This window comes from Streptantibioticus silvisoli (assembly GCF_027947535.2).
Classification (GTDB): domain Bacteria; phylum Actinomycetota; class Actinomycetes; order Streptomycetales; family Streptomycetaceae; genus Streptantibioticus_C; species Streptantibioticus_C silvisoli.
The window spans coordinates 56088-113758 of the sequence record NZ_JAAGKO020000024.1; the positions used below are offsets into that span (position 1 = coordinate 56088).

The following is a 57671-nucleotide window of genomic DNA, read 5'->3' on the forward strand; positions in this document are numbered from 1 at the left end:
CGGCAAGAAGATCACCGAGTCCGCGGTCCACAGCGGTGACACCGTCCTGCTCACCGGCCGCCGCAGCGGTTCCGCGAACGACGCCGGCCGGGTCTTCGCCCCCTCGGCCGCGCAGGTCGCCGCGATGCAGAAGCGGGCCGCCGCCCACCACAAGTCCGCCGGCTGACCCGCCCGCCGCTCAACCGTGGCCCCTCCCGTCCGCCGGGAGGGGCCACACCGCGTCTTCGCCGCTCCGGCCGCGGCGGCGGGCCCGCGTGGGGGACACCCGCCAGCTCGCCGTCGCCCTCCCCGAACGCCTCGCCTGCTGACGTGACGGCGAAGGAGAGGCCCAGTCGTGGTGGCCGGCCCGGGCGGCGGAACGGGGGACCGCCGCCGCACGTGAAAGGGCGCGGGAACGTTGTTCCCGCGCCCCCTCATGGGCACCGGTGCGGTGCGCCGGCCCGGCAGGGCCTCAGCTCAGCGCGAACTTCTGCGCGGCGGAGCCGTTGCAGTCGTAGATCTGGAGCCGGGTGCCGTTGGCGGTCGCGCCGTTGGGCGAGTCCAGGCACCGGCCCGACTGCGGGTTGAGCAGCGAGCCGTCGGACTGCTGCTGCCACACCTGTCCGCCCGCGCCGTCGCAGTCCCACAGTTCGACCTGCGTGTTGTCGGCCGTGCCGTTGCCGTCGATGTCCAGGCAGCGGCCGAGCGTCTCCAGCGTACCGTTGGCGTTGTGGTACCAGTGCTGGTCGACGGCCCAGGACTGGCAGTCCCACAGCTCCACCGCGGTGCCGTCGACGCCGGTGTCGTCGGACAGGACGTCGGTGCACTTGCCGCCCGGGCCGGCGATCGGGCCGCCGCCGTTGACGGAGAACTTCTGCGCGGCGGAGCCGTTGCAGTCGTAGATCTGCAGCAGGGTGCCGTTGGCGGTGGCGCCGCTGGGCGAGTCCAGGCAGCGTCCCGACTGCGGATTACGCAGGGAGCCGTCGGACTGCTGAACCCACTTCTGGCCCCCCACGCCATTGCAGTCCCACAGCTCGACCTTCGTCCCGTTGGCCGTGCCGTTGCCGTCGATGTCCAGACAACGCCCCAGCGTGCTCAGGGAGTTGTCGGAGTTGTGGGTCCAGTGCTGGTCTTCGGCGTAGGTCTGGCAGTTCCACAGTTGGACGGCTGCGCCGTCGACGCCGGTGTCGTCGGCGGCGACGTCGACGCATTGTCCGCCGGGGCCGGTGATGGTGCCCTGGGGGCCGTTGGGGATGTTGGTCTCGCCGGTGTAGCCGACGGAGACGATGTTGGCCTGGACGGCGTTCTCGGCTGCGTCGGTGGGGTAGCCGGCGACCATGACGCCTTCGAAGAAGGTGCCCATGTTCCAGTTGCTGTTGTCGCCGCCGGTGCCCAGGATGATGCCGCCTTCCTGGTGCATGGGGGTGTAGCCGCCGCGGGTGGGCAGGGCGCCGTTCCACCAGGTGGACAGGTTGCCGCTTTGGGAGTTGCCGCCCTTGATGGCGTAGGTGGTCTGTCCGTTGTTCTTCAGTACGGCGGTGACGAAGGGGGTGTTGTTGCCGGCGTTGGCGGTGTTGGAGCCGTTGTTCCCTTGGAACATGCCGTTTTCCATGTCGGCCTCGACCCAGGGGCCGTTGCCGGTGCAGGGGGAGAAGTAGCAGGTGGTGGCGATGCTGACGGCGTCCATGTGGCCGTTGCCGGTGTCGGCGGGGGTGCTTTCGGCGTTGCCGTAGTCGAAGCAGCAGGCGGAGCCGACGTGGGTGCCGCTGGCGACCATGTAGGCGCCTTCGGCCTGGCCGTTGGTGGCGGTGCCGGAGGCTGCGCCGTTGGAGCGGTAGCCGACGCCGGGGGAGATCCAGATGCCGTAGACCTTGTGGCCGCCGGCGGTGACCGACAGTTCGGCGGCGTCGGCGCCGCGGTCGGCGCCCATGCCGGAGGTGCCGGCGGGGCCGGGGTTGAGGTCGTTGTGGCGGGAGGTCTGGTCGTAGATCTTGGTGATGCGGCAGGTGGTGTTGGCGCAGAAGGTGTCCTGGGCTGCGGCGTTGGCGTAGCCGCCGGTGGCCAGCAGGCCGATGTCGGTGGTGGTGTTGTCGGAGGCCCGGGTGACTTGGTAGAGCGGGCCGTCGTAGGCGGAGAACAACGCCCGGGTCGTGCTGTGCGCGGCGACACACGGGGTACCGGCGGCCGCGTAGATGTCACACGGCAGCGAACCGGCGGCCTGCGCCGCGCCGGGAAGACTGATCAGGGCGCCGAGCACGACCGCGAGGGTCGCCACGGCGGACAGCAGGGTTCTCCAGTACCGGCGGGCCGGTCCGGCCGCGCTGCCCGGCACGGTTCTCGGGCCGGCGGATCTCTTTCTGCGCATGGTGTGCTCCTGAGGGAGGAATGGAGCTTCAACTCGTCTCCGCGGCCGCTGAGTTCACGCCGCTCGACGACTCGCTCGGAAGTTACGCGCAATGGTCGATTAGGGCAATATTTGTTGCTTTTATTTTCCACTCTTCGTTCCACTGTCCGAATCTGTTGTTTTCCTACCGCTGCCGGGCCTGCTGACCGGGGTTGCTGCGGGACTGCTGCGGGGTCGCGACCGCGGCCGGATCGGCGATCACACCAGGTCGGGGGAGCGCAGCTGCTCGGTCCAGATGCACTTGCCCGAGTCGGTGTACCGGGTGCCCCAGCGGTGGGACAGCGACGCGACGAGTTGCAGGCCGCGGCCGCCCTCGTCGGTGTCGGACGCGTGCCGGACCCGCGGCGTGGTGAGGCTGTCGTCGGAGACCTCGCAGATCAGCGTCCTGCCACGGATCATCCGCAGCCGCGCCGGTCCGCTCGCGTGCCGCACCACGTTGGCGACCAACTCGCTGACCAGCAGTTCCGTGGTCATGGCGAGGTGGTCGAGGGACCAGGCGTCCAGCTGGTCCCGTACGTGCTCGCGCGCCTGGCCCGCCGCGACCGGGTCCTGCGGGAGCTCCCAGCAGGCCACGTCGCGCTCGGGCAGCCCGTGGGTGAGCACGGCCAGCACGGCGGCGTCGTCGGTGCGCCGGCCGGGCGGCAGCACACCGGAGGTGAGGCTGTCGCAGAGCACGCCCAGCGGAACGCCGCCCGGCTCCCCCGGCCCCGGGCCGTCCGGCCGGCCGGCGATCCGCGCCGCCAGCCGGTCCATGCCGGCCTCGATGCCGCTGCCGGGCGCCTCGACCAGGCCGTCGGTGTAGAGCACGAGCAGGCTCTCCGGCGGCAGGACGGTCTCGTTGACCGAGAACGGCGGCACTCCCGCGCCCAGCGGCGGATCCGGCTGCATCTCCAGGAAGCGCACCGTGCCGTCGGGCAGGCGCACGGCCGGCGGCGGATGCCCGGCGCTCGCGTACGCCAGCGAGCGGTTCGTCGGGTCGTAGACGGCGTACAGGCAGGTGGCGTACGCACTGTCGCCCAGGTCGGCGACCATGACACCGAGCCGGGCGAAGAGCTCGTCGGGCGGTATCTCGGGGTCGGTCAGCGTACGCACGGCGGTCCGCAGCCGCCCCATGGTGACCGCCTCGGTCAGCCCGTGGCCCATGACGTCGCCGACCACCAGGGCCACCCGTTCGGCCGACAGCGGGATCACGTCGTACCAGTCGCCGCCCACCTGGCTGCCGGTGTCGGCCGGCACGTAGCGCGCGGCCGGGGTGACCGCGGGCAGGGCCGGAAGGGTCTGCGGCAGCAGGCCCCGCTGGAGTTTGTCGGCGCGCGAGTGCTCCTCGTCGTAGAGCCGCGCGCGCTCCAGAGCATGGGCGACCAGGCCGCTCAGCGCCATCAGCAGGGTGCGCTCCTCCTCGCCGAGCGTGCGGGGCCGGTCGAAGCGCAGCACGCAGCAGCCGGTCGGCCGGCCGGAGGCGATGAGCGGGAGGAAGAGCCAGGACTCGCCGTCCACCGACGAGACGTCCATCGACGGGTGCGCGGCGTCGAGTTCCTCCCGCGAGGCGATGAGCTTCGGCACCCGGTCGCGCAGCGCGTCCCCGGCCGGCCCGGGGGCGGTACCGCTCATGGTGGAGAACCGCCCGCCACGGCCCGCCAGCGCCTCCGCGCCCCCGTCGCCGGGCCGCAGGCCCTCCTCGACCAGCAGCAGCCGCAGGTCGGCCGCGCCCGTCAACGGCACGATGCCGTCCGCCGTCACCCGCACCACGTCCTCCACCGTCAGGGCCTGGGCGAGCGCCCCGGTCAGCTCCGCGAGGCGGGTGGCCCGTTCGGAGCGGACGTGGTCGGCCCGCGCGCCCTCGATCGCCTGGGCCCGGCGCGCGGTGATGTCGGTGAAGTACACGGTCAGGCCGCCGGGCACCGCCACCAGCCGCATGTGGTACCAGCTCCCGGTGCCGGGCGCGCGCACCTCGAAGCCGACCGCGGTGCCGCGCGCGACCGCCTGCTCGTAGCGCTCCGGGAGCCCGAAGGAGGCGGTGTCCGGGGCGGCGTCCCACAGCACCCGGCCGAGTAGCCGTCCGTCGGCCCCCAGGACGCGTTCGGCCTCCACGTTGCAGTAGACGACCCGCCACTGGTCGTCCACGGCGAGGAAGGCGTCCGACATGTGCCGCAGGGCGCGGCTGACCGAGTCGAGTGCCTGCCGTGTCCCGGTGGTCTCCCACACCGTGCCGCTCATGCGCCGGACCTCGTCGTGCGCGCCGAAGGTGAGGTATCCGCGCGCCTCCAGCCAGATCACCGCGCCGTCCGGCCGGCAGATCCGGTATTCGAGGCTGTAGGCGTTCCGGTGCCGGATCGCCCGGTCGACCTCGGCGAGCACCCCGGCCGCGTCGTCGGGATGGATCAGCCCGACCCACGTCTCGACCCGGTCGTCGAAGTCCTCGCGCGGCAGTCCGAAGACCTCCAGCGCCGCGTCGTCGGCGATCAGGCGGCCCGTTCCCACCTCCCACTCCCAGGCGCCCACGTCGATGGCCCGCATGGCCCGCAGGAGCTGGGAACCGGAGGGTTCCTGCCACCAGGTGGGGCGCGCGGTCTCCGCGGTGCCGCGCGAACGCCGCAGCCGGTCGCCGATCCGGTCCGCGAACCGCCGCAGGAAGTCCTCCGACGCGGCGTCGGGCGGCTCGGCCGCGGAGGTCAGTACGGTGAGCACCCCGAGCGGCGAACCGGTCGTCGTCACCGGTACGGCGACCAGCGCGGTCCCGGTCGGCAACCGCCCGCCGTCCTCCCCCTCGCCGTTCTCGCCATCGCCCTCGGCCCCCTCGCCGGCCCGCCGCCCACCGTCCACCCGAGCGCCGGCCGCCGTCCGCACGATCCGCCGCTCCCGAACGGCCCTGGCCGGCGTCGCGGCGTCGGCCGCGCCGAGCTCCTGCCACGGCTCCGCCAGCCGCCGCGGAAGGCCGCAGACGGCCGCGAGCCGCAGATCGCCGTCCGCGCCCTCGCCGACGTGCGCCATCCCGCCGACCCCGCCGAGGAAGGCCACCGCCTGATCGATGGCGAACGACCAGACCTCCCCGTCGGCCAGACCGCCGGCGACGGTTTCGACCAGGCGCAGCCGGGCGGCCTCCCGGTCACCGAGCCGGCGGCCGGTGCTCGCGCGCTGCTCCGTCACTGTCGACTCCTCGGCGTCACCAGGCTTGTCATCCGTGGAACCAGAGGTGCAAAAGATGCATATCTGACTATACGGGTGCCGACCGTCCGAGGTACGGGAAACGGCTGCCGGTCATCGCGCGGGGCTTCGGGGGGCAGCAGATGGCGCATGTGCGCGGATCTTCATCGGACAGATGCCCCGTGACACCGGCCAGGTCGTGAACGAACCGGGCGACTGGCGGTGGCCCCGGCGTGTCGGGCCGGAGTCGCGTTGCCGGTTTGCGAATTCGTTGACTGGTCGTTGTGAATGTCAACGGTCTAGGTTCTGCCTGTTGATCATGGTTTTCGTAGCCAGAGGACGAGTGAGGCGAGGTGGAGCCCGGCGAGGTAGCGGTCGGCGAGTTCGTCCGAAGCGGGTGGCGACGGCGCGGAACTGATTGAGGCGGCAGAAGCAGCGTTCGACGACGTTGCGGGCCTTGTGGCTTTCGGTGTCGAACGCGGGTGGCCGTCCGCCGACGCAACCGCGCCGCTTGCGGTTGGCGATCTGGTCGGCGCGTTCGGGGATGACGGCCCGGATGCCCCGGCCGCGCAGGGCGATGCGGATCGCGCGGCTGGAATAGGCCTTGTCGGCCAGGACCTGCGGCGGACGGGTTCTGGGCCGTCCGGTGGTCGACCGGGGGACGCGGACGGCGTTCATCAGGGTGTCGAAGACGGTCGAGTCGTTGACGTTGCCGGGTGTGACCGTGATGGCCAGTGGCAGGCCCCGTCCGTCGGCGGCCAGGTGGACCTTCGTCGTCAGTCCGCTGCGGGAGTGTCCGAGCGTCTGGCGAGCCTGCGAGCGTGACGGATCTTCCAGTTCGTCCCCGGTACTCGCCCCCTTTTGCGGGCGCCGGCAGCGTGCCGGTGGGCACGGCTGATCGTGGAGTCGGCCGAGACCGTCCACTCCACCGCCCCGACCGCGTCGTCTCGGACCTGGGCGTGCTCCAGCAGCCGGGCCCAGGTGTCGTCCGCCTCCCAGCGCGCGAACCGCTCGTACACGGTCTGCCGGGGACGGTAGCGTTTCGGCAGGTCACGCCAGGGCACACCGGTCCGCAGCCGCCACAGCACCCCGTCGATCACCTGCCGGTGATCACGCCACGGACGCCCCCGCCCGTCCGCCGTCGGCAACAACGGCGCTGTCCAACCCCATGCCGCATTGGTCAATTCACCATGACCAGCCACAGGTCCTAGTGACGCCAGAGACTGTCCCCTTGACGGCTATGGGCGCCATTCCTGCTGGTGGGCGGGGTGTTCGGCGTATGACTGGCCAAGGACTCGCAGCGCGTATGCCAGGCCGGCCGGGCGGGAGTCCGAGGGGTCCATGGCTTTGTAGCTGTTCGCCAGTTGCTCGATCAGGTCGAGCATGGGGAGATGGCTGTCGAGAAGGGCCTCGCCGCTCAGGGTGCCGGCCGCGTAGGCGTAGGCGTGGTTGTCGTCCATGATGCGTGCGACGAGGAACTCCAAAAGATCGTCCATGCGGCCATCTCGCGGGTGAGGCGCTTCGGTGGTCGAGCGGCTGTCCGGATGAGGATGGCGGCGAGGTGGCGTGCGGCCTGTTGGGCGATGGCGAGCTTGTCCGTTCGCATGGCCGGGCCGCGCGATTGCTTGAGGCGGTTGATGTGCCGTTCGGCAGGGTTGCGCTGCTTGTATGCCTCGGCGTCGAAGGGCGGTGGGCGGCCTCCGTCGCGGCCTCGCCGCAGCCGGTGGCCGACCTGGTCGGACGGCCGGGGGACGACAGCGCGGATTCCGCAGCGCCGGAGGTGATTGCGGGTCGCGCGGGCTGAATGCGCACGGTCCGCCAAGGCGGCATCGGGTCGGCCTGGTCCGCTTCGCGGAACACGGATGCTGGCCATGACAGTCTCGAAGGAGGAGGCGTCACCCACCTGGCCTGCGGTGACGCGAAGGGCCAGGGCCCGTCCACCGCTGTCGCCGGCGAGGTGAACTTTCGTACTCCGGCCGTCGCGGGAGCGTCCGGGGGCGTGATCGTCAGGTTCGGCCCCGGCCCGGCGCCCCTTTGTCCTGGCACCGGCACCGCTGTCCTGGCACCGGCACCGCGCTGGTGAGCCCGGCAGACGGTGGAGTCCACCGAGACGGTCCAGCCGTTGTCGGCATCAACGTCGGCCGCTGCCAGAACTGCGGCGAGGACACGCTCCCAGGTGCCGTCCATGGCCGACCCGATCAGGCGTTCATGAGCGGTCCGGAACGAGCCGAGCTCGTCCGGCAGGTCCCGCCAGGGTGAGCAGGTGCGGTACTTCCACGCGACGGCTTCCAGGGTTCGGCGGTGGTCGGCCCAGCGCCGACCGCGGACCGGATCGGCCGCCATCAGCGGCTCGATCCGGTCCCACGTCGCATCAGTGATCGTTGATCGGACAGATACATCCGATCAACTGACCAACCGATCAAAGAGGCACGCTCTAAGTCATTGTCGAAGTCAACGACCAGTCAACGGTTTCGGCGCATAGCGATGCGCTGTCGGCCCGACACGCCGCAGTCCACCGGTGGCAGGACGGTCGGGAGAGGCCGAAGCCGGCTCAGCCCCGCGTGCCTCTGGTCTGCCGGGACAAGGTCTCGCCGTCGGGGTGTCCGGTGCCGGGGGCGGTGTCAGGCGGTCGGTTCGACGTCCGCCGGCGCCGGGGAGCCGGTCCCGGCCCCGGCGGGCGTCGGCTCCGGCTCCAGCTCCCCCGGTGGTCGGTCGGCCGCGTGGTCGATGCGGCGCAGCGCCGGCAGCATCGCCAGTCCCAGCAGGACGGTCGGCGCCCCGCCGACGACCAGGGTCCAGCGGCTGCCGAACTCCTCGGCGACCCAGCCGATGACGGGCCCGCCGACCACGGTGGTGCCACCCCAGGCCAACGCCCACATGGCCATCACGCGTCCGCGCATGGAGGGCGCCGCGGCCAGTTGCAGGGCGGTCTTGGCGTAGGAGTTGAACGTGATGCTGCCGTAGCCGACGAAGAGCAGCGCGACGCACTCCAGCGGCAGGTCCGGCGCCAGCGCGGCGGCGAGGATCGCGACGCCCCAGCCGATCGAGGCGCCCGCCAGGCTGGCGGCCCGGCGGCGCCCGCCCCGGGAGGCCGCCACCAGGCCCCCGGCCACCGCGCCGGCGGCCATCACCGCGGCCATGAGCCCGTAGATCCCCGCCCCGCCGTGGAACGCCCCGCGTGCCACCAGCGGCAGGCTGATGGGGAACTCGTAGGCCAGCGTGCCGGTGATCGTCACCATGAGCAGCGGCAGGAACAGCGCGGGGGTGCGGCGGGCGTAGCGCAGGCCCTCGCGGACCTGCCCGCCGGCGCGCGGGACCCGCCCGGCGGAGTGCATCTGCGAGGCGCGCATCAGGGCGAGGCTGACCAGCACGCCCGCGAAGGAGACCGCGTTCAGCGCGAACGCCGCGGACAGCCCCACGGCTGCCACCAGGGTGCCGCCGACGGCCGCGCCGATGACCCGCGACAGGTTCACCGACACCGAACTCAGGGTCACCGCGTTCGACAGTTGATCGCGCGGCACCAGCTCGCCGATCAGGCTCTGCCGCGCCGGGTTGTCGAAGACCGTCAGGCATCCCGCCACCAGCGAGAGCACCATGACCAACGGGAACGTGGCCGCGTCGAACGCGGTGAGCGCGGCGAAGACCGCCGCCACCACCGCCGACGCCGACTGCGTCACGTACAGCAGCCGCCGCTTGTCGGCCCGGTCCGCGATGACGCCGCCCATCGGGCCGAGCAGGACGAACGGCAGCAGCCGCACCGCGCTCGCCGCGCCCAGGTCCGTGCCGCTGCCGGTCAGTTTCAGCACCAGGAACGCCAGGGCCATGGTCTGCATCCAGGTGCCGGCGACCGACACGGTCTGGCCCCAGAAGTACAGCCGGTAGTTGCGCACCCCCAGCGACGACACCGCGCGGCGCAGAGGCGGACGGCGGCGGCCGTCCGCACTGTGCGGGAGCGCCCGCGCCGGTATCGCCATCACGCTCCCTCGTCCGGCGTCCGGGAAGGGGAGCCGCCGGTGTGGCCCGGCGCGACGGGTTCGAAGTGCGAGAGCCGTTCCATCAGCCGGCCCGCCTCGGCCAGCACCCGCTGTTCGTCCTCGCTGAGCACGGCCTCGACCGCGCGGCCCAGCCAGGTGTCGCGCTCGTCGCGGAACCGGGCCGCCAGCTCCAGGCCCGCGTCGGTGACCGACAACCGCACCCGCCGCGCGTCCCGCGGGTCCTTGCGCCGGTCCAGCAGGCCGGCGGACTCCAGTTCGCGCAGTGCGGCGGCGACGTTCGAACTGGTCATGCGCATCTCGTCCGCCACGTCACGGGGGGAGATCTGCGGCCTGCGCCCCACGGTCCCCAGCACCTGCGCCGCCGGCCGCGACAGACCGCGCACCGACACCGCCTCCTGCCGCAGGCGCCGCTGCAACGACTTCATCCGCATCCGGAACAGGCCGACCGACTCGTCATCCATAAGCGCTATATTACATAGCTATTGACATAGCTTCGCAGGTGATGTCTTCGCGGGGCCCGGGGGACGGCTCCGGCGATGGGTCCCGTGCGGCTGCGCGGCCGGGCCGGTGCGGCGTCCCCGCGGTGGCCACGTCGGCGTGGGGCAACACCTGCGGCGCCGCGGTGGCCATTTCGGCGCCGGGGAACACCTGCGGCGCCGGCCCGGGAGTTACCCTCTTGCGTCAACGACCTCCAGCCCCGAGGAGCCCGAGATGTCGGAGACCAACGAGAAGGCCGCCGTCCTGACCGCTCACGTGCTCCCCGTGGCGACGCGCCGGGGTGCCGCGCAGGTCGGTGGTCAACTCCCGGGTAGGGGAGGCTGGTTGGCCCCCGGGGGGAGAGCGGGTGCGGAGGTGGGGACCGGGTCCGTCGGCGTCTCCGGCGGCCCGGCGTGACGGCCGGCGTCCCGGTGGCGGGCTCCGGGCTGCGATTCTGCGCCAATCTGGGCTGGCTGTTCGGCGAAGTGCCGTTCGAGCAGCGCTTCGACGCCGCGGCGGCGGCCGGGTTCACCGGTGTCGAGTACGGATCGCCCTACGAGTACGCGCCGGCGGACCTGCGGCGGTGGCTGAAGGACGCGGGGCTGCGCCAGGTGCTCGTCAACAGCCCGGTGGGGCCCGCCGGTTCAGCCACCGAGGGGGGAACGGCCTGCCTGCCGGACCGGATCGGGGAGTTCCGCGACAGCGTCACGAAGGCACTCGACTACGCCGTCGAACTGGACTGCCCGCTCGTCCACCTGCGGGCGGGGACGCCTCCCGCCGGCCTCCCGCGCGACGCGGCGTTCGCGCAGTACGTCGCCAACGTGGACTGGGCAGCGCGGCTGGCCTCCACCGCGGGGGTCCGGCTGGTGCTGGAGGCGATCAACTCCCGTGACCTGCCGGGCTATCTCCTGCAGACCCAGGAGCAGTCCGCGGCGGTCGTGGCGGCGGTCGGCGGTGACGGGGTCGGCATGCTCCTCGACCTCTACCACTGCCAGATGAGCCAGGGCGATCTCAGCACGCGGCTGGAGACGTTCATGCCGCTGATCGCCCATGTGCAGGTGGCGGACGTCCCCGGGCGGGCCGAACCGGGCAGCGGCGAGATCGCCTGGGCCTTCGTCTTCGACCGCCTGCGGACCCTGGGCTACGCGGGCTGGATCGGCTGCGAGTACACCCCCGCCGGCGGCACCGCGGACGGGCTCGGCTGGCTGACCCGGTTCACCGCGCCCCGCGACGACTCGGCGCACCCGTAACGACGGGACACGGCGGCAGCTCCGGCCCCCATCTCACCGTCGACCCGGCGCCCTGCCACCGTCGCCCCGGCGCCCGACCCCGGCGCCCGTCCGGCCCCGGTCGCACGTCACCCGTGGCCCGGCACCCCCGCCCGGCACCCGCACCCCCGCCCGCCCCCGGCCTCCCGCCCGGCTCCCGTCACCGGGAAGCGGGAAGCGGGAAGCGGGAAGCGGTGGAAGCGGGAAGCGGGAAGCGGGAACCGGGAGTCGGGAGCCGGGCGGGCGCGGTCGTCAGGCGATCTCGATCAGCAGGTCGCCGGCCTCGACCTGCTGCACCGGGCCGATGGCGAGCCGGCCGACCGAGCCGTCCCGCTGGGCGGTGATGGACGCCTCCATCTTCATCGCCTCGATCGTGGCCACCGTCTGCCCGGCCGAGACCCGGGCGCCCTCCTCCACCTGGAGGGTGACCACGCCGGCGAACGGCGCCGCGACGTGGCCCGCGTTGCCGGTCTCCGCCTTCTCCGCCGCCTTCACGCTCGTCGCGATCGACGTGTCACGCACCGACACCGGCCGCAACTGCCCGTTGAGCGTGGCGACGACGGTGCGCAGGCCGCGTTCGTCCGCCTCGGAGATGGCCTCCAGCTCGATCAGCAGGGTCACCCCGGGTTCCAGCGTGACGGTGTGCTCGTGGCCGGGTTCCATGCCGTAGAAGAAGTCCTTCGTGGGCAGCACCGAGGTGTCGCCGTAGGCCTCGCGGTGGGCGGCGAACTCCTTGGCGGGGCCGGGGAACAGCAGGCGGTTCAAGGTCTCGCGCGGGGTGTCGCGCAGCCCCTGGCGGTCCTCGTCCGACAGCTCGGGCGGCGCCGGGCGGGCGGCGCGGCCGCGCAGTGCCCGGGTGCGGAACGGCTCGGGCCAGCCGCCGGGCGGGTCGCCCAACTCCCCGTTCAGGAAGCCGACCACCGAGTCCGGCACGTCGTACTTGCCCGGGTCGGACTCGAAGTCGTCGGCCGCCACCCCCGCGCCGACCAGGTGCAGGGCGAGGTCGCCGACCACCTTCGACGACGGGGTGACCTTCACCAGCCGGCCCAGCATCCGGTCCGCTGCCGCGTAGCAGTCCTCGATCAGCTCGAAGCGGTCGCCCAGGCCCAGCGCGATCGCCTGCTGGCGCAGGTTGGACAGCTGGCCGCCGGGGATCTCGTGGTGGTAGACGCGGCCGGTCGGCGACGCGGTGCCGGACTCGAACGGCGCGTAGACCTTCCGCAGCGCCTCCCAGTACGGCTCCAGGTCGCAGACCGCCCGCAGTGACAGCCCGGTCGCCCGCGGGGTGTGGTCGGTGGCCGACACCAGCGCCGACAGCGACGGCTGGCTGGTGCCGCCCGCCATCGACGCGACCGCCGCGTCCACCGCGTCGACTCCCGCGTCGATCGCGGCGACCAGAGTGGCCAGCTGACCGCCCGCGGTGTCGTGGGTGTGCAGGTGCACCGGCAGGTCGAACCGTTCGCGCAGCGCGGTCACCAGTGTGCGGGCGGCCGGCGGGCGCAGCAGGCCGGCCATGTCCTTGATGGCCAGCACGTGTGCGCCGGCCTCCACGATCTGCTCGGCCAGCCGCAGGTAGTAGTCCAGGGTGTACAGCTGCTCGGCCGGGTCCGACAGGTCGGCGGTGTAGCACAGCGCGACCTCCGCCAGCGCGGTACCGGTCTCGCGGACCGCGTCGATGGCCGGCCGCATCTGCGAGACGTCGTTGAGCGCGTCGAAGACCCGGAAGACGTCGATGCCCGTCCTGGCCGCCTCGGCGACGAACGTCCGGGTGACCTCCGCCGGGTAGGGCGTGTAGCCGACGGTGTTGCGCCCGCGCAGCAGCATCTGCGCGCAGATGTTGGGCACCGCCTCGCGCATCGCCGCCAGCCGCTCCCACGGGTCCTCGGCCAGGAAGCGCAGCGCCACGTCGTACGTCGCGCCGCCCCAGCACTCCAGGCTCAGCAGCTGCGGCGCGGTGTGCGCGACGTGCGGTGCGACGGCCAGCAGGTCCCGGGTGCGCACCCGGGTCGCCAGCAGCGACTGGTGGGCGTCGCGGAACGTGGTGTCGGTGACGGCGACCGCGTCCTGGGCGCGCAGCCGGGCGGCGAACGCCTCCGGGCCCAGCTCGGCCAGCAGTTGCCGGGAGCCGTCGGGCGGCGTGCCGCTCCCCAGCAGCAGGCCGGGAACGTCGGGCAGCTTCTCGACGGGGTCGATGACCTGCGGACGCGGGCCGTGCGGCCGGTTGACGGTCGTCCCGGCGAGGTAGCTGAGGATGCGGCTGCCGCGGTCCGCCGACGGGCGGGCCCGGATCAGGTCGGGGTGGTCCTCGATGAACGCGGTGTTCAGGCGGGCGGCCCGGAAGTCCGGGTGGTCGAGCACGGCGCCGAGGAACGGCAGGTTGGTCGCCACGCCGCGGATGCGGAACTCGGCGATGGCCCGCCGGGCGCGGCGGACGGCGTTGCCGAAGTCGTGGCCGTGGCAGGTGAGTTTGACCAGCATCGAGTCGAAGTGCGCCGAGACCTCGGCGCCGGTGTGCACCGTGCCGCCGTCCAGCCGCACGCCGGGACCGCCGGGGGAGCGGTAGGCGGAGATGACGCCGGTGTCGGGGCGGAAGCCGTTGGCCGGGTCCTCGGTGGTGATGCGGCACTGGAGCGCGGTGCCGGACAGCACGATCTCGTCCTGCGTCAGGTTCAGTTCGGGCAGCGTCGCCCCGGCGGCGATCCGCAGCTGCGCGATGACCAGGTCGCGTCCGGTGACCTGCTCGGTGACGGTGTGCTCCACCTGGATGCGCGGGTTCATCTCGATGAAGACGTGGCGGCCCTGCTCGTCGACCAGGAACTCCACGGTGCCGGCGTTGACGTAGCCGATGTGCCGGGCGAACGCCACGGCGTCGGCGCAGATCCGCTCGCGCAGCGCGGGGTCGAGGTTGGGGGCCGGCGCGATCTCGACGACCTTCTGGTGCCGCCGCTGCACCGAGCAGTCCCGCTCGTACAGGTGCACGATGTTGCCCGCGCCGTCGGCGAGGATCTGCACCTCGATGTGCCGCGGGTTGATCACCGCCTGCTCCAGGAAGACGGTCGCGTCACCGAACGCCGACTCCGCCTCGCGCATCGCCGCGTCGATCGCCTCGCGCAGCGCCTCCCGTTCGGCGACCCGCCGCATGCCGCGCCCGCCGCCGCCGGCCACCGCCTTGACGAACAGCGGCAGCCGCATGTCCTCGGCGGCGGCCAGCAGCGCCTCCACGTCGTCCGACGGCTCCGAGGAGCCGAGCACCGGGACGCCGGCCTCCTTCGCGGCGGCGACGGCCCGTGCCTTGTTGCCCGTCAGGTGCAGTACCGGCGCCGGGGGACCGACGAAGGTGATGCCGGCGTCGGCGCAGGCCGCGGCCAGGTCCGGGTTCTCCGACAGGAACCCGTAGCCCGGGTAGACCGCGTCGGCGCCCGCCAGGCGGGCGGCCTTGACGATCTCCTCCACCGACAGGTACGCCCGCACCGGGTGGCCGGGTTCGCCGATCCGGTAGGCCTCGTCGGCCTTCGCCCGGTGCAGGGAGTTTCGGTCCTCGTGGGGGAAGACGGCCACCGTGGAGATGCCCAGTTCGAACGCCGCACGGAACGCGCGGATCGCGATCTCCCCGCGGTTGGCGACCAGTACTTTGCCGAACATCAGACTCCCTGGGGATCGCGGGCGGGCCCGGCCGAAGATTGCCCACGGACAGGGCGTGAACCGAACTGTCCCTGGGATATCCCCATGTTTCCTCGATTCACGTACCGAAAGTGCCGCCGGTACCCGAATGAGGCGTTCCTCACCCCGCGGGATTCCGGACCGGGGATATGGGCTCTGATCAGGGCCGTGCCAGGAGGCGGAGGACCGTCCGGCACGCCGGCACGCCGTTCACGATTGCCGGCCGCGCCTCCCCCGTTCGGCCTCTCTTGCGTTACGGGTCGTCAGATCGCTTCCCAGGGTCGGGTTCGGCCGGTTTCCGCACCGTGTCCCCGTTCCCGTCCCCGTCCCCGTCCCCGTCCGGGAGCCTCTTCGGCGGAGGCGTGGTGTGCAAGCCCGGTGGTTCAGGCCCGCATCGTGACTTCGTAGGTCTCCAGGTGCTGTGCGGTGAGTCCCGCCTTCGCCGATTCGTGCTGTCCCCGGATGCCGGACGACCCGCCCCCGGCTGTGACCGCGTCCAGCTGCTCGCGGGTCTCCCACAGCGAGATGATGACGACCTTGCCGGTCTCGGCGTCGGTGAGCAGGTAATAGCCTGCGAACCCGGGCATCTCGCGGGCGCCGGGCAGTTGCTGCTCGGCAAGCCGGATGGTGCCGTCGAACCCCTCGGCCCCTGCCTGGGCGGTGATGACGCGCGCGAACATCGTTCGTTCTCCCTCTGCGGCGGAGCCGCTGGCTCTGGCCGGCTGATTCCTGGCCGGTTGCGGCGTGTCGCCGCCTCGGCGAACGGGCGTGGGCCCATGATCCCGATATGTGACGATCGGGAAAGCAATGGAGTCCGCGCATGCCCAGGCTACGCGCGGCATGCCACGGCGCCACGCACCGCACCGCGGGCGTCCCGGTGGTGCCGTGCCGGTGCTGCCGCCCACGCGGACTCAGCCGCAACACGAAGGCGCCGCGGAGTCCGCCGGGCGTGAGTGATGCGGAGTGGCGGTGGCCGGGCCGGTCCGGCCCGTGCGGCCCGTCCCGGCGTGGATGCGGGGCGGAGGAGGGCGAACTCCCCGCCCCGGCAGACCGTCCACGCCGTGCCGGACCACGGGCAGGACACCGGCGCGACCGGAGCGACCCCCGGCGAACCGCGCCGTCGGTGCCGGTTTGTGGCCGTCCACAAGCCGCAACCGTCCGCATACCGCAGCCGCAGCCCCAACCGTCCGCAAGCCGCAGCCGTCCGCCGGCCGCAACCGTCCGCTGCGGTCACCTACCCCGGCGGTCCGTGAGTCAGGGGCCCACCGCCCCGTGCGTCGGGGGCCACAACGCAGAGGCCGGAGAGGTCGCGGCCCGGAAGGAGCACACGATGGCGCCTGCTGGAACGGTGACGTTCCCCTCCGGGGTACGGGTGCCCGCGATGGGACAGGGCACCTGGCGCATGGGGGACGATCCCGCGCGGCGTGCCGAGGAACTGGCCGCTCTCCGGCTCGGCCTCGACCTCGGGCTGACGGTGATCGACACGGCGGAGATGTACGGCGACGGCGCCGCCGAGGAACTGGTCGGCGAGGCGGTGCGCGGTCGCCGCGAACAGGCGTTCCTGGTCAGCAAGGTGGTGCCGTCGCACGCCGACCGGAAGGGCACCGCGGCCGCCTGCCACGCGAGCCTGCGCCGCCTGGGCACCGACCGGATCGACCTGTACCTGCTGCACTGGCGGGGCGACGTGCCGCTGCACGAGACCGTGGAGGCATTGGAGGCGCTGGTGACCGACGGCAGCGTCGGCGCGTGGGGGGTGTCCAACCTGGGCGCCGACGACCTCGCGGACCTGCCCGACGGTGCTCGGCCGGAGACCGACCAGGTGCTCTACAACCTCGCCCGGCGCGGTCCCGAGCACGACCTCTTCCCGCTGCTGCGGGAGCTGTCCGTGCCGGTCATGGCCTACTCCCCGGTCGAGCAGGGCCGGCTACTGGACCACCCGGCGCTGCGGACCGTCGCCGCCGCCCACGGCGCGTCCCCCGCACAGGTGGCGCTGGCCTGGGTACTGCGGCTGGACGACATCATCGCCATCCCCAAGGCGTCCACCACGGCGCACGTCGAGGAGAACCACGCGGCCCTCGGCCTGCGGCTCACGGACGACGACCTGCACGCCCTCGACGCGGCGTTTCCCCCGCCGGTCGGCAAGCAGCCCCTCGACGTGTTGTGAACCCATGCGGCCGGCGGAGCCCGGGCAGGCGCGCACTTGGGCGTGAGCGGGTGTCCGAACCGGAGGGGAACCTGAACGGGAGGGGCCCCGAATCGGAGGAGGTACCTGGACCGGAGAGGCCCTGGACCGGAGAGGCCCTGAACGGGAGGGGCCCTGAACCGGAGGGGTACCTGGACCGGAGGGGCCCCCGAACCGGAGGAGTGCCTGAACCGGAGCGGGCGCCCGAAACCAACCCGGCGGGGCGGCGAACCGGAACCTGAGGAGTCACCGAGCCTGAGGGATCGCTGAACCCGGGGATCGCCGGCTCTGCGGAACCCCCTGAACCTGCCCGGACCACCTGAACCTGCCGGGGCGGCTGATATCGGGCCCCACGCCGACCTGCCTGCGACGAGGCGACTGCGTGGCTGCCGCCGATCCCGCCCCTACCCGGCTGGCGCACCGGCGCAGGTGATGCAGAGCCGCGCCGTCGGCCGCGCGGTGAGCCGGCCGACCGATATCGGGCCGCCGCAGCGCTCGCAGTTCCAGTACTCGCCGGTGGACACCCGCTGGGCGGCCCGGTCGAGATCGTCGAGGTCCGCCCGGGCCAGCCGCAGCTGCTCCGACAGCCGGGCCCGCTCGAACGCGATGGTGGCGCCCTCCGGATCGTGCTCGTCGTCGTTGGTCGTCAGGGCCGACGTTTCGAGGAGGTCGTCCCACAGCCGGCTCAGCGAGTCGATCAACCGTCGGCCGCCGGCTCGCGCCTCGTCGATCAGCTCTGTCGCGGCCCGCACCTCCTCCGGTGTCGGCGTGTGCTCGTTGCTGCTGGTCGGCTCCTTCATGACAAACCACAGCGAAAGCGGCAGGTGACTTATTCCGCCGACTGCGGGACGTCTGGCAGGAGAACGCGAAGCGGAGAACGCGCCGGTCGCGAGGTCGAGGCGGATCGGGGGGAAGCGGGCCTGAAGACGATCAGGGCGAAGGGTGACAAGAGGCCGAGGCCGGCAGCCGGCTGGGAGCGGCGGACGAAGGCGCGGTGCGTGACGACGCCTCCGGTCGCCAAGAGGAGTTGTCATCGTTCTGCGTACCGCGCATGAATTGCGTACCGCGCAATGTGTGCTTACTGTCGAGCCGTGGAATCGCTGACGGCCGCCGGTCCCCGGCGGGAGTGGAACAAGCGGCAAACCCGGTTCGACCTGGCCATGGCCGCGTTCGAGCTGGCCCGGCGGCACGGCCTCGGGGCGGTGCGGGTGCCGCAGATCGCGGAGGCGGTCGGCGTGTCGACCCGTACGTTCAACAACTACTTCTCCAGTCGCGAGCAGGCCATCGCCTGGCTGGCCGGCCGCCGTGCCGCAGCGGTGGGCGACGCCTTGCGCGACCGCCCGGACGGCGAACCGCTGGACCGGGCCCTGACCGCTGCCGCCCTCACGCAGTACCGCCCCGCTGCCCAGGACGGCCTTCCGGCCGGCTGGCTGCGCGACTTTCGGGACCTCGTCGCCCGGGAGCCCGCCCTCCACGGCGCCTATCTGACCGCCATGGCCGACGCCGAGCGGGATCTGGCCACGGCCATCGCCGAACGGGTCCCCGACGGCGGGCAGTTGTTCTCACAGGTCGTCGCCTCGATGGTGTTCGGTGCCGAACGGGCAGGAGTCCGCTACTGGTCCGAGCACCGCGACGGCACCCTGGTCGACGCCGTCCGCCAGGCGCTGGCTGTCGGACTCGCCGGGATCGGGGGCGTGCGTTGACAGGCCGTGGGGAGCGCTCGCCGGTCGCAGGCTCCGGCTCCGGTGGCGGGCCGGCGCCTCGCCCACCCGGGACAGACCCCGACCGCACCGCCGACGGCACCTGGAGCATCATCGCCGGCGGGTTCCTGCTGCTGCACGCCCTGCTCCACGTCGCGCTCGCGCCGACCCTCTCCACCGCCGACTACCTGATCGCCGGACGGGCGGTGAGCCTCTCGACGTTCGGCGCGGCGCTCCTGTGCCTGTTCGCGTACCGCCGACGTGCGAGCTGAGACGTGGCCGACCCCGCTCGACGCCGTCCACCGGTTCATCTCCTGACGAAACGTCATAAGCGCGCACTCCGAAGGCCGTTGCCCTCACCGACCTCACCCCGCGCCGCCTGGCCCAACGCCCGGTTCTCTGACTAGAGTCAGAGAATGGATGCGGTACAGATCGACCAGGTGCGGCGGTTCAACCGCACCGTCACCGAACGCGTGGGTGTGCTCCACGACAACTACCTGGGCCGCGACCGGCCCTTCGGCGCGGCCCGGTTGCTCTGGGAGATCGGGGAGCGGGGGCAGGACATACGGGCGCTGCGCGAGCGTCTGGGGCTCGACTCCGGGTACGTCAGCCGGCTGCTGCGTTCGCTGGAGTCCGACGGGCTGGTGACGGTGGAGCCGCAGGCCCGGGACCGGCGGGTGCGCACCGTCCGGCTCACCGACGCCGGGCGTGCGGAACGTGCCGCGCTCGACGGCCGCAGCGACGAACTGGCCGTCTCCCTGCTGGAGCCGCTCAACGCCGCGCAGCGGGGACGGCTGGTCGCCGCCATGGCCGAGGTCGACCGGTTGCTGACCGCCGCGACCGTCACGCTGGAGGTCGTCGATCCCGGCCACACCGACGCCGAGCACTGTCTGCGGTCGTACTTCGCCGAGTTGGGCGAACGCTTCGACAGCGGCTTCGATCCCGCGTTGAGCCTGCTGCCCGACGCGGGTGAACTCCGGCCGCCGCGCGGCCTGTTCCTGGTCGCCCGTCTGCACGGCGAACCGGTCGGCTGCGCCGGTCTGAAGCTGCCGGTGGGCGCTCCGGCCGAGATCAAGCGCATGTGGGTCGCGCCGCACGCCCGCCGGCTCGGCCTCGGCCGCCGGTTCCTCGCCGACCTGGAGGCGCGGGCCGCCCGGCACGGCCGCGACGTGCTGCGCCTGGACACCAACAAGGCGCTCGCTGCCGCGATCGGCCTCTACCACTCCTGCGGTTTCCAGGAGGTCGCCGCCTTCAACGACGAGCCGTACGCCCACCACTGGTTCGAAAAGCGGATCACGGCGCCGTCGCCGGGGTGACGAACCGGTCGCCGGCGGGTCGGCACCGGTCGGTCCGGAGGCCCGGAACGCGGTGGGATTCGGGCGTCAAGCCTCGTGCGGCAAGGTGCCGTACGCCGCCAGTGGAATCCGCCGCCGAAGTGCCCTTGCCGGTGATCGCTGGTGATTGCCGGTGAAGCGGCAATGCGAGCCGATGCGGCCCGCGGCGGATATGGGTGTCGGAGTGCCGGATGTGTCGACATCGGAGGCGGGTGGAGAACCCGCAGTCGAACAATTCACCCTGCGGGCCGCACGAATTGGCAAGTCCCGCCGCAACGAGTCCCGTTGGGCAACCGGAACCGGCATCTTCGGCTACTGGGCGGCGTTTTCCTCCGTCGTGCACAGGGCGTTGCTAGCGTGACCGGCGTCCGATCACGACGAGGGATTCACGACGAAGGATGGGGAAAGCGATGTCACGGAGCACCATTCTGTCGCGTCGGTCCAAGGCCGCCGTTGCCGCATTCGCGCTGCTGGCCGCCGGTGCGGTGGCCGGAGTGACGACCGCCGGCTCGGCGCAGGCGTCGGCGGTGCCTCGTGCGACGCCGGGAATCGTGCACCCGATGGACGGCTCAGGGACCGTCACCGACCCGTGGGTTCCCGAGAAGAACGCCACGATCGTCTGCGACTCGGCCACCCAGTTCGGCAACTACACCCCCGGCGTGGGCCACTCGGACCCGATCAACACGCTCTACCGCGGCACCGCGATCGGTGTGCGGTACGAGACCTCCGATCACAACTCCGTGATGGCCTACTACGCCGGCGCCGACACCAAGTGGGGCTTTGTCCTGCGTAGTTGTGTTCAGTTCGCCTGATCCCGACCGACGACACAGGAAAGGCACCACCATGTTCGCCAGAGCCACTCGGACCGTCGCCGCCGGGGCCCTCGCCGCCGGTCTGTTCAGCGCCCTCGTGACACCCGTCGCGGCACACGCGGCCACCACGTCGGTGAGCCCGCAGACCACCCGCCGCTCCGTCTGCGCCCAGGACGTCTACCTCCGCGAGACGCCCGAAGGCGTCTCCATCGGCCTGCTCGACCAGGGCGACACCTTCGACCAGGAACGCCTGTCCCCCAGCGGGGAGTGGGCCTACGGAATGGCCTACGGCAACGCCGACAAGCACGGCTGGGTCATGGAGTCCGCGCTCTGCTGACCGGCTGCTGACCGCCGCTGTCCGGCCCGGCCGGACGGCGCCGCACGACGGCCGCCGTTCAGGACATCCGGGGCGCCTTTCACGCATGAGCGGGGCCCTACCGGGTGAACTCGCGTGCCCGCCAGGCGGGTTGACCGACGCCGGGAACGGGTCTCGCCGGTGAGGACCCTGATTGGCTGCCTGTCTGCCCTGTCGCGGGTCGCGTCGCGGGAATCCTGACTGTCGGCCTGCGGCGGGACCCCGAACGCCCACGCCTAGTGCGGGAGTTCGGACGGCCCACACCCGATGAGGCAGCGCGGACTGCCCACGGCCAGACGGGGGAGTACCCGACACCCACGCCTGCGGGGAATCCCGAACGCCCACGCCCGATGCGGGAGTTCGGCAAGTAGCCTCGCGGTACGGGGAGTTCGTACCCTTCCGGCCCGGGCCGGTTAGGCCCTACCGCGGAGGCCCTGAACGCCCCTGCGCGATGCGGCCGTTCGGACCTCGCGGCCCCTCGTGGGAATTCCGGTTGCCCCGGCCCGACGCCGCTGGCAGGGTCGTCGCCATGCCCATCTTCTCCGCGCCCGACGGCACCCGGCTCGCCTTCCGCGACAGCGGGGACGGCGCCCCGGTCGTGTGCCTGCCGGGCGGTCCCACCGATTCCGGTTACCTCGGGAACCTCGGCGGCCTGTCCGGACACCGCCGGCTGATCGGTCTCGACCCGCGCGGCACCGGCGGGTCGGCGATTCCCGAGGACACCACGTCCTACCGCTGCGACCGCCTCGTCGACGATGTCGAGGCCCTGCGCGCGCACCTCGGGCTTGAGCGGGTGGACCTGCTCGCCCACTGCGCGGGCGCGAACACCGCCGTCCAGTACGTGACCCGGTACCCGGAAAGGGTCGGCAGGCTGGTGCTCGTCACCCCCAGCACCCGCGCCGTCGGCATCACCATCACCACGCGGACCCGTCGGGGGACGGCCCGCCTCCGGCGCGACGAGCCGTGGTACCCGGCGGCGTTCACCGCCCTGGAGGCGGTCTTCGCCGGCGAGGCCGGGGACGGCGACGAGGAAGCCATCGCTCCCTTCTTCCACGGCCGGTGGGACGACGCGGCGCGAGAGCTCCAGGCGGCGAGCAGGCCGGACAACGACGAAGCCGTCGGCCTCTTCGGCTCCGACGGCGCGTTCGACCCGGAGGCCACACGGGCGGGGCTCGCCGCCCACCGGGGGCCGGTCCTGCTGCTCGCCGGGGAGTTCGACCTGAACTCACCGCCCGCCTCGACGGCCGAGTTCGCCGGGCTGTTCCCGAGCGCGGAACTCGTCGTACAGCCCGGAGCCGGCCACTACCCCTGGCTCGACGACGCCGACCGGTTCGTGGCGACCGCCGCCGCGTTCCTGGGGTAGCCGACCGCCGGACCGGCCCCGTTGTCAGACCCCTGCGCGAGGATCACGGCATGACGACCGCAACCGCCGCCTCGCCCGCCGCCGTGGACCACGACCACGCGGACTACGACCACGCGGACTACGACCACGCCGTGGACCTGGCGCTCGCCGCCTGCGCCGCGTACTACGGGGACGGCGACACCACGCTGGACGACGCCTCCTACGACGCGCTCGTCCGCCGGATAGCGGACCACGAGGCGGCCCACCCCGATCGGGTGCGCGCCGACTCCCCGGTCGGCAAGGTCGGCGGCGGCGCGGCTCCGGCCGGCGACGTGGCCCACACCGTTCCCATGCTCTCGCTCGACAACGTCTTCGACGGCGAGGGACTGGCGAAGTGGGGTGCCTCGCTGACCCGCCGTCTCGGCCGGCCGGTGGACGGCGGGTACGCGGTCGAGCCGAAGCTGGACGGCGCGGCGGTCGCGGCCCGTTACCGTGACGGCCGGCTGGTCCAGCTCGTCGGCCGTGGCGACGGCGCCCACGGCGAGGATCTCTCCGCCGCGATCGGCAGCGTCGTCGGCCTGCCCGCGCGCCTCGCGGTGGACGCCACGTTCGAGGTCCGCGGTGAAGTACTCCTGACCCGCGAGCAGTTCGAGACGGCGAACGAACTTCGGCAGGCGCACGGCTCGAAGGTGTTCTCCAACCCGCGCAACGGAACGGCCGGCACCCTGCGCGGCGCCAGGTCGCGCGGCTACCGGATCGAGACGACGTTCTTCGCCTACGGCGCGGTCGACCTGGACGGCGCCGGCTTCCTGACGGGCGACACGCACGAGGCGGTCATGGCACAGGTCGCCGCGCTCGGCGTGCGGACCACGGTGGCCACCGAGGTCGGCCTGCGCGTGTACAAGACGCTGGAGGAGGTTCAGGCCCGCATCGAGGAGATCACCGGACTGCGGGCCGGGCTGCCGTTCGGCATCGACGGCGTGGTCGTCAAGGCCGACCGTTTCGCCGAGCAGGAGAAGGCCGGCCTCGCCACCCGCCACCCGCACTGGGCCGTCGCGTACAAGCTGCCCCCGGTCGAGCGCCGCACCAGGCTGATCGCGGTGGAGTGGAACGTCGGACGCACCGGCGTCATCGCGCCGCGCGCGGTGCTGGAGCCGGTCGAGGTCGACGGCAGCGTCGTCCGCTACGCCACGCTGCACAACCCGGCGTTCATCGCCGCCAGCGGTCTGATGCTCAACGACGTCGTGACGGTGTGGAAGGCGGGCGACATCATCCCGCGCATCGAGGCGCCGGTGGTGGACCTGCGCGGTGACGACGCCACACCGATCGAGCTGCCGCAGGAGTGCCCGAAGTGCGGCGGGGAGATCGACAGGTCCGGTGAGCGCTGGGAGTGCGCCGGTGGCGCGGGCGGCGGCTGCGGCCTGCTCGCCGCGCTGAAGTACGCGGTCGGCCGCGACCAGCTCGACATCGACGGCTTGGGCGGTACGTTCATCGAGGCCCTGGTCGACGAAGGAGCCGTCGGCGACGTCGCCGACCTGTTCACCCTGACCCGCGATCAGCTGGCCGCGGCGGCCCGCAGCGAGAAGCGCGCGGACACCCTGCTGGAACAGATCGCCGCGGCCAGGACCAGACCGCTCAACCGGGTCTTCTGCGCGCTGGGCATCGTACGCACCGGGCGCACCCTGTCCCGGGAGATCGCCCGCCACTTCGGCACAATGGCCGCGATCCGCACGGCCGACGCCGACGCCCTGGCCGCCGTGCCGAAGCTGCCCGCCGCGAACGCGCCGAGGATAGCCGCCCACATCGCCGCGATGGGCGCCGTCATCGACAAGCTGACCGCCGCCGGGGTCAACATGACCGAACCCGTCATCGAGACTGCGGACGGCGGACCGCTGTCCGGTCACGTCGTCGTGGTCACCGGTGGGATGAACGGAGCACTGGCCGGGCGCAACCGCAACGACGTCAAGGAGATCATCGAAAACGCGGGCGGCACCTCCTCCGGGACCGTGTCGAGGAAGACGACCCTGCTGGTGGCGGGCGAGAACGCCGGCTCCAAGCTCGCCAAGGCCCAGGAACTGGGCACGAGGGTCGTCAGCGAGGCGGAGTTCGCTGACCTGGTGGCCGACTTCCTGGGCTGACGCGCGGGGCGGGGCGGGGCGGTGCCGAGCCGCCCCGCCACGGACCCTCCGCGACCGCGCGGCGGGCAGGGCGTTCGCCGCGCGCCGACTACCGCCGCGCGGCTGCTGGCCGCCGCCGCGCTGACGGCCGCCCCGCCGACCGTTGATCGCCGACCGCCTCGTGCGGCAGCCTCCTCAGGTCGACGCCGCCGAGGATGTCGTCCACTCGTCGCGGCCGACCGTCCCGGTGACCGCCGAGGCGAACGCCTGCCCGCGCCCCTGGCCACCGCGCGGGTGGGGCAGGAGCACCGCGTATCCGACGGCGGCCAGCCACTGTCCCGACGGGACCCAGGTCAGCGCGAAATCGTCGGCGTACCGGTCGTCGGGGCCACCGTGCACCAGGGTGACCAGGGGGAACGGCCCGTCCGCACGGCACCGGCCGACTGGCAGGATCAGCAGCCCCTCCACGTCGGGACCGTCGGAGGCCTTCCAGGACAGCCGCTCCTGCGTTCCCCAGGGGAGCACGTCGCCGTCGGAGGCGGTGTCGGCGTCAGAGACCGCGCCGGCGCCGCGAACGATGCCGGCGCCGGGGGCCGTACCGGCGCCGGGAACGTCGCCCGCGTCAGCAACCGTCACGTCGAAAACGGAGTCGCCGCCGACGGAGAGGGGACGGTGCACCATGCAGGCCAGGTGCCGGGCATCGCCGTCGTGCCACCAGGCGGGGGAGTGGGCCCCCGCCCGGGCCGGCCCGGGATCGCGGACGGCACCGCTGCGCGGATCGACCATGTGCAACGCGACGGCGTGGCAGCCGGGGTCGATGTCCGGATGCGACCGTGAGCACCGCCAGCGGTCCGCCGTCCGGGGACGGGCGGCCTCGATCACGTGTCGGTCGTGCAGCCCGTGCACGGCACGGTACTCGCGGCTGACGACGTCGAGCGGGCGCAGCCCTTGATACGCCACCCGCTCACCCCGGACCAGGGCGTCGTCGCTCTCGCGCAACCGGCGCTCGTCCTCCGGGGTCGCTTCGTCCGCCGCGATCACCGCGATCAGGCGTCCGTCGGCGAGCGGACGGTGGTCGGCCAGGGCGCCGCGCCACTCCGGCAGAGCCTCGGGTTCCCCTCCGCCGAGCCGCATCCGGTGCAGTTGGGGAACGCCCCGGTGCGTCCGGTCCGAACGGAACACCACCGACGCCGAGTCGGTGGTCCCACCGCGGAGTGCTGTCCCACGACGTGCCGTCGGTGAGCCGTTCGGGTGGCGTGCACCGTCGGTGGCGGCGACCCGGAGCGCGGCGAGGGGAAACCGCCCCGCCCGGCCGAGCGCGGGTGACCGGGTGGACCACCCGCCGACCGTCCGGCGAGATCTCCGGTGGATACGGCAGGAGCCCGTCCACGACCAGTTCGGCGCTGAGTTCCCCGGTCGGCACCCCGTCCGGCTCCGTAACATCCCCAACGCTCGCAACACCCGCACCGTCCGCGTTCACGTGGCACGCCCCTCCGTCGTCAGCGTTCGGGTGTTCGCGGACGCCGAGGGCGGCTGTCGCCCGGTCCCGACGGGCATGCCGGTCCCGGCAGCCGCGACCCCGACGAACGCTACCGGCGGGTGAGGGTCAGGTGGGTGACACCGCTGGGAGTCGTCACGGACTCGATCTCGAAGCGTTCTTCGAGCCCTTCGAGTCCGTCCCACAGCCGTTCGCCGCGCCCCAGGACGATCGGGACGACGGCGAGGTGCACATGGTCGACCAGGTCCAAGCGCAGGAACTCGCGAACGGTGGCTACCCCGCCGCCGATCCGCACGTCCAGGTCGCCCGCGGCCTCACGCGCCTGACGGAGCGCTTCCTGCGGGGTGACGTCGACGAAGTGGAACGTGGTGCCGCCCTCCATCTCCAGCGAGGGCCGCGGATAGTGGGTCAGGACGAACACCGGGGTGTGGAACGGCGGATTCGCCCCCCACCAGCCGGTCCATTCGTGGTCCTCCCACGGACCGCGCTGGGGGCCGAACTTGTTGCGCCCCATGATCTCCGCGCCGATCCCCGCCTCCCAGGTGCGGGCCACGGCATCGTCCACACTCGTGCCGCCACCGCTGTCCCCGTGCATCTCGCGGAACGTCCTCGTCCGGAAGAACCATTCGTGCAGCCGTCCCCCCGCGTGACCGAACGGAGCGTCGAGACTCTGCCCCTCACCGGTACAGAAGCCGTCGAGCGAGATGGAGAAGTTGTGGACCCGTACCCGGGACATGACCTGACCTCCTGCTGCGTACCCAGAAATGACCGCGGAGCGCGTCCCCCAGCCAGGGGAAGCGCGCACCACCGCACCGGCGCCTCGGCGTCACCGCGACCGTGCGGACGACGCCTGCCGTTACCCGGCCCATCCTGCCGCCCACCTATGACAACGCCCTTCCGCCGCGCCAACGACGGACTCCGCACCACGAGGGCTCCGCGCGCGCCGGGCGGTGCACAGGGGCGACGCGACCCGCGCGGACCGGGAGGCGCGGCCCGCTCCGCGCGTTGGGACGGGGCCGGCCGGTGCGGACGGCGGACGGTGAGCGACGGCGTGCCGGCCCGCGGACCCGGTTGCCGGCGGAGGCCACCGGGACCGACGATGTGGTCGGCCCACGCCGGCCGCGAACGGCAGCGGCGAACCGGACACGAGGCCGCCGTTGGACCTCGCCTCCGGCGACCTGCTCCAGGAGGCCCGTTGCGTCCCCAGGCTCTGTGAGCGCACCGGTGAGCACGCCGGTGATCCCCCGGTCAGGGACGGCGCCGTGCGAGCACGCTGCCGGCGATCAGCCCGACCGCCACCACGGCCGTGCCGATCGCGATCCCGATGTGGCGGACATACCGCGTATCCGGGCAGACGGGCACGGACTGACCCGTCCTGGTCACCTCTGTCGCGAGGCAAATGTGCACCCGGGACGCGCTCGGCCAGGCGGACGAGCGCGATGCCCACCGCGGCCAGGAAAAGGACGTTTCCCAGGCCGAGGAGGACCGTACGGAAGACGGCCATCCCGCTCGGACGAGCGGTTTGCGGTATCCCGTCCCGTCACGACCGGGTTCGGGCCGATCGGCACGCGGGTTCCGTCAGTGACCGGCGAGGAATCTGCGAAGTCGCGGACTCCTCGCTCACGGAACCAGCGCCTCGGCCGAGTTGGCTAACGCGTCACGCGGTGGCGGAGGTGGACGACTCCCGAGCTGAACGTGCGGGTCTCGACGAGTTCGAGATCCACCTGGCGCTCGTGCTGGGGGAAGAACGGAATGCCGCCGCCGACCAGCACCGGGTGGACCTTGGCCCGGTACTCGTCGATCAGCCCCAGTGCGGCCGCCTCGGCGGCCAGCGTCGCGCCGCCGATCGCGATGTTGCCGTCCCCCGGTTCGGCTCGCAACCGCTCGATCTCCGCGGCCAGACCGCCGGAGGCCGGACGGGCATTGCCCTGTACCGCCGAGAGGGTGGTGGAGAACACCACTTTGGGGAGCTGCTTCCACAGGGCGGCGAACTCCAGCGTTGAGAAGCCGATCGATGGATTCTGCTCGGCGGTCTCCCAATACAGCATCGCCTCGTACAACCGTCGTCCCAACAGGTGGACACCGAGCTCTCGCACCTCGTCGGTCGCGAAGCGGAAGACCTCCTCGTCGGGCGCCGTCCAGTTGAAGCCGCCGTCCGGCCCGACGATGTATCCGTCAAGTGAGACGTTCATCGAATAGGTCACGCTGCGCATCAGAAGTCCTCCTCGGTAACGGGTTCGACAGTATGACCGCCGATCGCCGCAGAACGTGTCGTGGCTCGCGAGATCCCATCCCGCATCGAGCCTCAGTGATCGGTGGAGACCGCCACCCGCCAGGTCGTCGAAGACCTTGCGCGGCGAAGAGGGTTCTGGTGCCCACCGGGAGGGCGGTGGTGACCGGGGCGGGGAGCGCGGCCGATGTCGAGGCGCTGTGCCCTGCGGGAGGGGTGGGCCCGGGCGGTGGAAGTGCACCCTGCCAGCGCCAGCAGACCAAAGGCCGGAGCGGCCGATCGCAGAGGGATGCGCATTGTTGGCTTTCGTGAAGTCAGGAGCGCGGTAAACAGGGTGCGTTGGTCATACGTCTTCAACTGTGCGACAGAACTGGGTGCTTCGGGGCGAGGGGACCGATCCGGAGAGGCCGACGGGAGCCGAACGCCCAACACCATTTGTGCCCAAGGACATTGACGTCGGAGGGCTGCCACCGGATCGCCTAACGCCCTGAACGACTGGCGCGCCCCGGCACGGGGACCGGAGTTCAACGGTCGGCGGTGCGGAGCACACCCGCGTCGGTGAGGATGGCCCGTACGTCCTGGGCGAAGCCTTCGATGTCGTCGAGTCCGAACGCGACGCGTTGCAGTACGAAGCCGTGCAGGAGCGCCATCACGACCCTGGTGCCGCGGTCCGGGTCGAGGTCGGCCGGTACCGTTCCGGCGGCCTGCCCCTGCCGCAGTACTTCGGCCATGCGTTGTCCGACGTGCTCGAATCCGTCGACGGCCCGTTGCCGCAGGCCCTCGTGCCGCAGGAGTTCGCCCCAGGCCTGTACGGCGCAACGGAGCAGCTCGTCGACCGGGACGACCTGCCCCGCCGCGTCGACGGTCTCCTCACCGCCGACCGGATCGATCGACGCGGACACCAGATCGGCGACCGAGGGGGCCTCCGCGCTGCCGACCAGTCGCTCGACCGGTTCGAAGATCATCCGGAACGCGTCGCCGGCGATCTCCAGGATGATCTCCTCCTTGCCGGCGAAGTAGCGGTACGAGGCCCCCGCGGAGACGCCGGCCTCCTTGGCGATGTCCGGCATCGACGTCTGGTGGAACCCGTCGCGCGAGAAGCAGCGGCGCGCCGCCGCCACGATCTCGGCGCGCCGTGCCTCCCGGCGCGCTTCGGTGATCCGTGGCATGGCCCTGCCCCTCTCGTTTCCCCTGTCGCGCCGGACGCTGCGGGCGGGCAGCTGGTGCGCTCGCCCCCGGTCCGATGGGGGAGCGCCGTAAAATGAATGGTCGTTCGCCTTGACTCTCCGGTGGCGTGCGGCCTACCTTAACAGTGAATGGTCATTCACGTAAGCGCTCCGGGATGCTGCGTCGCGACGCCGGACCGACGGCGGCGGGGCCCGTTTCCGGAATGCTCCGATCGTGTCGCGAACCTCGGGCGGGCGACGGCGCGGCCACCTCTGCCACGTCGCGACGCCGGGAGGTGTTCCACCCGCTCGCGCTCGGCCTCCGCGGGCCCCGGGCCGATGGCCGCTCCTCTTCGTCAAGGACTCCGTTCACTGATCTTCCTTCGCGGATCTTCGTTCCCTCATCCATCGAATTCGTCCACCACCTTCCAAGGACCGGAACCATGAATGCTCTCCCGTTGACAGTCGGTGCCTACGCCTACGAGCACACCGCGGCGTTGTTCGACGGCACCGTGACGATCGAGGGCGTGGACGCCACGTTCGAGACGTCACCGCTGGTGTCGGACACCTTCCACGGCATGGTGCGGGGGGACTTCGACGTCGCGGAGCTGGGGCTGACGTACCTGCTGCGCACGTTCGACCTGGCGGACGCGCCGTTCCTGGCGCTTCCGGTCTTCCCCAACCGCAACTTCCGGCACTCGGCGATCTTCGTCAACACCGCCAGCGGCATCGAGAAGCCGCAGGACCTCATCGGCAGGACCGTCGGCGAGTTCGCCCTGTGGGGGCACGATCCGGGGGTGTGGATGAAGGGTGTCCTGGCCGACGAGTACGGCGTCACGCCGGACCGGTGCCGCTGGGTCATCGGCGGCACCAACCACCCCGTCCCGTCGTTCGACTGGATCCCCCAGCCCGTGCCGGCCGGTGTGGAGGTCCGGCACGCCGCGGACGGTGAGACGCTCGGGGCCATGCTCGAAACGGGCGAGATCGACGCGCTCATCTCGGTCGACGTTCCGCAGGCCGTGCTGAACGGGTCACCGAAGGTCGCCCGGCTCTTCCCCGACCACGTGACGGTGGAGCGGGAGTACTACCGCCGCACCGGGATCTTCCCGATGATGCACGCGGTCGCGATCCGCAAGGAACTCGCGGAACGGCCCGGCCTGGTGCGGGCCGTCTACCGCGCCTTCTGCGAGGCGAAGGAGATCCCGGCGCGGCGGTACCGTGAAGGGGCCACGAAGCAGCACATGGCGGTCATGACCCCCTGGTTCAGCGCGTTGTTCGCCGAGAACCGGCGGCTGCTCGGCGAGGACTGGTGGCCGTACGGCGTCGGTGCGAATCGCGGGGCGGTGGACACGTTCTTGCGTTACCACCACGAACAGGGCCTGTCGGAGCGGTTGTTGACGAGCGAGGACATCTTCGTGCGCGAGCTTCTCGATTCGTGAACGGTGCGTGAACTTCTCGATTCGTGACCGGTGCCTGGAGCTGCTCGGTGCCTGAACTGCTTCCTTCGTGAGCGCTGCCCCGACCCGCTCGGTCCATGGCCGGCGCCCGCGCACCCCGCCGTCCGGCGGCCGCCGTTTCCGTGTGAGGTCACCGGGCGGGCGCGTGCGGGGTTGCGTGAGCGGTCTCCCGCCGCCGCAGCGCCCCAAGCTGCGAGTTTCCGCCGACGCCTCGACAATGGGAGACAACCGGACGGAACGGGTCTCTCTGCCCGCCTCCGTCCCATGGGGAAGACGTCCCACGGAAGACGTCCCACGGGGGAGACGAAGACCTTCGCTAAGGAGCAGACGCATGGCGTCACAGACTGTTTCCGCAACGGCTCGGCTCTCCGAGAACGAGGCAGCCGTTGGCTTCACGGCATCCCGGCAACTGGCGGAGTCGTTGCAGGCGATCCTCGTCGAGCTGATCGAACTGCATCTCCAGGGCAAGCAGGCCCACTGGAACCTGGTCGGACACAACTTCCGCGACCTGCACAAACAGCTGGACCACATCGTGGACGAGGCCAGGGAGGCCAGCGACACGGTCGCCGAGCGCATGCGGAGCCTGCGGGCCGTTCCCGACGGCCGCTCCGACACGGTGGTGGCGACCACGACCCTGCCGAAGTTCCCCGAGGGCGAGCTGAGCGTGGCGGCCGTCGTCGACCTCATCACGACGCGGCTGTACACGGCGACGGCCACCATGCGCCGCCTGCACGACGGCATCGACGCGGACGACCCGTCCACCGCCGACATCCTCCACGCGATCATCGACTCCCTCGAACAGCAGGCCTGGATGATCAGCGCCGAGAACCGCCAGGTCTGACGGCCGCGACGGCCCGCGACAGCTCTCGACGGCCCGCGGTCGTCCCGCCCGATCCTTGCCCCTCTGCTCCGGATCGCCGCCCGCTTCGTGCGGCGGCGATCCGGCACGCGCGCGGGAGCTCCCCGGCGGACGTCGATGTGCCCCCGCCGTGCGACGAGGTGAACTCCCCATCCGGAAGGCCCCGTTCCTGCCGGGCCGCGCCAGCCGCTTTCCGGCGTGACGACCGCGGTCACCGGCGGTGGTAGTTCCCGTGACGCGGTCCACCGCCGGTGCCCATCCCCCCGGCGCAAGCGCCACCCCCCCGCCGGTGTCCATCCCCGCGGAGCAGCGCCACCCGCCGCCGATGCCCGTTCCCGCGGAATACCACCCCCACCGGTGCCCATCCCCCTGAACCCGCCGTCCACCAACGGCACCCGTTCCCCTGAAGCGGGCTCACCGGCCGTAACCGGAGTGCGTCGTGAGGTTGGGCCGGAAACCGGCCAATCATGATGACTCAAAAGCATCTCGCACGGTGTTGCGAGAGCGACTGATGATGAACGAGGGTAGTTCTCCCAGGGGTCAGTGCTGCGAGCAAGCAGGTTGCGTTGTTCGGCACATGCGATTATGACAGCGACGTCTCCCCGACAATTGTCCGGAGTGCAACGACCATTCCAATGGCTTTCCTGTGGTGCGGCGATACGAGCCGCGACCGTACATTGAAACATCAATGGGGGACACCGTGAACGCCGATCGTGAATTACCGGTTGATTCCGCGGTCGGATCGCCGATTCTTCTTGACGTCACACTTCGCGACGGCGGATACGTCAACGGCCACAGCTGGACCGCCGACGAGGCCGTGTCGATCGTCCGCGCCATGGAGGCGGCCCGCGTCCCGTACGCGGAGGTGGGCTATCTGCGGACGGCGACCGGAGAAGCGCTGAACCCGTCCGAGCGGTGCGAGCCGGACTACCTGGAGGTGCTGGCCGCCGAGGTGCGCCGCACCCGGCTCGTCGTCATGGTCAGGCCGGGCGAGGTCGCGCCGCAGGACCTGAAGGGGGTGTCCTCCACGGGGGTCGGCATGGCCCGGGTCCTGGCATCGCGGCTCGACGTCGACACCGCCGCGCCCTACATCGAGGCGGCCCGCGCCGAAGGACTGACGGCGGCGGTCAACCTGACGCACGCCAGCAGGTTCAGCCCCGCCGAGCTGGGCGCCGCGGTGCGCAGGGCGGCCGGGGCAGGCGCGCAGATCGTGTACCTGGCGGACTCCAACGGGAGCCTGTACCCGCGGGACACCACGTCACGGATTCGCGCGGCCGTCGAAGCGGCCGGTGCCGGGCCGGACGGGCCGGTCATCGGCTTCCACCCGCACGACAACCTCGGCCTGGCGTTCGCGAACACCTTCGCCGCGCTCGACGCCGACGCGGGAGCCGTCGACGCCTCCCTCGGCGGCATCGGCAAGGGCGGCGGCAACCTCCGCCTGGAACTGATCGCCGCCCATCTCACCGTGCACGCGGGCGCCGACTTCTCGGTCGACCCGCTGCTGCGGAACCGCAGCACGATCACCGCGCAGTTGCGGATGCTGTCCGACGCGGGCGGCAGGTCCCTGGTGTCGGGACTGCTGGACGTCAGCCTCGACCAGTCGCTGCTCTTCCAGCGGCAGGCGGCCCGTCACGGTTACGACGTACTCCTGCGCGGTGGAATCGACTTCCGGACGCCGGCGCCGGCTTCGCGGGAACGCGACGGCATCGCGGCGGGCGAATAGGGAAGAGCCACTCCGTATCCACTCCGTCCCGTTTCCGGGCGCTCACCATCCCACAGAAGGACGCCTTTTCCATGACTGATTTCGTATCCGTTCTCGATGCCATGATCGCGGAACGCAAGAAGATGACCAGTCCGCTCTACCAGACCATTCTGGCCGGAAAGGCCACGAAGCCGCTTCTCCAGGCGTTCGTGCTGAACCGCTGGCCGATCAAGAACCTGTGGACCCGCAACATCCTCGGCATCACCTCGAACATCGACGACTACGCCATCCGCAAGCTGCTGGTGGAGAACATCTACGAGGAGGAGACCGGTGCGCTGTCCAACTCCGGACGCCACCTGAACACCTTCGCCGCGTTCGGCGCGGCGGTCGGGGTGACCGCCGAGCAGCTGGAGAACCCGCCGCTGGCGGCGGAGACCGCCGCCGTGGTGGCGCACAACGTGCGGGTCTGCAACGGCCGCGAGGCGCACTTCACCGCCGGCGTCGCCTCCGTTCTGCTGCTGATGGAGGGCCAGCCGCCCATCGTCAGCTCCGGCGGGTCGAGCATGCTGTCGGTGATGAAGGACGTCTACGAACTGCCCCCCGAGGGTTACGAGTTCTTCGTCCACCACGCCTCGGCCGACGCCTCCTCCGACTCCGTCAGCGAGCTGGAGGACGAGCACGCCGCCGCCGCCCGTGAACTGCTGCGCCGCTACTGCACCACCGACCTGCTGAAGGCGCAGGCCGTCGACGCCCTCGCCAACGCGCTGGAACTGCGGCACCGGCACTTCGACATGATCCTCGCCACGGGCTACAACCCGAGCGAGCCGGTCTTCCGCTACGGAGCCTGACGGTGACCCTTTCTCCCGACGCCGCGGTGCGTCCGCCGGCCGCGGCCACCGGCCCGCGGCTGGTGCACCACCGGGGCAGGACCGTTCCCCCCGAGGAGGCGACCCTGCCCATGGGCAGCATCGCCCTGCGCTACGGGGTGTCCGTCTTCGAGGGCGTGCGGCTGTACCGGCAGCACGATCCCGGCACCGGGGTGCGGCCCTGGCTGCTGGAACAGCACCTGGATCGGCTGCGCAACTCCTGCCGGATCATGGACCTCGACGAGTCGTGCTGCGACGCGGTGCCGGGCATCGTCGAGGAGCTGGTCGAGGTCAACGCGGTGACCGAGGACAGCTACGTCCGGATCGCCGTCAGCGCGGCCAACTCCGGCGGTATCACCGACGCGGCCGACACCGCGCTCACGGTCTCCGTCACCCCGTCCGGCCGCAAGAAGTGGCTGCTCACCGGCACCGGTGCCCGGCTGACCGTCAGCGACCGGCAGCGGCCGTCGGCGCCGGTCTTCCCCAGCGCGGCCAAGAACATCTCCGCCTACGCCGGTCCCCGGCTGGCCGCGCGGGCGGCGCAGGCCGACGGGTTCGACAACTGCCTGCTCCTGACGTCCGAGGGCCTGGTGAGCGAGGCCCCCACCGCGTCGGTGTTCCTGGTCGAGGACGGCCGCCTGGTGACGCCGAGGCTCCAGGACGCGGTCCTGCCGAGCGTCACCCGGGCGTGGGTGCTGCTCACCGCGCGGGCGATGGGGCTGCGGGCGGACGCCGAGGCCGTGACGCCGCAGCGGCTGCGCGCGGCGGACGAGGTCTTCCTGTGCGGCACCGGAGCGGAGTTCACCCCGGTCCGCGAGGTCGACGGGGTGCCGTGCGGCGGGTGGCCCGGCCAGCCGGTGACCGGCCGCCTGGTGGACGCCTACTTCCGCCAGGCGCGCGGCGAGGAACCGGCCACCCCGGTGCTGTGGGACCCGGACGCCGAACCGGCCGGTCCCGCCGACGGGGCCGGCCGGTGACCGGCACGATCGCCTGGCCGCAGGCGCTCGCGACCGCGCAGCGGCTGGTCGCCCACCCCGGGCGGTCGGCCGAGGCGGTCGAGACGGTGCTGGCCAAGGCGCCGGTCTTCCAGAACCGCGACTTCCCGCTGTCGCCGATGCCCGTGCTCGTACGGGAGGAGGCGGCGCGGGCGCTGCGCTCGCCGCTGGAGGAGTACGTCACCCTGCTCGGCGACGTGGTGCGCCACTACCGCGAACAACCCGAGGTCCGCGCCTGGTACGGGCTGCCGGCCGACGCCGACCGGCTCATCGCGGCCGACCCGGGACCCGGCGACGCGCCGTGGGTGTGCCGGCTGGACTGCTACCTGGAGCAGGCCACCGAACGGCTGGTGCTGCTGGAGAACAACGCCGACGCGCCCGCCGGGACGCTGTTCACCTCCCGGATCAACGACGTGGTGGAACAGGTCACGGCCCTGGTGGCGCCCGACAGCGTCGCGGAGCCGTCGGCCCTGACCTACCGGGGCCGCGACCGGTTCCTCGACGCGCTGCTGGACGCTTCGCGCGCGGCGGCGGCCCGGGTGCCGGGCAAGTCCGCGACGCCCCAGCGGGTGGCGGTGCTGCAACCGCGCGGGGCCGCGAACCGCGAAAGCGTGGAGATGGTCGAGGAGTTCGGCTCCCGCGGGCTGGAGGTCTTCCTCGCCGACCCCCGGGACCTGCGGGTGACCGGCGGGCGGGCCACGTTCGGCTCCCGCACCGCCGACCTGTGCTGGAACAAGGTCAACACGGTCGCCTGGAACGCCATGACCGCCGACGCCGACCTGGTCGCGACCTGGGAGCGGGCGCTGCGCGACACGCCGATGGTGCACGTCAACCCGTTCGGTTCGCGCTACGTCGCCGAGAACAAGTTGAGCCTCGCCTTCGTGCAGGAACCGCGGTTCGCCCACCTGTTCAGCGATGCCCAGCGTCAACTCGTCGCCGACCTGCTGCCCTGGACGCGCCGGGTGGCGGAGCAGACCCCCGGCGTGGACGGCCGGACCTCCCTGCTGGCGGACCTGCTGGAGCGGCAGGGCTCCTTCGTGCTGAAGGAGGCGTACGACATCCGCGGCGACGGCGTCACCGTGGGCCACGACGTGCCGCGCGGCGCCTGGCGCGACGCGGTGCGGCGCGCGGCGGCCGGCGGCCACATCGCCCAGTCGCGGGTCAGACCGCTCCAGTACCCGGTGGTCACCGCCGGGTCGGACCGGGTCGACCCGATGTCCATCAGCCTGGACGCCTACCTGCTGGGCGGCGCGCTCGCCGGGTTCGGCTCGAAGGCCAGCCACAACGCCAAGATCAACATCTTCCAGGGCGGCCAGAAACTGGCTGTCCACGTCACGTCTGGAGAATCCTGGTGACCGAGCCAGCAACGACACTGTCACCGGCGTTCGCGTCGCTGGCCGCGCGGGGCACCGCGGTGGTCAGCGACGCCATGGACCTGCTGGGCGCCGACGGGCAGATCCTGGGCCCGCGCCGCCTGTCGGGCCAGGGCCCGGTGGTGGGCCCGGCCTTCACCGTCCAGTTCGAACCGGTCGAGCCGGGCGCGAAGGGGCCAGCGGCGGACTTCCTCGACGACGTACCGGCCGGCTCGGTCGTGGTGCTGGCCGCCGGCGCGGCGGACTGCACCGTGTGGGGTGACATCCTCGCCGAGGTGGCCATCGCCAGGGGAGTGGCCGGCACCGTCATCGACGGCATGTGCCGCGACCTGGACGGTATCCGCGAACTCGGGTACTCCGTGTGGGCCCACGACGCCTTCATGCGGTCCGGCAAGAACCGGGTGCGGATGACGGCCTGCCGGCAGCCGGTGGTGATCGGCCGCGGCGCCGAGGCCAGGACCGTGCGGCCGGGCGACGTCGTCTGCGCCGACGGCAGCGGGGTGACCGTGGTGCCCGCCGACCGGCTGGCGCAGGTCGTGGAGACCGTCGAACGGATCGGCGCGATGGAGGACCTCGTCCTGAAGGACGTGCGGGCCGGAGTCAGCCTGCGGGAGGCCCGCGCGCGCCACGGCTACAACCGGATGGCGCTGCGCGTCGCGGAAGGCGGCTGACGGTGGAGGCGGTGCGCGACGACGTCGGCCTGCTGGAACTGGTGGGCACCCGGCGCAGCGCCGGACGCCTGCTGGACACCGCGCCCGACGACGCCGAGGTCGAACGGCTGGTGGGGCTTGCGATGACCGCCCCGGACCACGCCTACCTGCGGCCCTGGCGGTTGGTGCTGATCCGCGACGGCGCCCGGGGGGACCTGGGGGACGCGCTGGCGCAGGCGTCCGGCAACCCGGCCCAGGCACTCAAGCCGCTGCGGGCCCCGCTGCTGATCGCGATCGTGCTGTGCCCGCAGCAGCACCCGAAAGTCCCCGAGTGGGAGCAACTGGCGGCGGCCGTCGGCGTCGTGACCACCCTCGGGCTGCTCATGCACGCCGCCGGGTGGGCCACGAACTGGCGCACCGGTCCCCACCTCGACGCGCGACCGGTGCGCGAGGTGCTGCGCCTGGCGGACGGCGAACGGGCGCTGGGGTTCCTCTACACCGGGCGCCCGGACGCCGAGGACGGCCGCGGCCCGCGCCCGCAGCCCGACCCCGCGGCCCACCTGAGCACGCTGGGCCGCGACGACCGGATCGTCAACGGCTCGCCCGGGGTGGTCCGTTGAGCCCGAGCACTCCCCGCCCGGCCACCGCCACCGGTGGCCGGGCGCGTTCCACCGCGGACGGCACACCGCCGAAGGGCCTCGGACGCGAGTTCGGGAAACTGTGGACCGCGTCCACCACGTCGGCGATCGGCGACGGCATCTCGCTGACCGCCGCCCCGCTGATGGCCAGCACCCTGACCGACGACCCCCGGCTCATCGCCGGGGTGACCATGGCCCTGACGCTCCCGTTCGCCCTGTTCGGGCTGCCCGCCGGCGTGCTGGTGGACCGGCTGGACCTGCGGCGCGCCATGATGCGCATCGACTACCTGCGGGGCACGGCGGTCACGCTGTTCGCGCTGTCGGTGGCCTTCGGCTGGGCCCACCTCTACACGCTCTACCTGTGCTTCTTCCTCATCGGCACCTGCGAGACGTTCTTCCGCAACGCCTCGCAGATCGTGGTGCCCTCGGTGGTCCCCGGGGCACTGCTGGTCGAGGCCAACGGGCGGCTGCTGGGGGCGCAGACGGCCGCCAACCAGTTCGTCGGGCCGCTCGTCGGCTCCGCGCTGTTCGCCGTGGTGACCGGGGCGCCGTTCGCGGTGGACGCGGCGACGTTCTTCGTGTCGGCGACGCTGCTGCTGACCCTGCGCACGACGGCGTCCCCCGCCACGGCCGTACGCACCGGCGCGGCCGCGGCGCGCCCCGGGCTGCTCGCCGACATGACGACCGGCGCCCGCTGGCTGCTGCGCCACCGGCTGCTGCGGAACCTGGCGTTCATCGCCGGCACCATCAACCTCGTGGTGACCGGCGGGATGGCCGTCCTGGTGGTGCACGCGCACACGGTGCTGCGGATCGGCGACTTCGGCTACGGCCTGCTGCTGGCCTGCCAGGCCGTCGGAGCGGTCCTGGCCTCCCGGGTCTCGGCCACCCTGGCGCGGCGGATCGGCTCCGAACGGGCACTGGTCTGCGTCGCGCTCGCCCTGGCCGTCGGCAACACGGTGGTCTGGCTGGTGCCGTCCGCCTGGGCGGTGGGCGCGGCCCTGGCACTGACCGCCTGCGCCGGGGTGACGTGGGACGTGGTGGTCGTCGTCCTGCGGCAGACCCTCATCCCCAAGGAACTCCAGGGCCGGGTCAACAGCGTCTACCGCCTGCTGGCCTGGGGCGCCATGCCGGTCGGCGCCGGCCTCGCGGGCCTGGGCGCCAAGGCACTGGGAACATCCGCGGTCTTCGGGCTCGGCGCCGCCGTCATGGCGGTCGTCACGGTCCGGCTGGTCCTGGCGGCACGCGTGAACTGGATATCTGCGGCAGGAGCTGAGAGTTGATGCACGGCACCACGGGAGAGCGCGCCAGCGGCGCGGACGGCAGCACGGGGGAGCGCGCCACCGGCGCGGGCGACACCACGGGGGAGCGCGCCAGCGGCGCGGGCGACACCACGGGAGAGCGCGCCAGCAGCGCGGACGGCAGCACGGGAGAGCGCGCCACCGGTGCGGACGGCAGCGCGGGGGAGCGCCCCACCGGCGCGGGCGACACCACGGCACGCGATCGGACGCACCAGGACGTCCTGCGGTCGACCGACCTGCTCACGCTCACCGCGGCCCTGGTGGCCGTGCCGTCGGTGAGCGGCGACGAGCAGGAACTGGCCGATCTGGTGGAACGGCGGCTGCGCGCCCGGGCTCCCCGGCTGACCGTGCACCGCGTGGGCAACAACGTCGTCGCGCGCACCGAGGACGGCACCGCGCGCGCGGAGCGCGTCGTGCTGGCCGGCCACCTCGACACCGTGCCGGTGATGCCGCGCGGCCCGGAGCCGGGAGGTGCGGGGAAGGTCCGCGGACTCGGTGCGGTGGACATGAAGGGCGGCCTCGCCGTCATGCTCCTGCTGGCGGAGCAGACCGCGGACAGCGCGTTCGACCTCACCTTCGTCTTCTACGACAAGGAGGAGATCGGGTCGCGCCGCAGCGGGATGAACCTGCTGTTCGCGGAGCACCGCCCCCTGGTGGTGGGCGACCTGGCGATCCTGCTGGAGCCGACGGGCGGCGCCGTCGAGGCGGGCTGCCAGGGCAACCTCGTCGTCGAACTCGGCTTCGACGGCACCCGGGCGCACACCGCACGCCCCTGGCAGGGGGTCAACGCCATCCACCGCGCGGCGGCGGCCCTGGCCCGCATCGCGGAACACACCCCCGAGCCGGCGGTGATCGACGGACTGGCCTACCGGCAGGCGATGTCCGTCGTCGCCGTCGAGGGCGGAGTGCAGGGCAACGTGGTGCCCGACCGCTGCACGGTCCGGGTGAACTTCCGGCACGCCGCCTCGCTGGACAGCGACGCGGCGGCGGCGGTCGTCACCGGCCTGGCCCCGGAGGCCGACGACGCACGGGTCCTGCTGTCCTCCCCGCCCGCGCCGCCGGACCTGCGGCACCCGCTGGTGGCCGCCCTGTGCGCCGCGACCGCCGCCCCGGTCCGGCCGAAGCTCGGCTGGACCGACGTCGGGCGCTTCGCCGTGCACGGCATCCCGGCCGTCAACTTCGGCCCCGGGGACTCCGAACTCGCCCACGGGCCGAACGAGGTGGTCAGCGAGGAGGAACTCGCCGACTGCCACGCCGCCCTGTACAAACTCCTGTCCTCCTGACGTCCCGCCAAGGAATCGGAACCCCGCCATGAACCAGTCCTCGCCGTCCAGCCGCCTGCCCCGGTCGGGGCTGGGAGCGGAGTACCTCGACCACCTCGCGCGCCGCGGCGCCGACCCGCGCGAGCTGACCGAGCACGCGGCCGCCTCCGAACTGCTGGCGGTCGGCTACGGCGGCCGGTTCCTGCCCGGCCCGGTCTTCGTCACCGCGGCGGAACGCGCCTCGATGGCGGCCGACCTGACGACCCTGCACCGGCTGCTGACCGAACTGCCCGACCGGCTGTTCGGCGGCGACCTGGGCGCCTTCGCCGCCGGGGTGGGGATGAACGCCTGCCAGACCTCCGTCGTACGCCGGGCGGCCGGCACCGCCGACCCGCTGCTGCCGCTCGCCCGCTCCGACCTGTACCGGGACGCGGACGGCTTCAAGCTGCTGGAACTCAACATCACCAGCGCCCTGGGCGGTTTCGAGAACGCCGACATCAACCGCCTGATGCTGCGGCACCCCGCGCTCGCCGAGTTCGTCGACAAGCACGGCCTCGGCTACCTCGACACGCTGCGCGCGATCGCCGACACGCTGCGCGCCGAGTGCTCGGCCCACCTGCCCGACAGCGGCCGCCCGGTCGTCGCCCTCGCCGACTGGCCGCAGAGCTTCGTCAGCTACGCGCCGCGGCTGGGCGTCATGGCCCGGCTGCTGGACGGCCTGGGCATCGACGCCGTCCCCTGCCACGTCGGGCAGATCCGCGAACGCGGCGACCGCCTGGAGATCGACGGCCGCACGATCGACGTGGTCTTCCGCTTCTTCCTCGTCGAGGAGATCGTCACCGACGACGACGTCGCCCTGGTCGAGCCGATCCTGCGCGCCGTCGAACGCGGCACCGTCGGGCTCTTCAGTCGGCTGGACGCGGAACTGTACGGCAACAAGGGTGCGTTGGGCATGCTCTCCGACGACCGCAACCGGTCCGCCTTCACCGCCGACGAGCACGCCTGCCTGGACCGCTTCCTGCCCTGGACCCGGCCGGTCCGCCGCACGCTGGCCCTCGGCGACGGCACCGAGGCGGAACTCGTACCGTACGCCCTCGCCCACCAGCACGACCTGATCCTCAAGCCGACGCTCCTGCACGGCGGCAGCGGCATCGTCCCCGGCTGGACCGTGCCGGCCGAGGAGTGGCAGGCCCGGCTCGCCGAGGCGGTGGACGGCCCGTACGTACTCCAGCGGCGCGTCCGGCCGGTCCCGGAGTCCTTCCCCGCGCAGCACGGCGACGGCTCCCAGGAGCTGTACCTCAACTGGGGGGTCTTCCTCACCGACTCCTCCGTCACCGGCGGCGACGGCTACGGCGGCTGCATCGTCCGCGGCAGCACCGACCCGCAGGTCGGCGTGGTCAGCATGTCCGGCGGAGCACGGGTCGGCTGCTGCTTCCACGAGTCGACACCAGCGGTCTGAACGGGCCCGTACCGACCCAGCGGATCGACACAGGAGTGCCGCAGCACATGAAGATCGCCCTCGTCGACGGTCACTCGACCGGACGGGCCCTCGTCGAGGCCGTCCGGCGGCGCGGAATACCGTGCGTCCACATCAGCAGCTCCCCCCGGATGTCGGAGTACTTCACCCGGGGGTTCGACCCCGCGTGGTACGACGCGTGCCTGGACGCCACCGCCGGCCCGGCGGCCCTCGCCGCGCGGCTGGCCTCGCTGGGGGTGACCCGGGTGGTGGCCGGCACCGAGTCGGGGGTGGTCCTCACTGACACGCTCACCCACCTGATGGCACTGCCCGGCAACCGCTACGAGACGGTCGGCGCCCGGCGCGACAAGGCGGCGATGGGCCGTGCGGTGGCCGCGGCCGGGCTCGCCACCCCGCTCACCGCCGAGTTCGCGGACGCCGACCGGGCCGCGACCTGGTTCGCCGCCGGCGGACTGGCCGAGGCGGTCGTCAAACCGCCGAGCAGCGCGGGCAGCGACAACGTGCGCTTCTGCCGCACGGCCGACGAGGTGCGCGAGGCGTGCGCGCGGGTGCTGGGCTCCCGGAACCTCTACGGCGAACCCAACCGCGCCGCGCTGGTGCAAGAACGCCTGCACGGGGTGGAGTACTACGCCAACTCCGTCTCCCACGACGGCGTCCACCGGATCGCCGAACTGTGGCGCTACACCAAGCGCTCCGGCGCGGGCGGCCACCCCGTCTACGACTACGAGCAGCCCGTCGCACCGGACGCGGCGCAGGCGGCCTCCGTCAGGGCGTTCGTCCCCGCCGTCCTGGACGCCCTCGGGGTGGCCTGCGGCGCCGCCCACACCGAGGTGATGGCGACCGCCCGGGGGCCGGTGCTCATCGAGAGCGGCGCCCGGCTCGGCGGCGGCACGCTGCCCTGGGTGATCGAGAAGTACTGCGGCACGTCCCAGACCAGCCTGCTCGCCGACACCCTGGTCGAACCGGACGCCCTGCGCCGCTTCGACGACACCGCCGCCGTGCGGCCGGGTGAGCTGCGCAACGTGGCGCTCATCAACTCCGAGGCGGGGACGGTGCGTTCGCTCGACTGGGCCGACCGGCTCCAGCGGCTGCCCACCCTGGTCGCCCTCAGCCACGGTGTCCGCCCCGGCCAGCGGCTGCCGGTGACCACCGACCTGCTCAGCTCACCCGGCTACGTCTACCTCGCGGCCCAGGACCCGCACGAGGTCGAACGCGACTACGACGCCCTGCGGTTCATGGAGTCCCGTTCGCTGTACACCGGTTGAGCGCGTACGTGAGCTGACGCCATGTCAATAAGCACTGCGAGAGGGGTGGTTGAGGCGGCGCTGCGGGACGGCGCGAGGTCCGACGCCCGGACTGCTGCCTGCGGCCGGCGGCCGGCGGACCGGGGGACCGGACCGGCGGACCGGGACCGGACCGGTGTATCGGGTCATTACCGGCGGATCGGGGTCGGACCGGGGGGAAGGCGGGCTCGCGACGGGCGTGCGCCGGGTCACCCGGAAGCGTGGACCTGGCGCAAGCCCGTGAGCAGGACGTCGAGCGCCGCCTCGAAGGCGCTGCCGCCCATCCGGTGCAGTTCGTGGCGCACGGCGGCCAGGGCGGGGTGGGTGTCGTCCGGGCACGACTGGTAGGCGTCGGTCCACGCCCGCTCGTCGGCCTCGCGCCGCGCGTCCGGCAGGGCGAGCGCCGCCGCCTCCAGGGCCGCGTGGCCCAGGACCGTGTCGATGAACAGGTGGTAGGCGCGAACGGCCCCGGCCGCGCCGAAACCCGCCCGGAGCAGGATGGCGATGCCGGTCTCCACGGCACGGAACTCGTTCTCACGCCGGGTCACCCGGGACGCCGCCAGCACCGCGAGCCGCGGGTGCGCGAGCAGGACGGCACGGATGCGCAACGCCATCCCGCGCAGCGCCGCCGTCCAGTCGTCGTCCGGGGTGAAGCCGCGCATCGCCTCACCGATCAGCCGGTCGGCGATGGCCAGGTGCAGGTCGTCGGTGCTGTGGAAGTAGCGGTAGACGGCACTCGGATCGCAGCTCAGCGCCGCCCCCAGCCGCCGCACGCTCAGCCCCTCGGGACCGTGCTCGTGGCTCAGCCGCACGGCGGTGTCGATGATCAGGTCGGCCGACAGCAGCACGCCGCCACGGGTGGGTCTGCGCCGCCGCCGCTCGGCGGGCACCCGGTTCGCCCCGGCCACGGTGTCCTCCCCGAGGTCCGTTCGCGCGTCAGCGGTGTCCTGTCGCCGCACGAGCAGGCTGGGCCACGTCCGCCCTTATGTCAACAGGGTTGACCTACCTGTCGGGGCGCGGCTTGCATGGGCATCGCCGGCCGAAACTGTCGTCGTCGAGATCGCTGGCGGTGTCCGGTTCGGCGCGGTTTGCGGGGGCCCTCCCGGCCACCCGTTCCGGCGGGCTCCCGGTCCCGCCCAGCCACCAGGAGTACCGATGCCGCCAGCACCCGCGCCGCCCGCGCGACCGTCCCGACGGTGGCAGCGCTGGCGCCCTTGGCCCGGCCACGGCCGCCTCCTGCGGTGCTGGTGCCGCGACCAACGGCGGCGTCACCGGCCCGGGTGTGCCGACCGCACCCGCGAGGGCGGTACCGGTGGCGGGTCCATCGACCTCACCGCGCGCCGGAGCACCACCCGCTGACTTCCGTTCCCTGCGCGCGCCGGAACGACCGCGTACCGGCGCCGCACCGGCCGCCCACCGATGCCGCACCAGCCGCCCACCGATGAGGAGTGCCCTCCGATGTCCCGTCCCGCAGCCGACCTGGTCCTCACCTCGGGCCCGGTCCACACCGTCGCCCCCGCACGCGGCCGGGCCACCTCGGTCGCCGTCACCGACGGCCGGATCACCGCCGTCGGCCACGACGAGGTACGCGACCTGATCGGCCCCGGCACCGAGGTGGTCGACCTCACCGGCCGGCTGCTGCTGCCCGGTTTCCAGGACGCCCACGTCCACCCGGTGGGCGCCGGAGTCGAACTGGGCGCCTGCGACCTCACGGGCTGCGCGCAGACACCGGCCGGCTACCGCGAGACCATCGCCGCCTACGCCCGCGCGCACCCCGAGGCGCGGTGGATCACCGGCGGCGGCTGGTCCATGGAGGCGTTCCCCGGCGGCCTGCCCACCCGCGACCTCCTCGACGACATCGTCCCCGACCGGCCCGTCCACCTGGTCAACCGCGACCACCACGGCGTCTGGGTCAACTCCCGCGCCCTGCGGATCGCCGGGATCGACGCCCGCACCCCCGACCCGGTCGACGGCCGCATCGAACGCGACCGGGACGGGGTGCCCACCGGCATGCTCCAGGAGGGCGCGATGACGCTCGTGGCCGTGCGGATGCCGCCGGTGACCGTCGAGGACCAGGTCGCCGGACTGCTGCGCGCCCAGGACCTGCTGCACGCGTTCGGCGTCACCGCCTGGCAGGACGCCCTCGTCGGCGACCACGCCGGCATCGCCGACCCCACCGCGGCGTACCTGCGCGCCGCCGACAGCGGCCTGCTGACCGCCCGGGTCGTCGGCGCGCTGTGGTGGGACCGGACCCGCGGCGCCGAGCAGATCCCCGGACTGCTCGCCCGCCGCGCGGACAACGCACGCGACAACCTCCGGTTCACCACCGTCAAGATCATGCAGGACGGCGTCGCCGAGAACGGCACCGCTGCCATGCTGCGCCCCTACCGCGACGCGTGCGGTTGCGCCACCGGCAACAGCGGCATCAGCTTCGTGCCCGCCGAGGACCTCAAGCAGCACGTGAGCGCTCTGGACGCGGCCGGCTTCCAGGTGCACTTCCACGCGCTCGGCGACCGCGCGGTCCGTGAGGCGCTCGACGCGGTGGAAGCGGCACGGGCGGCCAACGGCCGGCGCGACACCCGCCCGCAGCTGGCCCACCTCCAGGTGGTCGACCCCGCCGACGTCCCCCGCTTCGCCCGGCTCGGCGCGATCGCCAACATCCAGGCGCTGTGGGCCTGTCACGAACCGCAGATGGACGAACTGACCATCCCCTACCTGGCCGAGGGCGCCGCCGAGCACCAGTACCCCTTCGGCGACCTGCTGCGTTCCGGCGCCACCCTGGCCGCCGGCAGCGACTGGCCGGTCAGCACCCCGGACCCGGTGCAGGCGCTGCATGTGGCCGTCAACCGGCGGCAGTTCGGGGCGGACGACGGCACCCCGGTCTTCCTTCCCCGGCAGCGACTCGACCTCGGCCCGGCCGTCGCCGCGTACACCGCGGGCAGCGCCTACGCCAATCACCTCGACGACACCGGTTCCATCGTTCCCGGCAACCTCGCCGACCTGGTGGTCCTCGACCGGGACTTCTTCGCCGGCCCCGCCGAGGAGATCGGGGCCGCCCGGGTCCTGCAGACCTTCGTGGCCGGCCACCGCGTATACGCCGCCCCGGACGCCTGACGCCCCCGCGTACGCCTGCCCCGGGGGTTCGACGTTCCGGCGCGTGAACGGTACGTCCTCAAGGGCGGGCGTCCCCTGGTGCGGTGCGGTGCGGTGCGGTGCAGTGCGGGGCGGTGAGGTGAGGTGAGGTGAGGTGCGGTGCGATCCGGTGCGGGGCGTTCACCGTGGGAGCAGTACCGCGGCGCCGTTCACCCGGTCGGCGGCCAGGTCGGCGAGCGCCCGGTCGGCGTCCCGGAGCGCGTAACGGGTGACGGTGGCGCGGATGCCGTAGCGCTCGGCGAGGCCGAGGAACGCCGCGCCGTCCTCGCGGGTGTTCGACGTGACGCTGCGCAGGTCGCGCTCCTGGAACAGGTGGCGGGCGTAGTCGAGGGAGGGGACGTCGCTGAGGTGGATGCCCGCCACCGCCAGCGTGCCGCCCCGGTCCAGCGCCTCCATGGCCGGCGGTACGAGGTCGCCGACCGGGGCGAACAGGATCGCGGAGTCCAACGCTTCCGGCGGCCGGTCGAACGCCCCGCCCGCCGACGCCGCACCGAGGTCGAGAGCCAGCGCACGGGCCTGTGCGGACCGGGTGAGCACGTGCACCGTGGCTCCCTCGGCGACGGCGACCTGAAGGGCCAGGTGCGCGGAGGCGCCGAACCCGTACAGTCCGAGCCGGCCGCCGTGGGGCAGCGCACTGCGGCGCAGCGCCCGGTGGCCGATGATGCCGGCGCACAGCAGGGGCGCCAGGTGGGCCGGGTCGGCGGTCTCCGGCAGCGGATAGGCGAACGCCTGCGGCAGCACGGCCACGTCCGCGTACCCGCCGTCGGCGTCCCAGCCGGTGTAGACCGAGTGCGGGCACAGGTTCTCCCGCCCGGACCGGCAGTACCGGCACCGGCCGCAGGTCCCGCGCAGCCACGCACCGCCGACGCGCTGCCCCGGCGTGAACCGGTTCGCCCCGGGCCCGGCGTCGACCACCCGGCCCACGATCTCGTGTCCCGGCACGGTGCCCCGCCGTCGGGGTGGCAGGTCGCCCTCGGCCAGGTGCAGGTCCGTCCGGCACACGCCGCACGCCTCGACCCGCACCAGCACCTCACCGGGCCCGAGCGGTGCTCCGGGCCGCGCGACCCACGCCAGCGGCCCGGTCGCCATCGGTCCCGGGCGCTCGACCACCCATCCGTGCGGAACCTCGCCGGCCCGGATGTTCACCGTCATGACTCCCAGCGTGCGACGCCGTCGGGTACCTCGCCAGCGGTCGGCGCGCGGATGGGGGACGGGGGTCGGGTGCGGCCGGGGCCGGCGCTCTCGACCGGCGCCGCAGGAACCGCCCTACCCGGCGCCGGAGGCGCGTTTCCACGCGCTGTCGCGCAGCAGCCGCAGACCGTTGAGGCCGACGAGGACGGTGGAGCCCTCGTGGCCGGCGACGCCGAGTGGCAGCGGCAGGGTGCCGATCAGGTCCCAGGCGACCAGCGCGGTGATGAAGAGGCCGGCGACAACGAGGTTCTGGACGACCAGACGCCGGGCCGCGCGGGACAGGCCGACGGCGGCGGGGATGGCGGCCAGCTCGTCGCGGACGACGACGGCGTCGGCGGTCTCCAGGGCGAGGTCGGAACCGGCCTTGCCCATGGCGATGCCGGTGTGTGCGGCGGCCAGCGCGGGCGCGTCGTTGACGCCGTCACCGACGACCAGGACCCGGCGGCCCTGCTCCGTCCACTGCCGCACCGCGGCCACCTTGTCCTGCGGCAGCAGACCCGCGCGGACCTCGGTGATACCGGCCTCGGCGGCCAGGTGCCGGGCGGCGCGTTCGTTGTCACCGGTCAGCAGGACCGGGGGCCGGCCGGTCAGCGCGGTCAGCGCGGCCACGGTGGCGGCGGCGTCGTGGCGCGATCGGTCGGCGACGCCGAGCACGCCGGCCGGTGTGCCGTCGCACAGGAGGAGGACCGCGGTGCGCCCGCAGTCCTCGACGTGCCGCACGACAGCGCGGGCCTGTTCGTCGTCGGCGCCGAAGAGCCGCTCGGGCGAGCCGAGTCGGACGACCCGGCCGTCGACCGTGGCGGTCACGCCGTGGCCGGGGGAGGAGGTGAACGCGTCGGCCGGGGGAAGGGTCAGGCCGCGTTCGCGGGCGGCGGCCAGCACGGCGCGGCCCAGCGGGTGCTCGCTGGCGTGTTCGGCCGCGGCGGCGAGGGTCAGCAGGGCGGTCGCGTCGAGCCCGGAGCCGGCCAGCGGACGGATGTCGGTGACGCGCGGGGTGCCTTCGGTGAGGGTGCCGGTCTTGTCCAGGGCCACGGCGTCGATCTGACCGAGGCGTTCCATGACGACGGCGGACTTGACCAGGACGCCGTGGCGGCCGGCGTTGGCGATCGCCGACAGCAGCGGGGGCATGGTCGACAGCACCACGGCGCACGGCGAGGCGACGATCATGAAGGTCATCGCGCGCAGCAGTGACGCCTGGAGCGCGGCGCCGAGCGCGAGCGGGACCGCGAAGACCGCGAGCGTGGCGATCACCATGCCGATCGAGTACCGCTGTTCGACCTTCTCGATGAACAGCTGGGTCGGCGCCTTGGTCCCGGAGGCCTCCTCGACCATGCGCACGATCCTGGCGATCACCGAGTCCGCCGGGTCGCGCGTGACCTGGACGGTCAGGGCGCCGGTGCCGTTGACGGTGCCGGCGAACACCTCGTCGCCGGGCCGTTTGGCGGCGGGCAGCGGTTCGCCGGTGATACCGGCCTGGTCGACGTCGCCGGCCCCGTCCAGGACCTGGCCGTCGGCGCCGACCCGCTCGCCCGGCCGCACCAGGATCACGTCACCGACCGCGAGGGAGGCGGCGGGGACGCTCTCCTCGCCCCCGTCGGCGGGCAGCCGGGTCGCGGTGACGGGGGCGAGGTCCAGCAGGCCGCGCACGGAGTCGGCGGTCCGGGCGGTCGCGACCGCCTCCAGCGCGCCGGAGGTGGCGAAGATGACGATCAGCAGGGCACCGTCGAGGACCTGCCCGATCGCGGCGGCGCCCAGCGCGGCGACGACCATCAGCAGGTCGACGTCCAAGGTCCGTTCCCGCAGGGCCCTCAGCCCCTCCCAGCCGGGCTCCCAACCGCCGGCGGCGTAGGCCAGGGCGAACAGCGGGCCCCACGCCCAGGCCGGCGCGCCGAGCAGATCGAGCGGCAGCGCGACCAGGAACAGCACGAGCGCGGCCAGCGCCCAGCGGGCCTCCGCCAGTGCCAGGACCCGGGTGCGCCGGCCCGCCGCACCGCGCTGCGCGCGGGCCTCCGGCGGGGCGGACGGCAGGAGCGTGGACGTCATGGCGGCGGGCCCTTCGGCGATGCGGTCCTCGGGCGGCCCACGATACAGGAACACATGAACAGCCATTCATGTGTTCATCTCCATAGAATGACGGCATGGGCCACGGAGCGATCACCCCGGACGAGGGCACCGGCAACGGAAGCCCGCGAACCAGGCTGACCGCCCAGAACGCGCCCAAGGTCGCCGAAACCCTCCAGGCCCTGGCCACCCCGTCGCGGCTGCTGATCCTCGCCCGGCTGCGCGACGGCCCGTGCGCGGCCACCGAACTCGCCGGTGAAGTCGGCATGCAGCAGTCCGCCTGCTCCCACCAACTGCGCGTCCTGCGCACCCTCGGCCTGGTCACCGGCACCCGCCAGGGCCGCTCGATCATCTACGCCCTGCACGACAACCACGTCGCCGAACTCCTCGACCAGGCCCTCCACCACGTGGAACACCTGCGCCTGGGCATCACCGACGCCGGGACGCAACCGGATGCCCCGCCGCCGGCCTGACGTCAGCCCGCGGCGCCGGCACGGGCGGTACGTACCCCGGCCCGAGACCCCGCTGCGGGCAAGGCGTACCCCGGCCCGACGGGGGCGGCGCCGGGGCGGTTCCGCTCCCGCGTCACCTCACCGGACGGCAGAACGGGCCGAGGACGCGGAAGGGGCCGGGGCTGTGGAAGGGGCGGGGGCCGTGGAACGGGTCGAGGTGGAAGGTGACGGGCTCGCCGCGGGCCGGTCCTGCGGGCCCGGGGCGGTCAGGGCCTGTTCGTCGGCGAGGGCGATGGCGAGTTCTCCCGCGGCGGTCGGGTGCAGGGGTGCCTGGCCGGCGGTGTTCTGGACGTACGGCTGATCGCTGCACAGGCGGTGCCCGTCGAAGCTGGGCTCTGCGGTGCGGAAGTGGAAGGTCCGCGCTCCCTCGTCGAGCACCGAGTTGAGGTCGTCCAGGCGCGAGCCGAGCACGGCGGCCTTGGTCGCGGTGATGCCCTCCTTCGCCAGGCAGCGGGTGTCCGGACCGAAGGGGTCGTAGTAGTCGTTGATCAGCACGGCCGGATGGTGCGGCAGGGTCGCCAATTGGTGCAGCAGGTCGAGGTAGTTCTCGTTGAAGGCGTCGAGCTGCTTGGTGAAGTAGGCGGTGGACGCCTTGTCGTCGCAGACCGGGGAGGCGGCGCACAGGCCGGTCAGGACCGCCCAGTTCATGTCGTTCGCGCCGATGCTCACCACGACGGTGGAGACCTTGGTGGCGCGCAGCGCGACCGCCAGTTGGGGCGGTACGACCTGGTCGCCCCGGATCTGGACGCCGAGGACGCCGTCGCGGACGGTGGCCCCCTGGCAGGCGAGGTTCAGCACGTTCCAGTGGTTGACGGAGGCGAGGTCGGCCGCGTAGGCGTCGGAACTGCGCCCGCACACCCGGTCCAGCGCCGTCGGGTGGGCGACGAGCGGGTTGCCGAGGCCCGCGGCGGTGGAGTCGCCGAGCACCACCACGTTCACGTCGGGAAGCGCCGGCCCCCTCGCCGCCCGCACCGGCTGCGTCGGGGTCCTGCCCACCAGGTCGTCGAGCGTGTGCACGTGCTTGAGCGCGTCGGGCGTCCCGGAGGCCAGCAGGTAGACACCCACCGCGTTCACCGCGACCACCGTCACCACGCCCGCCGCCACCAGGGCGAGCATGCCGCGCGGCCTGGTGCGGCCCAGCCCGGTGACGGCGACCAGGATGACGGCGGCGCATCCGGCGGCGATCAGGATCTCCCAGGCGCAGTAACGGGTCCAGCCCGCCGCGAGCTGCCTGCTCAGGGCCACCTCCAGCGTGTCGTGACCGCTGGAGCGGGCGATCTCGTTCACCTGCGAGTCGATGCTGATGTGGGCGAGCCGCAGCCGGGGGCGGATCGGGCCGGGGAACCGCGGCCTGGTCGGGATCGCCTCGCCGAACAGGTCGAGTTCACCGTGCCCGGAGAGGCTGAGCGTCGGCTGCACGGCACCCACCTGGATGTCCTGCCCGGCCGCGGCGACCGACTGGGTCGGCGTGATCCGCACCGCCAGCCAGATCGACACCGCGCCGACCGCCACCAGCAGCAGGACGACCAGGGCCGTCGTCCGCCCCCGGCGGATCCATACCCTCCGCGTACCGGAATGCTGCGAACCGCTCACCTGTCGACACCTCCACGACGATCACCGAACCGGCCGTCCGGCGCACCTACCCGCCGTCGGGCCGGTCACCACCGTCACCGGACCCGCGTCCGCACGATGGGAGGAGCCACGCTCGCGTCCCGGCGGGCCGGGACGGAAACGCGGCGACGGGGGCGCGGACCCGCACTCCCCTCCGGCCAACGGTCGTCGGCGGGAGCCGGTTACGGGCACCGTCCCGCCGGGACACCCGGTCGGCCGCTCGCGTCGGATATGGCAGCCTGTCGGGTGCGACACCGTACCGATCACGCTCAACGGAGGCCCCACATGGACGAGTTGTGAGCGAGTGTCATCGCCGTCGTCGGTACTCTGCTGGGCGGCGGGTTCACCTACCTCCTCCAGGAGCGCAGCACTCGCCGCCGTGACGACGCGGTACGCGACCAGGAGATCCGCCGGGAGATGCGGGCCGTGTGCGGTGCGTTCCTCGCTACGTTGACGACACTGCGACGGCACCAGTTGCACTGTCACACCCTGCGCGCCACCCGGGCGCCGGAGGAGGAACGGACCGCGGCCGCACGCGTCGCCCTGGAGGCCCGCACGGACGTCACCGAGGCCCTGGTCGCCCTCCAGTTGTGCACCGGTGACCAGAACGTCCTCGACCACGCCTCCCGCGCCGCCGACGTGACCGTCGCCCTGCACCAAGCCGCCGACCAGGAGGACATGGACCGCCGCGCCCGCGCCGCCCGCACCGCGCACGACGCCTTCGTCGTCGCCGCCCGTTCCCTCACGCTCGCCTGACGGTTACGGGGCCGACGACGACACTGTTCTCCTGCGTACGTATACGTACGATTCCCTCCGCAGGTGTACGTCCGGTTTCCTGCGTACGTATACGTCCGGTTCCATCCGTAGGTGTACGTCCGCTTCCCACCGTGGGTGTACGTCAGTGTGCCGACCGCCGCCGCGCCCGATCGCCGGTGAACCCGAAGGGGGAGCGATGACCGAGCCCGAGGAGTTGGCGAGCCGGCTGAGCCGTCAGCAACGTTCACTGATCGCCGCCGCCGACCCGGCCACCGGCCGGTTGCCGGCGAACGCGCCGGACGCGGCCGTCGCCGGGCTGATCCGCCACCGGTGCGCTCAGCGCGCGGGCCGGCTCGGCGCGGTCTACCTGACCGCCACCGGACGCGCGGTCGGCGCCGGACTCGGCGTCGCGCCGCGGCAGCGGTCAGCGCCGGCGCAGGACCGGTCCGGACCGTTCGCGCCGGCGACCGGAGACGAGGTCGCCGTACCCCTGGCGCCCCCCGCGGCGGGGACCGCCCACCCGGGAGCGGAGGCGACGGGGATCACCGGCCCGACGGACCCGGGGGCTGAACGGGCCGAGGTGGAGCAGGCATGGCGGGCGCTCCTCGAACAGCGCCGCATCCTGGGCACCGCCGGCCCGGCGCCCTGGGAGACCCGGAGCCCGGACCGGATGGTCCGCGCCGTGGCCCTGGCCCTCCAGGCGGCGGGCGTACCGCCGTCCGCCATCGATTCCTCCCGGCGGCGCACCAGGACCGGCTACCGGGTCCACCCGGGCGAGGCAGGCACGGTACGCGTGGAGTGGACCGGCCCCGCCGACTCACCCGCCCGCCGGTACGACGAGCAGCGGCGCCAACTGGACTTCTGCGCAGGCGTGTTGCTGTCGGCGGGCTGGCAGAGCCTGCTCTACCGCTCCGGCCAGGTCTCGTACCTGGGTGTCACCGCGGCGGCCGGCTCCGCGGGGTGAGCCGGCGGAACGGGCCGCCGCGGTGATCCGTGACACCGGGTCAACGAGGCCGGGGTGCCGGATGTCGCCGGACGAGGCCGGGCCGCGCCGCTCCGGCCCCGGCCCGTCCGGAAGAAGGGCAACGCGCACCGGACGTCACCAGGACGGCATCATCGCCTCCGGGTAGCGGGACCCGGCCGCGCCGTGCGGCAGGATCTTCTGAATATCGGCCAGATCCTGCGGCGTGAGCGTGACGTGCGCGGCAGCGACGTTCTCCGCGACGCGGTCCGGGCTGCGGGTGCCCGGGATGGGCACGATGTCGTCGCCCTGGGCCAGCAGCCACGCCAGGGCCACCTGGGTGACGGTGGCGCCCTTGGCGTCCGCGAGGGCGGTCAGGTCGCGGATGGCGGCGAGGTTCTTCTCGTAGTTGCCGGGCTGCCAGCGATCGTCCCAGCTGCGCATGTCGTCGGCCGGGTAGGCGGCGGCGGGTCGCACGGCGCCGGTGAGGAATCCGCGGCCCAGGGGCGAGTACGGGACGAAGCCGATGCCCAGCTCGCGCACGACCGGGAGCACCTCGCTCTCCACGGCGCGTTCGAACACCGAGTACTCGGTCTGCAGGACGGAGACCGGCTGGACGGCGTGCGCGCGGCGGATGATGTCGGGACCGGCCTCGCTGAGACCGAAGTACCGCACCTTGCCTTCGGCGATCAGTTCGCCGACCGCGCCGGCCACGTCCTCGATCGGTACGTCCGGGTCCACGCGGTGCTGGTAGAGGACGTCGACGTGGTCGGTCCCCAGATGGCGCAGGCTGTTCTCGGTGACCTCGCGGATGTGGGCCGGCCGGCTGTCCAGGGCGGTGCCGACGTTCTGCGGGTCGCTCAGGTCGAAGCCGAACTTGGTGGCGATCACGATGTCGTCGCGGAAGTCCCGCACGGCACGGCCGAGCAACTGCTCGTTGCTGCCGGTGCCCATGCCGTACAGCTCGGCGGTGTCGAAGAGCGTGACGCCCAGTTCGTACGCCCGGCGGATGGTCGCGACGCCGCCGGGCTCGTCGCCGGCGCCGTAGGCCATGGTCATGCCCATGGTGCCGAGGCCGATGGCGCCCACCTCCAGCCCCTGGGTGCCGAGCGTGCGTTTCGGGAGGGTCCTGTCGTGCTGTGTCATGTCGTCAACGGTAGGAGGACATCGCCGCGACGGCATGGGGCGAGGGCCGCGTAGGATTGCCTGATCCTCTCAGTAGGAGTCTGCTGCTCTCACCTGAGCCTGATCCTTCTCCGTAAGGGCCTGAGCCTTCTCCACAGAGGTCAGTAAGGGCCTGAGCCTTCTCCGTATGGGAGCGCGGAATGCTGGACGAGCTGGCGGCGGCGATCGCCCGGCACCGGGACGGCCTGTGGTCCGACAGCGCGGTGCCGCGGCTGACGGTGGTCGCGTTCGACGAGTTTCTCGGCCCGGTCGACCTGCTGTACGAGCCGATGATCTGCTTCATCGCCGACGGCGCGAAGCGTTCCATCGCGGGCGACCGCAGCTGGGTCACCGGGCGCGGGGAGATGCTCCTCAACTCGCTGGTGCTCCCGGTCACCGCCACGTTCGAACGGGTGCCGTACCGTTCAGCGGTGCTGCGGCTCGACGGCCGTGCGCTCGCCGACCTGCTGCTGGAGCTGGACGACGCCGATCCGCGCACGCTCCCCGGCCCCGGCGGCCCGCTCACCGCGCCGATGACGCCGGAGATCACCGACGCGGTCACCCGGTGGGTCCGGCTGCTCGACACCCCGGACGACATCCGTCCGCTGGCGGCCCGCGTCGAGAGCGAGATCCTCTACCGATTGCTCGGCAGCCCGCTGGGCCCGGCGCTGCGCCAGTTCACCCTGGCCGACTCCGGCTCCGCCCGGGTGCGTTCGGCGGCCGCGTGGATCTCCGCCCGCTACACCGAACCGCTCAGCGTCGACGCGATCGCCGCCGCGGCCCACATGAGCACCGCCACGCTGCACCGCCGGTTCAAGGCCGCCACCGGCATGAGTCCGCTGCGGTTCCAGAAGCAACTGCGGTTGCAGGAGGCCCGGCGCCGCCTGCTCGCCGGCGACACCACGGCGGCGCTGGTCGCGGAGGCGGTGGGCTACACGAGCGCGACCCAGTTCAACCGCGAGTACCGGCGCGCGTACGGCCTCCCGCCCGGCCAGGACGCGGCCCGGCTGCGCGACCGGATGGCGACCGTCGCGGGTGCCTAGTGCTCCGACCGCACGGGTTCGCCGCGGTGGCGGCCGGATGTCGCAGGACGTCCGTCAGCGAGATCTCCGTCGGCAGGATCTCCGTCAGCGAAGGGCGGAGGCGTCCATCCCGCCCAGCCGGCGGATCTCCTCCAGCGGATACGAGGTCTGCCTGCTCCGGCGCCGGAACCTGCTGTTGAAGTCCGACACCACCGCGGCGACCGGCGCGTGCCGGGCGATGATCGCCGCGGTCTTCTCCGGGATTCCGGTGGGGCGTTCGCCGTCCGCGTAGGCGCGCACCCGCTCGTAGCGGCCCGCCCAGTCCTCCACCCGGTGGCCGTACAGGGCGGTGACCAACCAGTTCACCAGATACGTCGTGGTGTAGCAGCGGTCGTATACCTGATGCCGGTCGAAGAAGTCGGCCTCGTCCTGCGACAGTTCGAACCTGGAGGAGAGGCTGAGGCCGTAGTCGGTGAAGTAGAGGCGCCGGCCGTCGGTGAGGATGTTCTCGAAGTGCGCGTCGAAGTGCAGGAGTCCGCGGCTGTTCATGAACGAGGTGCCGGCTGCCAGTTCCCTCTCCACCATGGCGCAGGCCCGGTCGGCGGTCTCGTCCCCGGCCCCGACCCGGCTGTTCAGCCACTGGTGCAGGTTCTGCGGGATGTACTCCAGGAACAGCGCGACGCTCGCCGGGGACTGCCGGCGGGCCTCGATCCGGCGGCGCACCTGCGGGCCACCGCCCCAGTAGGCGACAGCCCGTTCGACGTCGGCGAGTTCTCCCGGAAGGGGCGTCGAGTCGGGCAGCACCCTCCAGTGGTACATCAGGGGGAAGCCGTCGTATTCCGCCGCGAGCACCCAGTTCGTCGTCATGGTGTGCACGGCGAGTTCCCGCCAGGCCCCGCCGCCCGGCCCGCCGATCTCGCCGATGCCGTACTGGCAGAAGACGGGCAGCTCGAACAGATTCGCCGTGGAGCGGACGTGCTGAGGTTGCGTCTCCAGGTCGGTGAGGGGCACCCGTTTCACGAAGACCGGGGTGCCGGCAACCTCCAGCAGGGCCGACGTGCCGCCGATGCCGGACCCGAGCGGCACGGCCGTGTCCACCAGCTCGCCCAGCGTGCGATCGCTGCACAGGGCCAGTGACGTGGAGACGGCACCATGGGCGGTCAGACGTGCGTCGCGCGACATCTCAGGGTCTTTCACCGCGGCCTCCATCCGGCTGCCGAGCCCGACTGGGCGACGGCTGCGCGATCACGCCGAGCGCAACGACGCCCGGCTCTGCGATCTCGCCCTCCGGAGCGGGCGGAGGACGTCCAGGAACCTTATGCCGCTGTCAGCGCCACCGGTCGGTGCGCGAGGTGCGCCACGAGCAGCAGGGGCTGCTCATCGCGGAGCGCGCCCCCTCCGGCCAGCGCCTCCACCGGCAGGACGCCGTCGCCCCGGTCCGGGACTACGTCAAGGCGGGGTCGAAGCATGCCGGTGCCTGCCGGTCCCGGCGCTCCCGGGACGAACGGGAATCGGGTGTGGGCTGCTCGGGGCGCCCGGGATCCACCGCGTGCAGGGGTCGGTGATCTCGCGGAGCTGCTCCAGGATCTGGTGCAGCAGCGTGAAGTTGCGGGTGCCCAGGTAGGTCTCCCACTCCGCGAGGATCTCCTCGAGCGTGACCGCGGCCACCTCGACCGCCCGCCGGCCGCGTTCCTCGATCACGATCAACCGGGCACGG

The 57671-nt window shown here is 72.8% G+C and carries 46 protein-coding genes and 2 pseudogenes (2 of these 48 cut by a window edge); 27 read left to right on the top strand and 21 right to left on the bottom strand.

What is annotated here, in order from left to right:
* Positions 1 to 166, top strand: the final stretch of a protein-coding gene (locus POF43_RS17540; protein ID WP_271318623.1) for a fasciclin domain-containing protein. 389 nt of this gene lie to the left of the window's left edge; the window shows 166 of its 555 coding nt (coding positions 390-555); its start codon lies beyond the left edge, outside the window; the stop codon is at positions 164 to 166.
* A 285-nt stretch (positions 167 to 451) separates the two neighbouring features.
* Here POF43_RS17540 and POF43_RS17545 read toward each other — a convergent pair whose 3' ends face one another.
* The 7 genes and pseudogenes from POF43_RS17545 to POF43_RS17575 form a co-directional block, all read right to left on the bottom strand.
* A complete protein-coding gene (locus tag POF43_RS17545) occupies positions 452 to 2344 on the bottom strand; it encodes an arabinofuranosidase catalytic domain-containing protein (RefSeq protein WP_271323662.1) in 1893 nt (630 codons plus the stop codon).
* A gap of 237 nt (positions 2345 to 2581) precedes the next feature.
* On the bottom strand, positions 2582 to 5530 hold the full coding sequence (locus POF43_RS17550) for a SpoIIE family protein phosphatase (protein WP_271323661.1): 2949 nt from the start codon (positions 5528 to 5530) through the stop codon (positions 2582 to 2584).
* A gap of 314 nt (positions 5531 to 5844) precedes the next feature.
* Positions 5845 to 6729, bottom strand: a pseudogene (locus POF43_RS17555) (IS5 family transposase).
* 36 nt (positions 6730 to 6765) lie between these two features.
* The gene (locus POF43_RS17560; RefSeq protein WP_271323660.1) at positions 6766 to 7023 is read right to left on the bottom strand and encodes a DUF6221 family protein; all 258 of its coding nucleotides are present in this window, start codon (positions 7021 to 7023) and stop codon (positions 6766 to 6768) included.
* A 32-nt stretch (positions 7024 to 7055) separates the two neighbouring features.
* A pseudogene (locus POF43_RS17565) lies at positions 7056 to 7870 on the bottom strand (IS5 family transposase); the annotation flags it as partial.
* Positions 7871 to 8148: 278 nt separating this feature from the next.
* Positions 8149 to 9501 (bottom strand): MFS transporter, encoded by a 1353-nt coding sequence (locus tag POF43_RS17570; protein WP_271323659.1) that lies wholly within the window; start codon positions 9499 to 9501, stop codon positions 8149 to 8151.
* On the bottom strand, positions 9501 to 9983 hold the full coding sequence (locus POF43_RS17575; protein ID WP_271323658.1) for a MarR family winged helix-turn-helix transcriptional regulator: 483 nt from the start codon (positions 9981 to 9983) through the stop codon (positions 9501 to 9503). Before POF43_RS17575 ends, POF43_RS17570 begins: the two co-directional genes overlap by 1 nt.
* A gap of 429 nt (positions 9984 to 10412) precedes the next feature.
* Here POF43_RS17575 and POF43_RS17580 point away from each other — a divergent pair, with 429 nt between their 5' ends.
* The gene (locus POF43_RS17580; protein WP_271316844.1) at positions 10413 to 11249 is read left to right on the top strand and encodes a hydroxypyruvate isomerase family protein; all 837 of its coding nucleotides are present in this window, start codon (positions 10413 to 10415) and stop codon (positions 11247 to 11249) included.
* A 270-nt stretch (positions 11250 to 11519) separates the two neighbouring features.
* Here the strand turns inward: POF43_RS17580 and POF43_RS17585 are convergent, their stop codons facing one another.
* Complete coding sequence (locus POF43_RS17585) at positions 11520 to 14909, bottom strand: pyruvate carboxylase (protein ID WP_271312187.1); 3390 nt, start codon at positions 14907 to 14909, stop codon at positions 11520 to 11522.
* Between the two features lie 401 nt (positions 14910 to 15310).
* Complete coding sequence (locus POF43_RS17590) at positions 15311 to 15607, bottom strand: antibiotic biosynthesis monooxygenase (protein WP_271312186.1); 297 nt, start codon at positions 15605 to 15607, stop codon at positions 15311 to 15313.
* A 650-nt stretch (positions 15608 to 16257) separates the two neighbouring features.
* Here POF43_RS17590 and POF43_RS17595 point away from each other — a divergent pair.
* Positions 16258 to 17091 (top strand): aldo/keto reductase, encoded by an 834-nt coding sequence (locus tag POF43_RS17595; RefSeq protein ID WP_271322031.1) that lies wholly within the window; start codon positions 16258 to 16260, stop codon positions 17089 to 17091.
* 422 nt (positions 17092 to 17513) lie between these two features.
* Here the strand turns inward: POF43_RS17595 and POF43_RS17600 are convergent, their stop codons facing one another.
* Positions 17514 to 17909: a TraR/DksA family transcriptional regulator gene (locus POF43_RS17600; RefSeq protein WP_271322030.1), complete on the bottom strand. Its 396-nt coding sequence runs from the start codon at positions 17907 to 17909 to the stop codon at positions 17514 to 17516.
* Between the two features lie 291 nt (positions 17910 to 18200).
* Here POF43_RS17600 and POF43_RS17605 point away from each other — a divergent pair, with 291 nt between their 5' ends.
* The 7 genes from POF43_RS17605 (at position 18201) to ligA (ending at position 24790) form a co-directional block, all read left to right on the top strand.
* The gene (locus POF43_RS17605; protein WP_271322029.1) at positions 18201 to 18812 is read left to right on the top strand and encodes a TetR/AcrR family transcriptional regulator; all 612 of its coding nucleotides are present in this window, start codon (positions 18201 to 18203) and stop codon (positions 18810 to 18812) included.
* Positions 18809 to 19081 carry a hypothetical protein gene (locus tag POF43_RS17610; RefSeq protein ID WP_271322028.1) on the top strand — a complete coding sequence of 91 codons (273 nt, stop codon included), beginning with the start codon at positions 18809 to 18811 and terminating at the stop codon, positions 19079 to 19081. The genes POF43_RS17605 and POF43_RS17610 overlap by 4 nt, the downstream gene beginning before the upstream one ends.
* Positions 19082 to 19225: 144 nt before the next feature.
* Positions 19226 to 20125, top strand: a complete 900-nt coding sequence (locus POF43_RS17615; RefSeq protein ID WP_271322027.1) for a bifunctional helix-turn-helix transcriptional regulator/GNAT family N-acetyltransferase — start codon at positions 19226 to 19228, stop codon at positions 20123 to 20125.
* A 428-nt stretch (positions 20126 to 20553) separates the two neighbouring features.
* Entirely contained in the window at positions 20554 to 20955 is a 402-nt protein-coding gene (locus tag POF43_RS17620) for a hypothetical protein (RefSeq protein ID WP_271322026.1), read from the top strand.
* A 31-nt stretch (positions 20956 to 20986) separates the two neighbouring features.
* Entirely contained in the window at positions 20987 to 21292 is a 306-nt protein-coding gene (locus tag POF43_RS17625; RefSeq protein ID WP_271312179.1) for a hypothetical protein, read from the top strand.
* Between the two features lie 547 nt (positions 21293 to 21839).
* Positions 21840 to 22673, top strand: coding sequence for an alpha/beta fold hydrolase (locus tag POF43_RS17630; RefSeq protein ID WP_271322025.1), 834 nt, complete (start codon positions 21840 to 21842; stop codon positions 22671 to 22673).
* Positions 22674 to 22723: 50 nt separating this feature from the next.
* Positions 22724 to 24790, top strand: coding sequence for an NAD-dependent DNA ligase LigA (gene ligA, locus POF43_RS17635; RefSeq protein ID WP_271322024.1), 2067 nt, complete (start codon positions 22724 to 22726; stop codon positions 24788 to 24790).
* A gap of 174 nt (positions 24791 to 24964) precedes the next feature.
* Here ligA and POF43_RS17640 read toward each other — a convergent pair whose 3' ends face one another.
* The 4 genes from POF43_RS17640 to POF43_RS17655 all read right to left on the bottom strand — a co-directional run bounded on the left by POF43_RS17640 (position 24965) and on the right by POF43_RS17655 (position 29666).
* On the bottom strand, positions 24965 to 25903 hold the full coding sequence (locus tag POF43_RS17640; RefSeq protein ID WP_271322023.1) for an alpha/beta hydrolase family protein: 939 nt from the start codon (positions 25901 to 25903) through the stop codon (positions 24965 to 24967).
* 455 nt (positions 25904 to 26358) lie between these two features.
* Positions 26359 to 27003: a dihydrofolate reductase family protein gene (locus tag POF43_RS17645; RefSeq protein ID WP_271322022.1), complete on the bottom strand. Its 645-nt coding sequence runs from the start codon at positions 27001 to 27003 to the stop codon at positions 26359 to 26361.
* 913 nt (positions 27004 to 27916) lie between these two features.
* Positions 27917 to 28480 carry a dihydrofolate reductase family protein gene (locus tag POF43_RS17650; protein ID WP_271322021.1) on the bottom strand — a complete coding sequence of 188 codons (564 nt, stop codon included), beginning with the start codon at positions 28478 to 28480 and terminating at the stop codon, positions 27917 to 27919.
* A 541-nt stretch (positions 28481 to 29021) separates the two neighbouring features.
* A complete protein-coding gene (locus POF43_RS17655) occupies positions 29022 to 29666 on the bottom strand; it encodes a TetR/AcrR family transcriptional regulator (protein ID WP_271312173.1) in 645 nt (214 codons plus the stop codon).
* 440 nt (positions 29667 to 30106) lie between these two features.
* Here POF43_RS17655 and POF43_RS17660 point away from each other — a divergent pair, with 440 nt between their 5' ends.
* From POF43_RS17660 to POF43_RS17715, 12 genes are all read left to right on the top strand, one after another.
* Positions 30107 to 31102 carry a substrate-binding domain-containing protein gene (locus POF43_RS17660; protein ID WP_271322020.1) on the top strand — a complete coding sequence of 332 codons (996 nt, stop codon included), beginning with the start codon at positions 30107 to 30109 and terminating at the stop codon, positions 31100 to 31102.
* A 349-nt stretch (positions 31103 to 31451) separates the two neighbouring features.
* A complete protein-coding gene (locus POF43_RS17665; RefSeq protein ID WP_271312171.1) occupies positions 31452 to 31961 on the top strand; it encodes a Dps family protein in 510 nt (169 codons plus the stop codon).
* Between the two features lie 718 nt (positions 31962 to 32679).
* Entirely contained in the window at positions 32680 to 33702 is a 1023-nt protein-coding gene (locus POF43_RS17670; RefSeq protein ID WP_271322019.1) for a hydroxymethylglutaryl-CoA lyase-like TIM-barrel protein, read from the top strand.
* A gap of 71 nt (positions 33703 to 33773) precedes the next feature.
* Positions 33774 to 34529: an iron-containing redox enzyme family protein gene (locus POF43_RS17675; protein ID WP_271322018.1), complete on the top strand. Its 756-nt coding sequence runs from the start codon at positions 33774 to 33776 to the stop codon at positions 34527 to 34529.
* Positions 34530 to 34531: 2 nt separating this feature from the next.
* Positions 34532 to 35524 carry an aminotransferase class IV gene (locus tag POF43_RS17680; RefSeq protein ID WP_271312168.1) on the top strand — a complete coding sequence of 331 codons (993 nt, stop codon included), beginning with the start codon at positions 34532 to 34534 and terminating at the stop codon, positions 35522 to 35524.
* The gene (locus POF43_RS17685; protein ID WP_271322017.1) at positions 35521 to 36897 is read left to right on the top strand and encodes a hypothetical protein; all 1377 of its coding nucleotides are present in this window, start codon (positions 35521 to 35523) and stop codon (positions 36895 to 36897) included. Before POF43_RS17680 ends, POF43_RS17685 begins: the two co-directional genes overlap by 4 nt.
* On the top strand, positions 36894 to 37586 hold the full coding sequence (locus tag POF43_RS17690; RefSeq protein WP_271322016.1) for an RraA family protein: 693 nt from the start codon (positions 36894 to 36896) through the stop codon (positions 37584 to 37586). The genes POF43_RS17685 and POF43_RS17690 overlap by 4 nt, the downstream gene beginning before the upstream one ends.
* 11 nt (positions 37587 to 37597) lie before the next feature.
* A complete protein-coding gene (locus tag POF43_RS17695; RefSeq protein ID WP_271322015.1) occupies positions 37598 to 38185 on the top strand; it encodes a nitroreductase family protein in 588 nt (195 codons plus the stop codon).
* Positions 38182 to 39483 carry an MFS transporter gene (locus POF43_RS17700; protein ID WP_271322014.1) on the top strand — a complete coding sequence of 434 codons (1302 nt, stop codon included), beginning with the start codon at positions 38182 to 38184 and terminating at the stop codon, positions 39481 to 39483. The genes POF43_RS17695 and POF43_RS17700 overlap by 4 nt, the downstream gene beginning before the upstream one ends.
* Positions 39483 to 40784 carry a succinyl-diaminopimelate desuccinylase gene (gene dapE / locus POF43_RS17705; RefSeq protein ID WP_271322013.1) on the top strand — a complete coding sequence of 434 codons (1302 nt, stop codon included), beginning with the start codon at positions 39483 to 39485 and terminating at the stop codon, positions 40782 to 40784. The genes POF43_RS17700 and dapE overlap by 1 nt, the downstream gene beginning before the upstream one ends.
* Before the next feature lie 28 nt (positions 40785 to 40812).
* Positions 40813 to 42222, top strand: a complete 1410-nt coding sequence (locus tag POF43_RS17710; protein WP_271322012.1) for a hypothetical protein — start codon at positions 40813 to 40815, stop codon at positions 42220 to 42222.
* A 47-nt stretch (positions 42223 to 42269) separates the two neighbouring features.
* Complete coding sequence (locus POF43_RS17715) at positions 42270 to 43505, top strand: hypothetical protein (protein WP_271322011.1); 1236 nt, start codon at positions 42270 to 42272, stop codon at positions 43503 to 43505.
* A gap of 227 nt (positions 43506 to 43732) precedes the next feature.
* Here the strand turns inward: POF43_RS17715 and POF43_RS17720 are convergent, their stop codons facing one another.
* Positions 43733 to 44431: a TetR/AcrR family transcriptional regulator gene (locus tag POF43_RS17720; RefSeq protein ID WP_271322010.1), complete on the bottom strand. Its 699-nt coding sequence runs from the start codon at positions 44429 to 44431 to the stop codon at positions 43733 to 43735.
* Between the two features lie 550 nt (positions 44432 to 44981).
* Here POF43_RS17720 and POF43_RS17725 point away from each other — a divergent pair.
* On the top strand, positions 44982 to 46637 hold the full coding sequence (locus tag POF43_RS17725) for an amidohydrolase (RefSeq protein WP_271322009.1): 1656 nt from the start codon (positions 44982 to 44984) through the stop codon (positions 46635 to 46637).
* A 159-nt stretch (positions 46638 to 46796) separates the two neighbouring features.
* Here the strand turns inward: POF43_RS17725 and POF43_RS17730 are convergent, their stop codons facing one another.
* Both POF43_RS17730 and POF43_RS17735 read right to left on the bottom strand, forming a co-directional pair.
* Positions 46797 to 47828 carry a zinc-dependent alcohol dehydrogenase family protein gene (locus POF43_RS17730; RefSeq protein WP_271322008.1) on the bottom strand — a complete coding sequence of 344 codons (1032 nt, stop codon included), beginning with the start codon at positions 47826 to 47828 and terminating at the stop codon, positions 46797 to 46799.
* A gap of 114 nt (positions 47829 to 47942) precedes the next feature.
* On the bottom strand, positions 47943 to 49910 hold the full coding sequence (locus POF43_RS17735; protein WP_271322032.1) for a heavy metal translocating P-type ATPase: 1968 nt from the start codon (positions 49908 to 49910) through the stop codon (positions 47943 to 47945).
* Between the two features lie 95 nt (positions 49911 to 50005).
* Here POF43_RS17735 and POF43_RS17740 point away from each other — a divergent pair, with 95 nt between their 5' ends.
* On the top strand, positions 50006 to 50401 hold the full coding sequence (locus tag POF43_RS17740) for an ArsR/SmtB family transcription factor (protein WP_271322007.1): 396 nt from the start codon (positions 50006 to 50008) through the stop codon (positions 50399 to 50401).
* A gap of 117 nt (positions 50402 to 50518) precedes the next feature.
* Here POF43_RS17740 and POF43_RS17745 read toward each other — a convergent pair whose 3' ends face one another.
* A complete protein-coding gene (locus POF43_RS17745; RefSeq protein WP_282704643.1) occupies positions 50519 to 52033 on the bottom strand; it encodes a GDSL-type esterase/lipase family protein in 1515 nt (504 codons plus the stop codon).
* A 435-nt stretch (positions 52034 to 52468) separates the two neighbouring features.
* Between POF43_RS17745 and kilB the strand changes: the two genes are divergently transcribed.
* Both kilB and POF43_RS17755 read left to right on the top strand, forming a co-directional pair.
* The gene (kilB, locus tag POF43_RS17750) at positions 52469 to 52807 is read left to right on the top strand and encodes a plasmid transfer protein KilB (protein ID WP_504993150.1); all 339 of its coding nucleotides are present in this window, start codon (positions 52469 to 52471) and stop codon (positions 52805 to 52807) included.
* 196 nt (positions 52808 to 53003) lie between these two features.
* Positions 53004 to 53771: a hypothetical protein gene (locus POF43_RS17755; protein ID WP_271323433.1), complete on the top strand. Its 768-nt coding sequence runs from the start codon at positions 53004 to 53006 to the stop codon at positions 53769 to 53771.
* A gap of 135 nt (positions 53772 to 53906) precedes the next feature.
* On the opposite strand, the gene POF43_RS17760 is transcribed toward POF43_RS17755, so the two are convergent.
* The gene (locus POF43_RS17760) at positions 53907 to 54914 is read right to left on the bottom strand and encodes an aldo/keto reductase (RefSeq protein WP_271323432.1); all 1008 of its coding nucleotides are present in this window, start codon (positions 54912 to 54914) and stop codon (positions 53907 to 53909) included.
* A 179-nt stretch (positions 54915 to 55093) separates the two neighbouring features.
* On the opposite strand from POF43_RS17760, the gene POF43_RS17765 reads away from it, so the two are divergent.
* Complete coding sequence (locus POF43_RS17765) at positions 55094 to 55975, top strand: AraC family transcriptional regulator (protein ID WP_271323431.1); 882 nt, start codon at positions 55094 to 55096, stop codon at positions 55973 to 55975.
* A gap of 84 nt (positions 55976 to 56059) precedes the next feature.
* Here POF43_RS17765 and POF43_RS17770 read toward each other — a convergent pair whose 3' ends face one another.
* Together POF43_RS17770 and POF43_RS17775 are read right to left on the bottom strand one after the other, a co-directional pair.
* A complete protein-coding gene (locus POF43_RS17770; RefSeq protein WP_271323437.1) occupies positions 56060 to 57136 on the bottom strand; it encodes a protein kinase family protein in 1077 nt (358 codons plus the stop codon).
* Between the two features lie 267 nt (positions 57137 to 57403).
* On the bottom strand, positions 57404 to 57671 hold the end of the coding sequence (locus tag POF43_RS17775; protein ID WP_282704644.1) for a MarR family winged helix-turn-helix transcriptional regulator. It continues 269 nt past the right edge of the window; 268 of the gene's 537 nt are visible here — the last part of the coding sequence; the start codon falls outside the window, past its right edge — the gene reads right to left on this strand; its stop codon occupies positions 57404 to 57406.

Coding starts and splice junctions, on each gene's coding strand:
- POF43_RS17545 (WP_271323662.1), bottom strand. CDS start 2,344: ATGCGCAGAAAGAGATCCGCCGGCCCGAGAACCGTGCCGGGCAGCGCG.
- POF43_RS17560 (WP_271323660.1), bottom strand. CDS start 7,023: ATGGACGATCTTTTGGAGTTCCTCGTCGCACGCATCATGGACGACAAC.
- POF43_RS17570 (WP_271323659.1), bottom strand. CDS start 9,501: ATGGCGATACCGGCGCGGGCGCTCCCGCACAGTGCGGACGGCCGCCGC.
- POF43_RS17575 (WP_271323658.1), bottom strand. CDS start 9,983: ATGGATGACGAGTCGGTCGGCCTGTTCCGGATGCGGATGAAGTCGTTG.
- POF43_RS17585 (WP_271312187.1), bottom strand. CDS start 14,909: ATGTTCGGCAAAGTACTGGTCGCCAACCGCGGGGAGATCGCGATCCGC.
- POF43_RS17590 (WP_271312186.1), bottom strand. CDS start 15,607: ATGTTCGCGCGCGTCATCACCGCCCAGGCAGGGGCCGAGGGGTTCGAC.
- POF43_RS17595 (WP_271322031.1), top strand. CDS start 16,258: ATGGCGCCTGCTGGAACGGTGACGTTCCCCTCCGGGGTACGGGTGCCC.
- POF43_RS17600 (WP_271322030.1), bottom strand. CDS start 17,909: ATGAAGGAGCCGACCAGCAGCAACGAGCACACGCCGACACCGGAGGAG.
- POF43_RS17615 (WP_271322027.1), top strand. CDS start 19,226: ATGGATGCGGTACAGATCGACCAGGTGCGGCGGTTCAACCGCACCGTC.
- POF43_RS17620 (WP_271322026.1), top strand. CDS start 20,554: ATGTCACGGAGCACCATTCTGTCGCGTCGGTCCAAGGCCGCCGTTGCC.
- POF43_RS17625 (WP_271312179.1), top strand. CDS start 20,987: ATGTTCGCCAGAGCCACTCGGACCGTCGCCGCCGGGGCCCTCGCCGCC.
- POF43_RS17630 (WP_271322025.1), top strand. CDS start 21,840: ATGCCCATCTTCTCCGCGCCCGACGGCACCCGGCTCGCCTTCCGCGAC.
- ligA (WP_271322024.1), top strand. CDS start 22,724: ATGACGACCGCAACCGCCGCCTCGCCCGCCGCCGTGGACCACGACCAC.
- POF43_RS17640 (WP_271322023.1), bottom strand. CDS start 25,903: ATGCGGCTCGGCGGAGGGGAACCCGAGGCTCTGCCGGAGTGGCGCGGC.
- POF43_RS17645 (WP_271322022.1), bottom strand. CDS start 27,003: ATGTCCCGGGTACGGGTCCACAACTTCTCCATCTCGCTCGACGGCTTC.
- POF43_RS17650 (WP_271322021.1), bottom strand. CDS start 28,480: ATGCGCAGCGTGACCTATTCGATGAACGTCTCACTTGACGGATACATC.
- POF43_RS17655 (WP_271312173.1), bottom strand. CDS start 29,666: ATGCCACGGATCACCGAAGCGCGCCGGGAGGCACGGCGCGCCGAGATC.
- POF43_RS17660 (WP_271322020.1), top strand. CDS start 30,107: ATGAATGCTCTCCCGTTGACAGTCGGTGCCTACGCCTACGAGCACACC.
- POF43_RS17665 (WP_271312171.1), top strand. CDS start 31,452: ATGGCGTCACAGACTGTTTCCGCAACGGCTCGGCTCTCCGAGAACGAG.
- POF43_RS17675 (WP_271322018.1), top strand. CDS start 33,774: ATGACTGATTTCGTATCCGTTCTCGATGCCATGATCGCGGAACGCAAG.
- dapE (WP_271322013.1), top strand. CDS start 39,483: ATGCACGGCACCACGGGAGAGCGCGCCAGCGGCGCGGACGGCAGCACG.
- POF43_RS17710 (WP_271322012.1), top strand. CDS start 40,813: ATGAACCAGTCCTCGCCGTCCAGCCGCCTGCCCCGGTCGGGGCTGGGA.
- POF43_RS17715 (WP_271322011.1), top strand. CDS start 42,270: ATGAAGATCGCCCTCGTCGACGGTCACTCGACCGGACGGGCCCTCGTC.
- POF43_RS17725 (WP_271322009.1), top strand. CDS start 44,982: ATGTCCCGTCCCGCAGCCGACCTGGTCCTCACCTCGGGCCCGGTCCAC.
- POF43_RS17730 (WP_271322008.1), bottom strand. CDS start 47,828: ATGACGGTGAACATCCGGGCCGGCGAGGTTCCGCACGGATGGGTGGTC.
- POF43_RS17735 (WP_271322032.1), bottom strand. CDS start 49,910: ATGACGTCCACGCTCCTGCCGTCCGCCCCGCCGGAGGCCCGCGCGCAG.
- POF43_RS17740 (WP_271322007.1), top strand. CDS start 50,006: ATGGGCCACGGAGCGATCACCCCGGACGAGGGCACCGGCAACGGAAGC.
- kilB (WP_504993150.1), top strand. CDS start 52,469: ATGCGGGCCGTGTGCGGTGCGTTCCTCGCTACGTTGACGACACTGCGA.
- POF43_RS17755 (WP_271323433.1), top strand. CDS start 53,004: ATGACCGAGCCCGAGGAGTTGGCGAGCCGGCTGAGCCGTCAGCAACGT.
- POF43_RS17760 (WP_271323432.1), bottom strand. CDS start 54,914: ATGACACAGCACGACAGGACCCTCCCGAAACGCACGCTCGGCACCCAG.
- POF43_RS17765 (WP_271323431.1), top strand. CDS start 55,094: ATGCTGGACGAGCTGGCGGCGGCGATCGCCCGGCACCGGGACGGCCTG.
- POF43_RS17770 (WP_271323437.1), bottom strand. CDS start 57,136: ATGTCGCGCGACGCACGTCTGACCGCCCATGGTGCCGTCTCCACGTCA.